The sequence below is a fragment of the Paraburkholderia sprentiae WSM5005 genome (assembly GCF_001865575.2).
GTDB lineage: Bacteria > Pseudomonadota > Gammaproteobacteria > Burkholderiales > Burkholderiaceae > Paraburkholderia > Paraburkholderia sprentiae.
Genome location: NZ_CP017562.2, coordinates 453,191 through 510,861, shown reverse-complemented (window position 1 = coordinate 510,861; position 57,671 = coordinate 453,191). Strand labels below are relative to the sequence as shown.

Sequence of the window (57,671 nt, the reverse complement as noted above, 5' to 3'; positions counted from 1 at the left end):
GATCGCTCATTTGAGACCTCGATACACGATGTAAATCAGCAGCGAGGTCAACGGCACCCACAGAAACTGATACCAGTAGAAGAACGGAAAGCCCGCAAGCGGCGGATGCGTGTCGTTATAGAACGGCAGCCACAGCAGCGCGACATAAGGAATCAGCAGAATGAGCCAGAGCCATGAACGGCCGGCCGAGGGGGAGGTCTCCACGAACGTCTCCTGAGTATTATCGACAGCACGCGCGATGGCTCGTGGCCCGGCGCGCGGATGCCCGGTTGCCTGAGGTCAGGCGGGAAAGCGGGGAACGCCGCACACGCGCCCGCCAGGCCTTGCGCAGCGCGGTATGCGACGGGCATGTAGTATTCGCCTTCGCGCGCTTCCTTACAAGCGCGCAACTACGTAAGCCGTCTACGTGATAATACGTAGCCCGTTGACCGGTTTTCCAACGATGAAACTCAAAGCCAAGATTGTGCTGCTCGCGATCGTGCCCTTTCTCGCGGCGATCGCCAGCATCGAGACCGGGGTGCGCCGCGAAGCGACGGCGCTCGCCGAGCGGCAGCACGCGACCACCCAGGCCGCGTATATGGCGAGCAAGCAGATCGAACTCAAGCACTACGTGGAACTCGCGACCACCGCGATCGCGCCGCTCTACGAAGCCGGCGGCGACAATGCGCGCGACGACGCGCTGCTGCGCACGCGCGCGCTCGCGGTGCTCGAAAAAATGGATTTCGGCGAGGACGGCTACTTCTTCGTCTACGACATGCACGGCCGCTCGCTGATGCATCCGCGCGAGCCCGACCTGGTCGGCCGCGATCTGTGGTCGTTGCGCGATAGCCGGGGCGCGCCGACGATCCAGCAACTGCTCGCCGCCGCCGGGCGCGGCGGCGGCTACGTGCGCTATCTGTGGCATCGGCCGTCGACCGGCAAGGTCGAGTCGAAACTCGGCTACGTGGTGCCGCTCGAGCGCTGGGGCTGGATGCTCGGCACCGGCATCTATCTCGACGACGTCGACAGCGCGCTCGCGCATATCGACGCCGGGGCCGCGGCCAATATCGGTCGCACGATGAAGTGGATCGACGCGATCGCCGTGGCTGGCCTCGCGGTCATTGCGCTATGCGCGCTCGTGCTGAACGTGACCGAATATCGCAGCGCCGACGCGAAGCTGAAGCGGCTCGCACAGCAGGTCGTCGAGTCACAGGAGAACGAGCGCGCGCGTTTGTCGCGCGAATTGCACGACGGCATCAGCCAGATGATGGTGTCCGTGAAGCTGCTGCTCGAATCGGCGCTCGCGCGGCTCGAACGGGGTGACGCACGCGTGCCCGCCGCCGAGGCCGCGTTGTCCACCGGACTCACGCGGCTCGGCGATACGCTGCGCGAAGTCCGGCGCATTTCGCATGCGCTGCGCCCGTCGATGCTCGACGATCTCGGCGTCGCGGCCGCGCTCGAACAGCTGACGCGCGAACTCGGCGACGAGTCCGGCATCGCGATCGGCTTTACGCAGATCTCGCACACGCATGCGGCCGCCTTGCCCGAGGCGGTCAACACCATGCTGTTTCGCATCGCCCAGGAAGCGCTGACGAACATCGTGCGGCATGCGCAGGCGTCGAGCGCGGCGCTTGCGCTCGAGATTTCGCGTGATGCGGTCACGCTGACGATCGCCGACAACGGCCGCGGCTTCGACGTAACCGACGCATTCGTCGGCGGACGTGAAGGTGTCGGTCTGCGCAACATGCGCGAACGGCTCGAAGCGCTCGGCGGCACCCTGTCGTTGAACTCGCAGCCGGGTCACACCGTCGTCGCCGCGCGCGTGCCGCTGCCGACGATGCATGCGACCGTGCCGCCCCTGCAGGAACTCTCTTCATGAACGACATGACCTCACCTTCGATCGCGCGTCTGCTGCTCGTCGACGATCATCCGCTCGTGCGCGACGGTCTGCGCGCACGCCTCGAAGCGGTCCGCCATTTCGAAGTGGTCGGCGAAGCGGGCGACGCGCAGCAAGCGCTCGCACTGGCCGAACGACAGTCGCCGCATCTCGCGCTGATGGATGTCGGCATGAAAAGCGGCATGAACGGCATTGCGTTGGCCGGCCTGTTTCACGAGCGGTTTCCGGCCATTCGCGTGCTGATGCTGTCGATGCACGACAACCTCGAATACGTGACGCAGGCGGTGCGCGCGGGTGCGAGCGGCTACGTACTGAAGGATTCGCCGGCGCTCGAAATCATTCAGGCGATCGGCGCGGTGCTCGACGGCAAGACGTTCTTCAGCGCGGAGCTGAGCGCGCGGCTGATCCAGGCGTCGGCGACGCAATCGCCGGTGGAACGTTTGACGCCGCGCGAGCGCGACATTCTCGATGCGCTCGCCGAAGGTCTGTCGAGCAAGCAGATCGCGCAGCGCAACGATCTGTCGGTGCGGACCGTGGAGACGCATCGGCTGAATCTGAAGCGCAAGCTCGATATCGAAGGGCAGGCCGAGTTGATCAAGTTCGCGGTCGAGCATCGGCGCGCGAGGCGTTGAAGTTCGCCGGCGCGCGATAATGGGCGGTCCACACCTGGAGCGACTACAGCATGAAACGCGTGTTCGAACTGAGTCTCGCCAGCCTGATGCTTTGCATGGCCGCGGCTCGCGTTGATAGCGAACCCGCGCGCGTCAATCGGGGCCACGATCCCTTCCTGCCGATCTCCAACGCCATCGCCGCTTGCCCGACGCCGCTCGGCCCATTCGAAACCGAAAAGGAGTGGCTCGACGATAGCCATTACCGGATCGAACGCGGCAATAGCTGCTGGATCGAAGGTCGCTGCCGTTTGCCGAACGCGTATCTGTACGACGCGGAAATTGCCGATAGCGTGCAACGGCGTCTTGCGAACCTGAACGTTGCGACGCATTGGCGCGAGCAGTCGACGCTATGGCTCACGCTGCAACGCCGCTTTATTTATGTCGAAGGTTGCGTCGCGCCCGGTTTCGACAAGAAGACCTTCCTCGCCGAACTCGCGAAAACAGCGGACGTCGAGCGCGTGATCGACAATACGACGACCGATCCGCACGCCACGCGGCTGCCGTACCGCACGCAGGCGGACCCGGACAGGCCGGTGCTCGATCCGGGCAATTAGCGCGCGGCAAATGGCGAGATTTGCGCCACTACCGTCTACTGCCGGCTATATCGACAACCGTCGATAGCAACGCAGAAATCGTTCTTTTGGCCTTGGCAGTGTCATTGCTAACATCAGCGGCCCAACTTTACGGTCCGCAATAACAATGACAACAGTCCGATTCCACCGTACCTGTTATCGCCCCTCGTTGCGTCATGGCCTGATCGGCGCGGCCGTCGCGAGCCTCGTCACGCTCGCCTCGTGCGGCGACGACAGTCTGCCGAGCCCGGCCGCCGCGTCGAGCGCCGTGCCCGCGTCGACGGCGGTCGTCGCGCAGAAGCGGCCTAACATCCTCTACATCATGGCCGACGACCTCGGCTACTCCGACATTCACGCGTTCGGCGGCGAAATCAACACGCCCAATCTCGATGCGCTCGTGCAAAGCGGCCGCATCCTGACCAATCACCACACGGGCACCGTCTGCGCGATCACGCGTTCGATGCTGATCTCGGGCACCGATCACCATCTGGTCGGCGAAGGCACGATGGGCGTGCCGACGGACGAACGCAAGGGACTGCCAGGCTATGAAGGCTATCTGAACGATCGCGCGCTATCGGTTGCGCAGTTGCTGAAGGACGGCGGCTATCACACGTACATGGCCGGCAAGTGGCACATCGGCTCGGGCATCGTCGGCAGCGCGACGGGCAGCGGGCAGACGCCGGACCAATGGGGTTTCGAGCACAGCTATGCGTTGCTCGGCGGCGCCGCGACCAATCACTTCGCGCACGAACCGGCCGGCTCGCGGAATTACACCGAAGACGGCAAGTACGTGCAGCCGGGCCAACCCGGACAACCCGGCGGCGCGGGCGGCAGCCCGGCCGTGTTCTATTCGACCGACTTCTACACGCAGCGCCTGATCTCGTACATCGATTCGAACAAGGGCGACGGCAAGCCGTTCTTCGCGTACGCGGCGTACACGTCACCGCACTGGCCGCTGCAGGTGCCCGATCCTTATCTGCACAATTACGTCGGCCAATACAATGCCGGCTACGATGCGATCCGCGATGCGCGCATCGCCCGACAAAAAGCGCTCGGCATCATTGCCCAGGACTTCGTGCCGTACGGCGGCGCATCGGAGACGCTGGTCGCGAGCCCGGCCACGGCGAGCAACGGCACCGCGAGCGCGAAATGCGTGAGCGCCGTGCACAGTGCCGCGCAGGGCTACACCGATTACGGCCCCGGCAATGTGAACAAGAAGTGGGAGAGCCTGTCGCCGGCCGAGAAGAAAGCGCAGGCGCGTTACATGGAAATCTACGCGGGCATGGTCGAAAACCTCGATCACAACATTGGCCTGCTGGTCCAGCATCTGAAGGACATCGGCGAATACGACAACACGTTCATCATGTTCCAGTCCGATAACGGCGCCGAAGGCTGGCCGATCGATTCCGGCGCGGACCCGACCGCCACCGACACCGCGAACGCGGCCGACCCCACCTACTCGAAACTCGGCACCGACAACGGCCAGCAAAACGCGCAACGTCTGCAATACGGTTTGCGTTGGGCCGAAGTCAGCGCGACGCCGTTCCGCTTGACCAAGGGTTATTCGGGTGAAGGCGGTGTATCGACACCGTTGATCGTGCATCTGCCGGGCCAGACTTCGCAGCAGCCGACGCTGCGCGAATTCACCCACGTGACGGATAACACCGCGACGTTCCTCGCGATCGCGCAAATTCCAGCGCCGAGCACGCCCGCGCCCGCGTTGATCAACACACTGACCGGCGTCGATCAGAACAAGGGCAAGGTGATCTACAACAATCGCTACGTGTATCCGATCACCGGACAATCGCTGTTGCCGCTGCTCGAAGATCGGAGCACAGCGCCGGTGCATAGCGCGTCGTTCGGCGACGAAGCCTACGGGCGCGGCTATCTGCGCAGCGCCGACGGCCGCTGGAAAGCCCTGTGGACCGAACCGCCGCTCGGCCCCGTCGACGGTCATTGGCAGCTGTACGACATCAGCGCCGATCGCGGCGAAACGCAGGACCTGTCGGCGCAGAACCCGTCGATCATCGATGGGCTCGTGCAGCAGTGGAACGACTATATGACGCGCGTGGGCGGCGTCGAGCCGTTGCGTCCGCGCGGTTACTACTGAGCCCACGATGGCGTTTTCATTCAAGCTCAAAGGCGGCGTCGCACTGTATGGCGCATACGCCGGGATCGCGGCGGTCGCGTTTGCCGCCGCGTTTGCCGCCACATTTGCCGCGCCTTCCATCAGTGCGGCTAGCGCGGCGATATTCGGCGGTGGGTCGTCCAATGCGTTCGACAACCTGAACCGCTCGCGTCCACTCGCCGCGCTCGGCTCCGAACAGCAATGCGCGCGCTACTCGGGCTTGCCCGCGCGTTGGCGCGACGATCCACGGGCCGGCATGGTGCATCTGCATGGCGGCGACTTCGTGTTCGGCAGCAAGCTCGGCTACGAAGACGAGCGCCCGGCCGGCGACGGCAACACGCACGTTGCCGGTTTCTGGATCGACCAGACCGACGTCACGAATGCGCAGTTCGCCGCGTTCGTGCGCGCAACCGGCTACGTCAGCGATGCAGAGCGCCAGGGCGGCGCGGTGGTTTTTCACACGCCGACGCGCGAAGAGATGAATGCGCGTGATCTCGCGTGGTGGAGCTGGGTGAAGGGCGCCGCGTGGAATCATCCGAGCGGCCCCGGCAGCAATCTCGACGGCCGCATGAATCAACCGGTGACGATGGTCACGCAGGCCGATGCGCTCGCGTACGCGCATTGGTTGGGCCGCGATCTGCCGACCGAAGCCGAATGGGAATACGCCGGCAAAGCCGGCCATCAAGGCGCGGATCTCGACACGGCGCCGCGCGACGCGCACGGCAAACCGGGCGCGAACTACTGGCAAGGCGTGTTTCCGGTGCTCGACACCGGCGAGGATGGTCACGTCGGCCTGTCGCCGGTCGGCTGCTATGCGGCGAACGATTTCCGGCTTTACGACATGATCGGCAATGCGTGGGAGTGGACCAAGGACGTGTACACCGGGCCGCACCAGTCGCATACGAACGGCGATACCGCGGCCGTGGCGCCGCTCGGCCGCCGCCACGATACGCCGATGGTCATCAAGGGCGGCTCGTTCCTGTGCGCGCGCGACTATTGCGTCCGGTATCGCGCGGCGTCGCGCGAGCAGCAGGAAGCCGATTTGCCGGCTTCGCATATCGGCTTTCGCACGGTATCGAGGGATGCGGCATGAAGCGATATGCGATTGCCGCGCTTGCGCTCGCGGTACTGTCCGCTTTGCTGCCTGACGCCTCGCACGCCGCCTCGCAGACGATCAGGGTCGGCGTGAGTTCGGGGGCGCAAGCCGAGATCATGAACGAAGTGCGCCGCGTCGCCGCGACCGAGGGCCTCGCGCTCGATGTCGTGGTGTTCGATCAAGCGTCGCGGATCGACGCAGCGCTCGTCGCGAAGCAGATCGATGTCGCGAGCTTCGAAGACGAACCCGCACTCGACGCGCAGCGAACACAGCATGGCTATGCACTGACGAGCGTGGCCACGACCGTCACGTTTCCTGTCGCGCTGTATTCGCGCAAGCTGACGAACCTCGCGCAATTGCAGCGCGGCGCGACGATCGCGATTCCCGACGACGCCGCTGGGACCGCACGCGCGCTGATCCTTTTGCAAAACGAAACGCTGCTGACGTTCCGCGACACCGCAGGCCTGCACGCTACGCTCGCCGACATCACGAGCAACCGCCTCCATCTGAAGATTCGCCAGCTGCCGCGAGCGCGCTTGTACGACAGCTTGAACAGCGTCGCGTTCGCGGTGATCGACAGCGACACGGCGGCGCGCTCAGGTCTTCGCCCGGCTCGCGATGCGCTCAGTCTCGAAGACGCCCGCTCGCCCTACGCAAACGTGCTGAGCGTGCGCGACAGCGATCGCCAGCGCGCATGGGTCGCGCAACTGGTCGCCGCCTATCATTCGGACGCCGTCGCTCATTTCATTCTGATGCGTTATCAGGACTCGGTGCGTCGGCCGTGGTGAACACGTATTCGTTCTCCTGCTCCGCATGCGGCCGATGCTGCAACAGCCCGCCCTCGATGACGCTGGCCGAGTTGTTTCGCCACGCTGACCGCTTTATCGGCTGCATCGCGATTGGACGCGTGGCGCGCAGGCGGCCCGGCGAACGGCTGCGCGTCGGCCGACATGAAGCCGTGCTCGACGAAGGCGACTGCGCGGGCTTCGATGCGCTCGCCGACACGCTGCTGTATAACGCGGGCGACACCTTTAGCATTGCCGCGCAGGGCTTCGACTATCCGTCGCTCGGACGCTGCCCTGCGCTAGCGGACGACGGGCGCTGCGCGATTCATCTGCAGGGCAAGCCGCTGACGTGCGAAGTGGTGCCGCTCGACCCGCTCGTGCCGGATAGCTTGCAATATCTGGTATTGGCGGAACGCGGCAACAGCGCTGTGTATGTTGGCAGTGCATATATCCAGGAAGCCAAACGCAACGATGCCGCGTTGCTGATCGACGAGGGCCGCATAGTCGATCCGCGTGCTCGAGATGCGCTCGCGCGACGGCGGAGCGCGCTCGAAGGAGAGCGGGCAATCTGGACACAAGCCGTGTTCGACGCATTGCGCGCCGACCTGTTCGATTCGGCCGCCGCGCTTGCACGCATTCCCGTGGGCGGTTTTCTGACGATCTCGCTCGTGCCCGCGCTGCTGACCGTTGCGGCGGCATCCGCGCGCTGCCGTGAGCTATGCATCGACTATATCGACAGCCAATTGGCGCTGATCGAACGCGGCATCGCGCACGCGCTCACCCGGCGCCGGCTCGACGATCGTCCGGTCACGCAGCAACTGCGCGGCTTTGCCAATGCCTATCAACACGCGAAAGCGCGCCTCGTCGATGCCGCGGCCGTTGAACTCGACAACGGCGAGCGAGCGGAGCGCTCCGACGTCGAAGCGTATCTGAGCAGCGCCGTTCACTGATGCGTCAGCGGCTCGACACGTCCACACCGGGCTTTAAAGCTGCGTGTCGAGCAGCCGCACGCACTTTTCGACGAGCTTCTCGGTGAGTGAACGCCGCGTCCATGCTTCGAGCGTGATGCGCTTCGACTTCGCGATGTCGTCGTCGAACGCGGCGCTCTGCTGCCTGGCGAAATCGCGGTCGTAGATGTTCAGGTTCGCTTCGTCGTTCAGTTTGAACGAACGGCTATCGAAGTTCGTCGAACCGACCGACACCAGGTACTCGTCGACCACCAGCAACTTGCAATGAAACATCGTCGGCTGGTACTCGTAGATCTCGACGCCCGCTTTCAATAGATCGCCCCAGCAAGCACGCGAGGCTTCCCGCACCGTGTGCGTGTCGATGCGTTTGCCCGGCGTGACGATCCGTACTTTCACGCCGCGCTTCGCGGCTTCGACGATCGCGTTGATGGTGAGCTTGTCGGGCACGAAGTACGCGCTCGCGAGCTGCAAGGTGCGCGTGGCCGCGGTGATGGCCATCAGATACATCAACTGCATGTCGTCGCTGCCGCCCGACGGCGAACTGCTGAACATATGCGCGAGACCCTCGCCTGCTCCTTTCGGCTCCGCGTCGATGCGCGGGAAATACCTGGGGCCGTGCAATACGCAGCCGGTCGCCTTGATCCAGTTGTCCATGAACACGGCCTGCATATGGCCGACCACCGGACCGGTCACACGAAAATGCGTATCGCGCCAATGCTTTTCGTCCTGTGCATGGCCCGTCCATTCCGGCGCAATGCCGACGCCGCCCGTAAAGCCGATCCGGCCGTCGATCACCAATAGCTTGCGGTGCGTCCGATCGTTCATACGACCGAGTCCGGTCCAGTGCGGCTTGTGATACTTGACCACTTCGGCGCCGGCCTCATGCAGCAGTTGCAGATAGCGTCGATCCATTTTCGATGAACCGACCCAGTCGAGCAGTACATGCACGGCGACACCGTCACGCGCCTTATCGGCGAGCGCCCGCGCAATCTGCTCGCCGATCTCGCCGGACCAGTAAATGAACGTTTCAAACGTAATGGTTTCGCGCGCCGAGCGAATGCCTTCGAGCATCGACGGAAAGATCTGGTCGCCGTTGAGCAGCATCTCGAAGCGATTGCCCGCCACCACGGGCGGCCCGAGCAATAGACCCATCGAGCGCAGGAATTGTGGATCTTCGCTCTTATAGAGCCGCTCGATCTTGTGTTCAATTTTCTTCTCGCCACTCGACAGATTGGCGATCACCAGAACGATCACGACCGTGACGAACGCGGTAATAGCAATGGTCAGCATGCGTGGCCTCGATGCCAGGCGTCGGGACGCGCCGTGCGCGTCCCGCGTTTGAGGGGAGTGCCGGACTCGTGCCTGGCGTTTGCTGACGCCACGACACGCACGGCGCGTGCCCGCAGGGGGACGGCGCCTTGCTATGGGCTGCTAACGCTTTATCTGACCAAGGCAAATGCCTCGCGACTTGCAATTTCGGCAGCGCCGAATACACCGATGACCGTATAGTCCGACGCCACGCATTCGAACGTCGACGCATGAAACGTAATGACGAAATGCCGCCGCGCCGGTGCTTCGGGAGCAATCGCGATGGGGTTCGTCGCCACGCTGGCAATCTCCGCGCACAACGACGAATTGACGACTTCATGCACTGCGTAGCCGCTCAGACCTTGCGCCGCGAGCGGATGAACGGCCAGATCGACATCGCCCGGCGGCCCGAGACGATGAAAGACGGCGTCGGCAAACAACACCGCGCAAAAAGGATCGTCGTCGGGATCGAACGGTCCGAACCGTTCAAAGTCCGACTCCGCAATCGGATAAGTGAGGATCACACGGCGATCGCTCGCGACGATGAATGGTTCGGCGGCATCGGCTGCCGGATGAGGAGCGGAGTCCAGCAGGAAGACCTGGTCTTCCTGCTGGGATGCATCGAACGTGCTGACCATCTAGTTCGCGACTCCGCGGCAATTACGCGCTTGCTTGCGCCTCTGACGTTTGCGCAGCTGCGGCGACGGGGGCGGCCGTGCTCTTGAGCGCAGTTTTGCGCACCGGTGCTTTTCTTGCCGTCTTTACAGCGCTCTTGCGGCCGGCGGTTTTCTTCACCGCGGCTTTCCGGCTTGCCGGGGTCGCCTTGCTGCCCGCGGTCTTTTTCGCGGCCGTCTTGCGCGTTGCTTTTTTCGCCACTGCTTTTTTCGCCGTGGCCTTCCTGCCTACCGCACTCGCGGTCGCTTTCGGCTGGCCGCTCTTGGCCGCCGCTTTCGCTGCTTTCGGAGCAGCAGCCGTCGTTGCGCCATCAATCAGGAATTTGCTGCGGTCCTTGACGGCCGCGAGCCATGCCGGCGCCGGACCGCGGCCGCTCCAGGTCGCGCCGGTTTTCGGATTCAGGTATTTCGGCGGCTGTGCGCCTTTCGGCTGACCTTCGCCGCGCTTCGTGGCGGGCGCAGCGGCGGACTTGCTTTCGCTCGCAGCGTCGATCAGGAACACCGAGCGGTCCTTCGCGCCGGAGATCCAGCCAGGCGCGCGGCCGTGTCCTGTCCAGGTCGCGCCGGTTTTATGGTCGCGGTACTTCGGCGGCGTGGCCGACTTGGCGGCTTTGCTTGCGCCTGCGGGTCTTCCCCGACCCGCACCCGCATTGCCATTCAGAGCTCGCGTGGCACGACGTAGTTTTGCCTGCGCTTCGATATCCGCAGTCGTGAGACCGTGCTTGAGCATCAACTCGCGAATCTGGTTGACCGCGGCTTGTGCTTTTCTGGCAATGAGAACGTCAGCTTGCGCCTGGAGCTTCTTAAGCTTTGCTTGGATTTGCTCTAACGAAGGCATTTGATTGCTCCTTATGTGGTAATCGTCGAACTATGCCATGAATGACGGAAGAAAGGCAGTCTATTGACCTATCCTGAGCTTCAATACATCGATAGGACCGCTGGTGCAGCCTGCAAATAACAAAGCTTTCAGGGTTTTCTACCCAATCGTCGAAGCATTCTTCCTTTCCCTTTCCTCGTGATTCTTCTTTTTCATTTCGGTTCCACCGCTCAGATCGGTGTAAAAACGACGACCTGGCGATCGGCAATGTACCTCACGCTCCGCATAAAGCGGTAGTGTTGACCGTCCGCCGTTATCCGGTTCAGGCCAAGGTGGGTCAGTGCCAGCATTTCATCGGCCTGGAAAGCATCGACGACGCCGGAATCCGTTAAATCCTCCAATGCACCGGATGGATTTCCGACGTAAACACTACGCGCCTGCTTGCCGATCCGCATGACGACCACGCTTGTTCCCTCGTCGAGCGCCAATTCGAGAAAGCTCGCGAGGGTTCGCAACGACTCCGGCGTGGATGTCCTGGTCTGATAGATCGCTGCATTCGATCGCGTCATTTGTGTTTCCCCGTCATCCGCATCGGCGAGAAAGAGGACGCCGACGAGCTTTCTGGCATTAGTCGCTTCTACTATAGCCAGGCATTCGAATATTCAAAGGAGAGTAGTTCATTTTTATTCGTAAACGGTCTTTTTCCGTAGCCTCCTATAGCGAACCGATTCAAGCATGCGCGAAACCCCATTGAGGATGCACGCGAAGACGCCGCCGTTCCTGTAACGGGCCGTTACGATCTTGCAACGTCTGTTGCGCCTGCGCCGGCCCTGCCCATTTACACTTCGCGTTCGTACTCGGCGGTGCACGCTTAGACCATGGAGTATTCTTTCTCCGCCGCCACGCAGGCGGCGGCTATTGAAAAAGACATCGGGCCACCCGATTTTCGATCCACTCAAACACGATGGTACTTGCAATGAAAGCTGGTTTTATTCGGACCGCCCTCGCGGCAATGGCAGTGTCTTTGGCAATGGCCGGCACCGCGAACGCGGCCGGTTGCATGAAAGGAGCCGTAGTGGGCGGCGTCGCCGGGCACTATGCGGGACATCATGCGGTGGTCGGCGCGGTCGGCGGCTGTATCGTCGGACGGCATATGGCCAAAAAGCACGCCGAAGAACAGCAGGCGGCGGCTCAGGCCGGGCAGCATCAGCCAGCCAGAATGCAGTAACGGGAGCAAGGCCGGCATCGCCGCAAACGTTCGCGCGAGGGCGAAGCAAGGATGTTTGAATCTCTGTTCGCCGCAACGCGCCCTGCTCGATCACTCAGGCAATGCGCAATCCACGCGCGGGCAAGATCTCCTGAGTGGTCACGAAACGGTGCTGTTTGACCGCGTCGTGAAAGAGGCGGTAGTCGCTCTTCTCGAAGGCGGTCGTCCACTCCGGTCTGTCCCCCGTGTCGTCGTCGCACAACAAGCCGGTGGCCTGGTACTTCCACGAACCGTGTCCTTTGGCGATATAGCCGGGCACGGGTTCTCTCAAACCCGGAATACGGCCGGCATTCACCCATTCGCAAACGGTTCTCAGACGCAAATTGTCGTCCAGTTCGCGGTTCGTATCGAGTAGTCGGGTCAGTGCGTCTTTTACGTCGTCAGGCATACCGGGCTGGTTTTCGAAATCCTCGCGTCCGTCCAGATAAGCTCGCACGACACGACAAGTCATGTCCGCGGCCTGCACGAAATCCGGCAAATTATGTCGCGGGATGAACTGATTGCGCCGTCGATGTAATGCCAGCGTGCCCACGGCTGGTCGGGATAATGCAGCGCGGCGCCGTGGCCGACCGGCAAGGCGATCGTCAGAACGTCCTCCTCGACATGCTCGATCAGATGCGCGACCGCGAGTTCGAGGCTCGCAAGCCAGCCTTTGCGCGTGCAATCCTGCGCTTCGAGAAGATGCACGCGATTCCAGGGGCTTTCGATGCCCGCGAATCCCTGGTGTGCCCAGGTATCGACATTCGTATGAAGCGTCACGCCGAGCCTATGCAACGCGGTTGCCGAATCGCGCTGCCGGATCGCACGCCGAGCGACTTCACGCGCGACTTCACTATCGGGCCGGCAAACCGCCTTTTCCTCCAGACTTACTCCAACGCCAGCCGGCAGAAAATGAAACGGCGTCCACACGAGCCGATTCTGGTCGTTTTCCGCATTGGCGTAATCGAATAACTTGTGCGCGGTCGCGAATCGTTCGAATGTCTCGCCGCCTTTGAACCGTAGTATCCCGCTCGTCGTAGCGTCGTCGACGTATTGGCAGGCATGCGCGACAGTTTGCGCATCGCGGGCTGTCATGCCGCCGACACGCGCGGCGATGTAGACCACGCCGTAATGGAAGTCGATGTTCATGACAGGCGCTCCTGGCGCGCGTAATCACGGCCGGTTTGTGGCCCGCGATAGGGCAAGACGAATACAGGAGCCACGTGTAAGTAGATGGTAGACGAGCAAGCTTCTCGCGCCTTGAAAAAAACATGCGTCCTGGACGCGTTTTTCGACGTTCGCGCCACGCTTCTATTCGGGCTACTGAAGGAAACGCAGGGGGGCCGGCCCGGTTCTACCCGTCGGTACGGCAAGCCGCCAGGCGATGACGCGGAAAAACGTAGCCGGGACTGACCGGCGCCGCTCAGGTCAAATGTGTCACGGACAGACGGCTATTCCAGTGCTGGTTGAGATACTCGAGCGCGAAGGTCCGGTGACAACGATGTGGTAAATGTTCACTGCAAAGCAGGCACGCCGATTCGAATTGCGCGATATCCAGATTGCTTTCCACGCGGCGGCGCGCGACGAGGTCGAAATATTCCTCGCGAAAGTTCTCCCAGTTCAATTGCTTGCTCTGGTAGCGTCTGAGCAGTTCCGGCTCCGGAGCCAGCTCCGGTATTTCCACGTACGCCGCATTGCACAACTGCTCGAGAAAGAAAGGCAAATCCTGCTTTTTCGCAAAGCCCGCGAGTTGCGACGTGTTGTTGAGGCGAACGTCGAGCACCGTGCGCACATGGGCGTCCTTCAACAAGCCGAAGAACCTCTGGGCGCTCTTGCCGGTAAAACCAATGCTCGCGACCGGCACGGCGCTTTTCTCGCGTTTCATGGTGAATCCCCTTGCGCGCCGTGCGGCGCCCATAAAAAAACCTCGCTGCGATCGGCGCGGCGAGGTTCGGGTCTCAGTGCATTTTTAGCACCGCTCGTGCGCTTTTACTTGACGATGTCGACCAATTCGACTTCGAAGGTCAGATCGGTATTCGGCGGAATCGGGCCGACGCCGCGATCGCCGTATGCGGTCGCCGCCGGGCACGTGAGTCGCGCCTTGCCGCCGACTTTCATGGTCTGCACGCCTTGCGTCCAGCACGGAATCACGCGATTGAGCGGGAACGAGGCCGGGCCGCCATGCTTGGCCGAGCTATCGAATTCGGTGCCGTTGGGCAGCGTGCCGCGATAGTTGACCTTTACCACGTCCGTCGCGGACGGTTGCGGGCCCGTGCCTTGCGTTAGATGTTGGACGATGACGCCGGACGGCAGCTTCTCCGTGGTCGGCGCCGCAGCCATTGCGGTCGAGGACAGAACGGCTGCGGCCAGCAAAGCAACGAGTGATTTCAAAGCGAATCTCCAGTGAGGTGGTCCGATTGATTGTAACGGATCGGAGGTCGGCCGAGGCTCCAGGTATCGTCCGGTCCGGTCGTTGCGACCGATCGGGAACGTCGCCGAACCGCCGCGCGACACGGCGGTCCACATCAACATCCGGCGTCAGTCGCCGGCACGCGAATCCGCCACACCCATTGACCGGAGCGCTTTCGATGACCGAGCCGGCCCGTTCTGACGACCCCGCCAACGAGCCCACCGCCGCGCCGGCGTCCGCCGACGAGCGCGTTCGCGCGCCGAGGCCGCGTCGGATTACGCGCAGCCAGGCGCAGCAGGCGCGGCTCGATGCGCGCGAACCCGCTTTCGAGCCGCTACCGTTCCCCTCCTATTCACCCGATGACGCGCGCCGCCCGTTCGCGGACAAACTCGACGCATGGTTCGCCGCGCGCCGTTGGCAACCGTTCGAGTTTCAACGCGAGGTGTGGCGCCACATCGCCGCCGGCGCGAGCGGCGTGCTGCACGCAAGCACCGGGGCCGGCAAAACCTGGGCCGTGTGGTTCGGCGCGCTCGCCGCGTTCGCGAGTGCATCGTCGACGCCGCGCAAGCATCCCGAACCGCTGACCGTGCTTTGGATCACGCCGATGCGCGCGCTTGCGGCCGACACCGCGCGCGCGTTGCAAAGCTCCGCTGCCGAACTCGCGGTACCGTGGAATGTCGGTCTGCGGACCGGCGATACATCGGCCGCGGAACGCGAGCGGCAGAACCGGCGCATGCCGTCCGCGCTCGTCACGACACCCGAGAGTCTGACGCTGATTCTGACACGCGCCGATGCGCGCGAAGTACTGGCTCAGGTCCGGCTCGTGATCGTCGACGAATGGCATGAATTGCTCGGCAATAAACGCGGCACGCAGACACAACTCGCGCTCGCGCGTCTCACGCATTGGCGCCCTGGCTTGCAGGTGTGGGGGCTGTCGGCGACGCTCGGCAATCTGTCGTTCGCGACCGAGGTACTGCTCGCCCCGGTCGCGACACCGCGCGTCAGTGTGCATGGCGCGCTGCCGAAGGCGCTGATCGTCGACACGATCATTCCCGACACGATCGAGCGCTTTCCGTGGGGCGGCCATATGGGCATGCGTCAGGTCGATGCCGTCGCGCGCGCGATCGACGAAGCACGCACGTCGCTGGTCTTCACGAACACCCGCTCGCAATGCGAGGTCTGGTATCAGGCGCTGCTCGACGCGCGTCCCCAATGGGCCGGCGCGATCGCGCTGCATCACGGCTCGCTCGATCAACAGGTGCGCGAGTGGGTCGAACGTGGGTTGAAGAACGGCTCGTTGAAGGTGGTCGTGTGTACGTCGAGTCTGGATCTCGGCGTCGATTTTCTGCCGGTGGAACGGGTCTTCCAGATCGGCTCGCCGAAAGGCGTCGCGCGTTTGATGCAGCGCGCGGGCCGCTCCGGACATGCGCCCGGTTTGCCGTCGCGCGTGACGATCGTGCCGACGCACGCGCTCGAATTGATCGAAGCGGCGGCCGCGCGCGAAGCCGTCGACAAACGGCAGATCGAAAGTCGCGATACGCCGCAAAAACCCTTCGACGTGCTGGTGCAGCATCTCGTCACCGTTGCAATCGGCGGTGGCTTCGACGCGCGCGAGCTGTACGATGAAACGCTGCATACGTATGCATATCGCGATCTGAAGCAGGAGGAGTTCGACTGGGCGCTGGGTTTCGTCGAAGGCGGCGGCGCAACGCTGCGCGCGTATCCCGACTACCATCGGGTCGCGCGCGATAGCGACGGTCTGTACCGCGTGCCGCGCAACGATCTCGCGCGCCGGCATCGCAACAACATCGGCACGATCGTCGCGAACGGCACCTTGAACGTCGCGTACCTATCGGGCGGACGCATTGGTGCCATCGAGGAATCATTCATTTCGCGGCTCAAGCCCGGCGATGTGTTTACTTTCGGCGGCCGCGCGCTCGAACTGATCCGCGTGCAGGACATGACGGCGTGGGTGCGGCGTGCGAGCTCGTCGCGTGGCGCGATGCCGCAATGGGCTGGCAGCCGCATGCCGCTCTCGTCCGAGCTCGCCGACGCGACGCTGACGATGCTCGCGCGCGCCGCCAACGGCATCTACGACGAACCCGAAATGCGCGCGGTACGGCCGCTGCTCGAATTACAGCAGAAGTGGTCGGCGCTGCCCGAGCCGGGCGTGCTCGTCGTCGAGCTGCTGAAATCGCGCGAGGGTCACCACTTCTTCTGCTATCCGTTCGCGGGACGCACTGCGCATATCGGACTCGGCGCGTTGCTCGCGTGGCGAGTGGCGCGCGACAAGCCCGGCACCTTTTCGATTTCGATGAACGACTACGGTTTCGAATTGCTGTGCGCGCAGGCATTCGATTGGGACGCGCAATTGCAGCATGGCCTGCTCTCACCTGAAGAACTCGATCACGACATTCTCGCGAGCCTCAACTCGTCCGAGCTCTCTTTGCGACGTTTTCGCGAGATTGCGCGAGTGTCAGGACTCGTGTTCCAGGCGCATCCAGGACAGCAGAAAAGCGCGCGTCAATTGCAGGCGTCGAGCGGGCTTTTCTACGAGATCTTTCGTCAGCACGATCGCGGCAATCTGCTGCTCGGCCAGGCCGATACCGAAGTACTGCTGCAGGAACTCGACGTACGGCGCATTTGCATTGCGCTCGAACGAATGAACGCGAGCCGCGTCGTGCTGACGCGGCCGAAGAAGCCGACGCCGTTCGCGTTTCCGCTGATCGTCGGACGTCTGCGCGAAAAGGTCAGCACCGAGAAGCTCGCGGATCGCGTCGAGCGAATGCTCGCCGAGCTCGAAAAGGCGGCGCAGCGATGAAGCCGACCTCGCTTGCGATCGACCTGGGCGGACGACCGCTCGTGCTGTCGAGTTTGCGCGCGTGTTTCGATCCGGCGTTGCGTGCGCTTTTCATCGCCGATGCGCATTTCGGCAAGGATGCGGTGTTTCGCGCGCGCGGCATCCCGGTACCGATGGGTTCGACCGCGGAGAATCTGCTGCGGATCGATCGTTTGATCGGCGAGTTCGAGCCGGCGACGCTAGTGTTTCTCGGCGATCTGCTGCACGCGCGCGAGTCGCTGTCGACGCTCACGCTCGATGCGTTGCATGCGTGGCGCGCGCGGCATGCGTCGATGAGCGTGGTGCTCGTCGAAGGCAATCACGATCGGCATGCGGGTGCGTTGCCGCCTACGTTGGAAATCGAGTCAGTGCGCGAGCCGTGGCATATCGGGGCGTGGGCGCTGTGCCATCACCCGCATGCGGTCGATCACGCGTATGTGCTCGCGGGGCATGTGCATCCGGTCTACCGGATCGCGACGCGCAACGATTCGGTGCGCGTGCCGTGCTTTCGCTTTGGGATCGATCGAGGCGTGCTGCCGGCGTTCGGGAGTTTTACCGGAGGCGCGCGTGAGACGGGGCGCGTGCCGGGGGAGCGGGTTTTTCTTGTGGTGCAGGAGAGGGTGATCGAGTTGAGGAGTTGACTGGACGGTAGTGGGCGTCCGCTTTGTCGTTTGGTGGCGTGTGCTTTTGGTGGCTGTTTTTGCTGCGTCTTGTGCCACTTCTTTTGCTACTGATCGCCTGCGACGCTCGACGAGATTCGGTGTGGGGGCCGGGCGATACCGGCCCCCGCGTCCGGAGGGAGCCCCGCGCATCGCGCGGGACTCCTGCCACCCGTTAGTGGTTGCCACCGCCGTGGCCGCCATTGCCGGAGCCACCGCCACCGTAGCCGCCGCCATGGCCGCCGAAGCCTCCGTGGCCGCCGAAGCCGCCGAAGCCGCCGTGACCACCGAAGCCGCCGAAGCCGCCGCGGCCGCCGCGGCCGCCGTTGCCCGGGCCGCCGTTGCCTTGGCCGCCGTCACCGCGGCCGCCATCGCCATGGCCGCCATCGCCGCGACCGTTGGCTCCATGACCGCCATCGCCATGTCCGCCATCACCGTGACCACCGTCACCGTGACCACCGTCACCATGGCCGCTGGCGCCGTGGCCGCCGTCACCGCGGCCGCCATCACCATGACCGCCGTCGCCATGTCCGCCATCACCGTGGCCACCGTCACCATGGCCGCTGGCGCCATGACCGCCGTCACCGTGGCCGCCATCGCCATGGCCGCTGGCGCCGTGACCACCGTCACCGTGGCCACCATCGCCATGACCACCGTCACCATGGCCGCCATCACCGTGACCACTGTCGCCGTGGCCGCCATCGCCATGACCGCCGTCACCGTGACCGCCATCACCATGACCGCTGGCGCCGTGACCACCGTCACCGTGGCCACCATCGCCATGACCACCGTCACCATGGCCGCCATCACCGTGACCACTGTCGCCGTGGCCGCCATCGCCATGACCGCCGTCACCGTGACCGCCATCACCATGACCGCTGGCGCCGTGACCACCGTCACCATGGCCCCCATCGCCATGGCCGCCGTCACCATGGCCGCCATCGCCATGGCCACCGTCACCGTGACCACCATCGCCATGGCCGCCGTCACCATGGCCGCCATCGCCATGGCCGCCATCGCCATGACCACCGTCACCATGGCCGCCATCGCCATGACCACCGTCACCGTGGCCGCCGTCGCCGTGGCCGCCGTCGCCGTGGCCGCCATCGCCGTGACCACCGTCGCCGTGCCCGCCATCCCCATGACCGCTGGCGCCGTGACCACCGTCACCATGGCCGCCATCGCCATGACCACCGTCACCGTGGCCGCCGTCGCCGTGACCACCGTCGCCGTGCCCGCCATCGCCATGACCACCGTCGCCGTGCCCGCCATCGCCATGGCCGCCGTCACCATGACCGCCATCGCCATGGCCACCATCACCGTGGCCGCCATCGCCATGGCCACCATCACCGTGGCCGCCATCGCCATGGCCACCATCACCGTGGCCGCCATCGCCATGGCCACCATCACCGTGGCCGCCATCGCCATGTCCACCATCACCGTGGCCGCCATCGCCATGTCCACCGTCACCGTGACCGCCGTCACCATGACCATGACCGCCGTCGCCGTCACCGTCGCCACTGTGACCATGTCCATGACCGCCATCGCCGTCACCATCGCCACCGTGGCCATGTCCATGACCGCCATCGCCGTCACCATCGCCACCGTGGCCATGCCCATGACCGCCATCGCCGTCACCATCACCACCGTGGCCGTGTCCATGACCGCCATCGCCATCGCCACCGTGGCCATGCCCATGACCGCCATCGCCGTCACCATCGCCGCCGTGGCCATGCCCATGACCGCCATCGCCGTCGCCATCGCCACCGTGGCCATGTCCATGACCGCCGTCACCGTCGCCATCGCCGCCGTGGCCATGTCCGTGACCGCCATCGCCGTCACCATCGCCGCCGTGGCCATGCCCATGACCACCGTCCCCACCGTTATCACCGCCGCCGTCACCGCCGCCCGTACCACCCGTACCACCCGTACCGCCATTCCCCGATCCGTCACCGCCACCACCGCTACCAGCACCGCCGTTACCGTTGTCGCCGGAACCGCCTTTGCCGTTGTTGCCGCCGGTATTGCCCGAGCCCAACCCGCCCGGGCCAGAATTAGCCGAGCTATTTCCGCCACCGCTGCTCGCGCCCGCGCCGGTCGACGACGTCCCGTTGCCCGACGGCGATCCGGTGGACCCCGTCGAGCCGAGCGCCGCGGCCGCGACGCCGAAGCCACCCCCCGACCCGAACAGCCCGCCCACCTGCGGCGTGCAGCCCGGCCTGCCGCTCCACGGACACTCGCCGTGCGCATCCACCTCGGCGAGCACCATCACTCCCGAATTCGTTGCCGGCGCGACGGTGCTTGCCGAATTCGTCTGCGCACCCGCCATCGCTGCATAAAGACTGACCGCAACCGCTAAAGCCGCCCGTCGCGTTCCCAATATCCACGCGTCCCCGTTTTGCTTTTTCATTTCACTCTCCTGATTACGTCCACAGAACGACCGGTCCAATTAACGAGCGAATCTCGACTCGCCAAGAAAACGAAAATTCAAAGCCTCCGCGCAGCTCCGCTTTATGCGAATTTAAAATGCGGTCGCACTAACACTTCTCTCGCGGAAAATCCCGGTCCGATTTGGCGTGCTTCGAGAGAATCGGCTGGCCGTGCGCGCACATCATTGTCGGAGCGGCACAGCGAGGTTTGATGGAGGTTGAAGTTATTCGCAGCGCAATCGCGCGACCGTGCGTTAGACCACGCAATGCGATATTGCCGGTACGGCCTGCCAGACAGTGCTAATCGGCGGAACGCCTGCCAAATCCGCTAATAGATATTGTTCAGACAGCGGTGAAAACTATCGCCCTCGATGCAATCTGATCGACAAAAATAGAAAACAGATGTGGTTTTATCGGATGAATCCCGACTATTTACAGGTCGGCAGTTTTATTCATGTGGCCATTCGCACATAAAAATGAAAATGGAAAAGCCCAATGCGAGCGATCCCATAGACAATCCGATGAAAATTATCGATATGCGCGCGCGGGACATTGCGCGTCGTTGCGCAGCGCCGATGCGTCGGGAAATCGCTGTTGCGATGTGCGCTACCTCGCACAGTCGTCGACCGCGCGCCACGGGCGCACGCGATCGCGATCCTCATGCCACGTGCAAAGTGTCGCGGCACGACCACCACCGCGTCAGATAACCAACACATCAGCGCGCGCGCTTTTTCCGAAGCATTTCCACCATCGTCGGCGGGTACAGCCGCGCATCGTCGTTGCCGTGCCCGCAAAAGCCTGTGGCGCGAGCCACCGCGCGGGATCGCCCGAAGCCGCGGGTAAACCTCTGTTTGACTTCGACGCGCCGCCCCGTTTACTGCACGCAGCCGAACCTCTCAATCCGCTTTCATTCACCGCCCGCATCGAGTTTGGTCTGCCGGGTGTGTTCTGCGAGCGCCTTCCCCTCTCCCACGAGGTACATCATGGTTACTATCTCCAGCAGCGCGGTCGACGAATTCAGATCCGGCTTGCGCGGCCAGCTTATGCTGCCCGACACGTCGGGCTTCGATACGGCACGCAGCGTCTGGAACGCGATGATCGACCGTTCTCCCGCGATGATCCTGCGCTGCGCGGGCGTCGCCGACGTGCGCCGCGGCGTCGCCTTCGCGCGTGACAACGGCCTACCGCTCGCAGTTCGTGGCGGCGGCCACAACATCGGCGGCAGCGCGCTGTGCGACGACGGGCTCGTGCTCGATCTGTCCGCGATGAAATCGGTGCGCATCGATCCCGACGCGCAGCGCGCCTACGTCGAGCCCGGCGCGACGCTGCACGATCTCGATCACGAAGCGCAGGCCTTCGGACTTGCGACGCCGCTCGGCATCAACTCGACGACCGGCGTCGCGGGTCTGACGCTCGGCGGCGGCTTCGGCTGGCTGAGCCGCCGCTACGGCATGACGATCGACAACCTCGTCGCGGCGGACATCGTCACCGCGGACGGCGCGTTGCGCCACGCGAGCGCCACCGAAAACGACGATCTGTTCTGGGCGATTCGCGGCGGCGGCGGCAATTTCGGCGTCGTCACGCTGTTCGAGTTCGCGCTGCATGCGGTCGGCCCGATCGTCTACGGCGGCCTCGTCGTGCTGCCGCTCGCCGACGCCAGGGAAGCGCTCATCCAATACCGCGATGCGGTGCCCGCAATGCCCGACGAACTGGCCGTATGGGCCGTGGCGCGGCTCGCCCCGCCGCTGCCGTTCCTGTCGCCCGACGTGCACGGCAAACCCGTGCTCGTGTTCGCGATGTGCTACAGCGGCCCGGTGGAAAACGGCCCAACGGCGGTGCAAGCCGTGCGCGGCTTCGGCCAGCCGCTCGGCGAACATCTTGGTCCAATGCCCTATGAAATGTGGCAACAGGCCTTCGATCCGCTGCTCGCGCCGGGCGCGCGCAATTACTGGAAGTCGCACAACCTCGCCACCATCGACGATGGTCTGATCGACGCGCTGATCCGCGCGATCGACACGCTGCCGTCCGCGCAATGCGAAATTTTCTTCGGGCTGATCGGCGCGCAAACGCAGCGCGTCGCGGTCGACGCGACCGCCTACCCAAGCCGCGAGACGCAATACGCGATGAACGTGCACGGCCGCTGGGACGATGCGCGCGACGACACGCGCTGCGTCGCATGGGCGCGCGACTTTTTCGACGCGTCGCGCCCCTTTGCGCTAGGCAGCGTGTACGTCAACTTCATGACGGAGGAAGAAGGCGGCCGAATCGCGGATGCCTATGGACCCAACTATGAACGGCTCGTCGCCGCGAAGAACCGCTACGATCCGCACAATCTGTTCTGTCACAACCAGAACATCCGCCCAACCGTGTAGCGACGACGTGTGACGAAAAGCGCCGCAAAGCCTTGGCGGTGGACACCTGCCTGGCTGCGATACCCGGCGCAGGGAACCTCTCGCGTGCAAATCAGAACAAAGTAAGGCGGGCGACTCGCCGCACTCGTTCATAACGTACAACACGCGTGAGAAACGCAAAGGAAAAAACAGTCATGCGCAGACGACAATTCATCATGACCGGCAGCGCTGCAATGGCCGTCGCAGGCCTGAGCCTCACCGGTTGCACGACGACTTCGCCGTCCTCGAACGCATCGCCGTCGGCCAACGCCGGCAAGCGCGACACGATCAACGCCGGCGTCGACTCGACGCTCGCGCGTCTCTATGAAAACGTCGACGGTTCGCGCGAACTGGTCGCGAATGCGCGCGGCGTGCTCGTGTTTCCGTCGGTGATCTCGGCCGGTTTCTGGGTCGGTGCGCAATATGGCGAAGGGGCCCTGCGCGTCGGCGGCCGCACGGTCGGCTACTACAGCACCGTCGCGGGCTCGTTCGGATTGCAGATCGGCGCACAGTCGAAGGCGCTCGTGTTTCTGTTCATGACCCAGGAAGCGCTCGACACATTCGTGCACAGTCAGGGCTGGGCGGTCGGCGCGGATGCGACCGTCGCCGTGCTGAAGGTCGGCGCGAACGGCGTGGTCGATTCGTCGACCGCGACGAGCCCGGTGCAGGCGTTCGTGCTGACCAACGGCGGCTTGATGGCCGGCGTGTCGCTTCAAGGCACGAAGGTGTCGCGGTTGATTATTTGAGCGGTGCTTTTCCTGTATCGCGGTTGACCCCAAAGGCGGCGTTGAACCGCCTTTGCCCACAGGAAATCGACGCCGGTCAGTGCTTCGTCGCGGCGGCACTCGCAGCCGCAAGTTTCTCGTTTGCGCCGCACGCTGCATCAGCGAGAAGCGCTGCGGCGTCCGTAGGTGTCAGTCGGCGATTGGGAAGCCCCTTGGCGTCGAGCGCAAGCACGGTGAACAGTTCGTGGTCGCAGCCATTGATGCGCTGGTAGTCCTCGCCGATCTGAATCATGAGTTCCAGCAGGTTCCGCTGGTCGCGTCTTTCCTCGACTGTCACAGCAGGACTCCTGAACATCGAGGTCGCAAGTGTAATCAGATGTTGAAGTTGCTGGCTCTGCCGGTCGCAAAGATGGAAGGCGGCAAGCGCGAGCCGTTCATACTGGAGAGCGTCTACAGGGGGACGGGCGGAAGAATGCGGCTTTTTGATGGGTGTTGTCATACGCGGTCCTGATTATCGTGAGGATCGCCCGGACACAAAGAGGTAGGTGAGCGGGCACGATGACAAGGTTGGCAGACCGGCGCTAAACCAAACCGGCAGGCCCGAAGGCCTCCCCGCCACGGCCCGCCCATTGGAAACGGACGTGCAGAGACAGACGCACGACCTGCCTGGGCAGGCGTGCGGGTTTAGCAATCAGGCTGCCAAGCCTGTCCGTCGCTGTTTTGACGGCCCTGCGATTATAGACGGATGCCGGACCATTCGCGATTATTGGGATTGTGCGCTGTCGGGTACGCCATGACTGGCAAACCGGCGCCGGTCGTCCATCGCGCCGCGCTGTGCGTTGGCGGCGCGACGGGCGAAAACTGCAGTGTGGCTTCAGGACTACGGGCTTCACTCCGCCGGCAGCGTCAGCGCCGCCACTTCGCAGCGTGGCCATTGCCGCAGTATGTCCGGCGCGAGCAGCAGCTTCGCCGCGCGCACGCCCGCGCCCATCACGATCTGTGCGCGCTCCATCACCGTGGCATCGACGAGGATGCGCCAGTCGGCCGGCAGACCGAATGCGGTAATGCCGCCGAACTCCATCCGGCTATGCTCGACCGCCGCCTCGCGCTTCGCGAATGACAGCCGCTGTGCGCCGAGCGCGGCCTTCACCGCGCCGTTGATGTCGAGCCGCCGCGAGCCGAGCGACACCAGCGCCGCGTAGTGCTCGCCACCCTCTTTCTTGTAGCGGATCACGATCGTGTTCGCGCAGTCTTCGAGGCCGAAGCCGTAGCGCGCACTGAATGCGGCGGTGTCGGAGGCGTCGTCGGTGACGGCGAACACGGTAATGCCGTGCGCCGGCAGTTGTTCGACGACATGCGCGGGCAGATGCGCGCTCCACTGGTCGCGCTCGATGACGTCCAGTTGCTGTACGAGTTCGTGCGAATGCATGATGAGGGCAAAGGTGACGATGACCCGCTGCATTCTAGCGGTACACGCGGGTGGCCGCGAAACCCGCCACGTAACTTGTATAGTGACGGGCACGGGGCTTGCGAAATGCAACGACGCAGGCACCGTGAACGCGCCGTCACGAGTCAGACACGATCATGGACATCGACACCCTTTCCCGCGAGAACCTCCAGCAGGCCGCGCGACATCAGGCCAATTGGGCGATGGGCGCACTGCGGCAGTTCACGGAGAACCGCTGTCCGGCCATGGCGGCGAGCATCGCGTTTTATGCGGCGTTCTCGCTCGCGCCGACGCTCGTGATGGTGATCGCGGTAGCGGGCTGGTTCTTCGGTCCGGCCGCCGCGCGCGGCGAGCTGTTCGGCCACATCAACGGCCTGATCGGCGACCAGGCGGCGGCCGGCGTGCAGACGATCGTCGAGAACGCGCACCACGCGGGCGCCAAAGGCGGCATCGCGACGATCATTTCGTTTTCGCTCCTCGCGATCGGCGCGTCGGCGACGTTCTCCTCACTAAACAGCGCACTCAATATAGTGTGGCCCTACAGCGGCCCGCGTACCTCCAGCGTGCTCGCGCTGGTGCGGGTGCGGCTGATTTCGTTCGGGCTCGTGCTCGGCGTCGCGTTCCTGCTGATCGTGTCGCTGGTGCTCGACACGGTCATCGTCTTCGTCGGCAACTGGCTGTGGGGCGACTCGCCCTATGTCGTGATCGGCAATCTGCTGCAGCTCGGCGTCGGGCTGTTCGTGCTGATGTTCGCGTTCGCCGGACTGCTCAAGTTCCTGCCCGATGCGCGGGTGCTGTGGCGCGATGCGCTGGTGGGCGGCATCGTCGCGGCCGTGCTGTTTACGGCCGGCAAGAAGCTGTTCGCGCTCTATCTCGCGCATGCGGGAATGGCCAGCTCGTTCGGCGCGGCCGGCTCGCTCGCGGTGCTGCTGATGTGGCTGTACTTCTCGGCGGTGGTGTTGCTGCTCGGCGCGGAGTTCTCGGCGGCGCGCGGCCGGCTGCACGATCCGCGCGGCAGCTGGGGCATGCAGAGCGACGCGCCGCCGGGCAGCCGCGCGAAGCTCGCGTCGGTACTGGCGGCCTCGACCGTCGCGGCGCATGCCGCGCCGTCTGCGCTTGCGGCTGCGGGCGTTGCCGGCCAGGCGCCGCCGCCGGCGGGAATCCGCGCGGCGGCGCCAAAGCGCTCCGCGCATCAGACCGCAGTGGACGTCACGCGCACGGTGCTCGACGCCGAAGCGCAAGCCACCCGTCTCGCCGCGTCGGCCCTCGTCGAAGCGCGCCGCCGCGCGACGGCCGCCGACCGCTTCGTGCGACGCAACCCGTGGACCTCGGTACTGCTCGCCGCCGCCGCGGGGCTCACCGCCGCCGCCATGGCGCGCCGTGGCGCCGACAGGCGCTGAACCGGGCGCCGCACACCGCGCTGCCGTCGCTGGCGCTGTCCATGCACGTGGTTGCGCCCGGACACAACACAACGCGCCGCTTCTGTCGAGCCTGTCTAGTCATTTCGTCTGTCGTCCCTTTTATGCTCCCGCTGCAAAGTCGAGTCGACGTGTAGACGACTAGATGACATATCGCATCCAATTTGATGCGGATAGCACGTTCATTCACCGGGCCAGTATCAACGAATCAACAATAATGCGGATCAGACCAATAAATATTGCGCAAACGGAAATAATCGCGATGGGCTTTAAATACAAGGGTTTGCATCGATTGTCAGTTTTTGGCGACACTCTTTTTTTTCATTTTTACCGCGTAGAGCCGGTGAGCTATTCTGCTTTCCGCAACAACGAACAATCATCTGCGTGGAGAAATGGATGAAACGAATCACACTGTCTACCCTCTCGCTGGCACTCTTCGGCGTCGCCGGTATCGCTCACGCGCAAAGCAGCGTGACCCTGTATGGCGTGCTCGATGAATCGATCCAGTACGTGAACAACGCTACGCCCCATGGCGGCAGCCTCGTACAACTGTTTGGCGGCAACCTGCAAGGTAACCGTTTCGGCCTGAAGGGCACGGAAGACCTCGGCGGCGGCCTGAAGGCGATTTTCCAGTTGGAAAACGGCTTTGATATCAACAGCGGCAAGCTCGGTCAGAGCGGCCGGATGTTCGGTCGTCAGGCCTACGTCGGTCTGACGGGCGATGCCTGGGGCACGCTGACGGCTGGCCGTCAGTACGACCCGCTGGTCGACATGATCCAGCCGCTCACGGGCGACAACTACTTCGGCAGCACGTTCGCTACGCCGGGTGACGTCGACAACAACGACAACAGCTTCCGCGTGAACAACTCGGTCAAGTATGTGTCGCCGGTGTGGTCGGGCTTGCAGATCGAAGGCATGTACGCTCTGGGCGGCGTCGCGGGCGCGACGGGTTCGGGCCAGACGTGGTCGGGTGCGGCAACGTACGCAATGGGTCCGTTCAGCGTCGCGGCAGGCTACCTGCACGCAAGCAACGCGAGCTCGCCGGCTACGCGTACGGCTGCTGGCGGCTGGGCAGGTACAGCAGACGGCACGTTCGATTCGAACTTCCCGACCGTCGCCGGTATCAACTCGGCTTACGCTGCGTCGAAGGCCATCGGCATCGCGTCGGCAGCGGTACAGTACGTGACGGGCCCGTGGACGGCTAACCTGTCGTACAGCAACGCACAGTACAAGCCGGACGCGAGCTCGGGCTTCGCGACGACGCAGAAGTACAACGTCGGCCGCGCATACGTGGGCTACCAGCTCACGCCGGCAGCGCTGCTCGGTGTCGGCTACGCGTACACGCACGGCTCGGGCGACGCATCGGCGACGTACAACCAGGTTTCGCTGGGTGGCGACTACTCGCTGTCGAAGCGCACCGACCTGTATGCAGTCGGCGCATGGCAGCACGCCAGCGGCAACCAGCGCGATCCGTCGACCGGGGCCCTCCCGTCGGCAACGGCTTCGATCGGTTCGTACGGCAACCAGGCGAGCACCAACAACCAGGTCATGGTCAGCCTCGGTATCCGTCACAAGTTCTAATCGGACTTCGAGTCGAACCTGCTACGCGGCTGACGAGCTGCGTAGCCAAAAACCAGCCAGAGGCGATGCCGATGGCTGGTTTTTTTTCGTCTAGAAGGTTTTGGTGCGAGTCCGGGCGAGCCAACGCTGCTAGCGGCGCTGCGCCTTGTCCTTGTCGGACTGCGCAAGTATCTGCGCGGGCCACGCGTCGTGCTCGTGCTCGTGGCCATCGGCGCCGACCGGCGCGCGATGCAGCACCAGCGCGCGTTCCGACTGCAGCGACGGCGCATCGGCCGGCGGCTGCCAGTCGGGATCGGGAATCTCGCCGAACACCTGGCGCAGACGCTCGCCCCACGTGCGGTGAATCATGTCGAAGTACGCATTGTCACGGTCGATCGACACGAACCGCGTGACGCGCAGCGCATCCTTCTCGTAGACGAGCAGATCGAGCGGCAAGCCCACTGACAGGTTCGAGCGCAGCGTCGAGTCCATCGAGATCAGCGCGCACTTTGCGGCTTCGTCGAGCGGCGTGGACGGCGTCAACACCCGGTCGATGATCGGCTTGCCATACTTCGCCTCGCCGATCTGGAAATAGGGATTCACGGCCGACGCCTCGATGAAGTTGCCCGCCGCGTAGATCATGAAAAGGCGCATCCGGTTGCCGCCGATCTGCCCGCCAAGAATGAAGCTGCAGTTGAAGTCGACGCCGAACTTCTGCAGCGTCTCGGCCTCGCGCTCATGCACGCGGCGCACCGCGCTGCCGACCACGCGCGCGGCGTCGGCCATCGTCGGCACGCTCCACAGCGTGGCCTCGCTGGCATCGGCGGGCTCGGACAGCTCGTGCAGCACCGCCTGCGTGATCGACAGATTGCCGGCGGCAAGCAGCACCAGCAGGCGCTCGCCGGGTTGCTCGAACACCGACATCTTGCGCGCGGTACTGATGTGATCGACGCCCGCGTTGGTACGCGTGTCGGACAGAAATACGAGGCCGTCGTCGACGGCCATCGCTACGCAGTAAGTCATAAGAATTCCGCGGGAGGCAAAGGTACGGGCTATTGTAATGCGGCGAAGAGGCGCCTTTTACCCGTGTGTCCGCCACGCTACTACTGCGACATTTGGGTGCTGACCGTCACCTTCACGTCGAGCTCCTCTTCGAGCCCGCCGATGCGCCGTCCGCGCACCGGCGCCGCCGCCTCATAGTCGCGCGCGACCGCTAGCCGGCAGTAGATCTCGCTGGCAAACCCGGCGTGCGTCACGTCGATCGAAATCCAGCCTGTGTCTTCGAGCCAGACATCGACCCACGCATGACTCGCCGCATGGGGCACGTCACCGGGTTCGATATAACCGCTCACATAGCGCGCCGGCACGCCGCGCGCGCGGCAGCATGCGAGCATCAGATGCGCATGGTCCTGGCACACGCCGTTGCCGAGCGCGAGCGCCTCGGCGGCCGTGCTCGTGACTTCGGTCACCCCGGGCCGGTATTGCACGCGCTGCACGATCTGCTCGGACAGCGCAATCAGGCATGCCGGACTCGCCAAAGTCGGCACCGACTCGGCCAGTTCGCGAATCGCGCCGTCGGCTTCGGTCAGGCGCGTCGCGCAGGTGAAATGCTCGAGCGGAACCGGGCCGGGCGGATCGCGCAGCACGCCGTCGATGAGCGGCAGCGTGTCCACCTCGCCCGACACGCGCAGATGAATCTCGCGGTGCGGCTTGTTGATGACGAGCGTATGCAGCACGTTGCCGTATGCGTCGAGCGTGGCATCGAGCTTGCCCGGCGCATCGATGTTCCAGCGCCGCACGGTCTGCGCAGCGCCGCTCGCGGGCGTCAGGCGCAACTGCTGGATCGAATAGTGAACCGTCGCTTCATAGCGATAAGAGGTGTCGTGGCGGATCGTCAGATACATGAGAAAACTCCGTCAGGCCACGGGCAGCATCAGATAAGTGCGCGCCACCAGATTCCCCAGCTCGAAGACGCGAGCGAGGAACTGCGTCAGATAGGCGTGCAACCCCCCTTCGAAAATCTGCCGGATATCGGCATACAGCAGTTCGGCGCGCAGCTTGCCGGCGAAGCGCTCGCACTGGTTCGAGCCCGGCGTGCGCAGCATCGCGAGATTGGTGCACACGCCGTCGAGCGACGCGAGCAGCGAGCGCGGCATCTGCTGATTGAGGATCATCAGCTCGACGACGCGCGCGGGCGTCACCACGTCGCGATACACCTTGCGATAGATCTCGAGCGCCGACACCGAACTCAGGATCGAGGTCCAGTAATAGAAGTCTTCGAGCTGCCGCGCGGCGTCGCGCGAATTCGGCTCGACGTTCGCGAAACGCACATCGAGAATCCGCGCGGTGTTGTCGGCGCGCTCCAGATACGTACCCAACTGCGTGAACAGAAACGCGTCGTCCTGCAGCGCGGTGCCGATCGTCACGCCGCGCGACAGGTGCGAGCGGAACTTGACCCACTCGAACAACGAGCCCGGATTGCTGGCCGCCTGGCCGCTCGAGAGCCGCTCGTTGAATTCGAGCCACGTGTCGTTGATGGTTTCCCACCACTCGGTCGTCAGCGTGCCGCGTACCGCGCGCGCGTTTTCACGCGCGGCCTGCAGGCACGAATGAATGCTCGACGGATTGCTCGCGTCGGCAACCATGAAGTCGAGCACATGGTCGTGCGTCGGTTCGTCGTAGCGCTGCGCGAACGCGCTTTCTAGCTCGGAGATGCGCAGCACCGAGCGCTGCGCGCGCGCCTCCTGTTCGGGCGTCTGCGGCAGCAGCTGCGCCTTCAGGTTGATGTCGAGCATGCGGGCGGTGTTCTCCGCGCGCTCCATATAGCGGGCCATCCAGAAGAGGTGATCGGCGGTTCGGCTAAGCATGACGGCGTTCCATGTCTGTGATTCTGAGCGCGCGAGACCTTCGTCGACGACGAAAGTCCGCGCTGGTTATCCGTTGAGCGCCAGCGGCGCATTGCGTGCCGCTTGCAGCGCATCAGATTGCGAGCGCCGCCCTGCGTTGATCGATGACGAGCAAAGCGGGACGAGCGGCGGCAACCGCATCAGTCGACCATCCAGGTGTCCTTGGTCCCGCCTCCCTGCGATGAATTGACGACGAGCGAGCCCTGCTGCAACGCGACGCGCGTGAGCCCGCCCGCCACCATCGTGGTGGTCTTGCCCGACAGCACGAACGGCCGCAGGTCGATATGCCGCGGCGCGATGCCCGACTCGACGAAGGTCGGACACGCGGATAGCGCCAGCGTAGGTTGCGCGATATAGCCAGCCGGCCGCGCGATCAGCCGCTCGCGGAAGGCCTCGATTTCCGCCTTCGTCGACGCCGGACCGACGAGCATCCCGTAGCCGCCCGCGCCGTGCACTTCCTTGACCACCAACTCCGGCAGATTCGCGAGCGTATACGCGAGATCCTCCGGCTTGCGGCACTGATAGGTCGGCACGTTGTTCAAAATCGGCTTTTCGCCGAGATAAAACTCGATCATCTCGGGCACGTACGGGTAGATCGATTTGTCGTCTGCGATGCCGGTGCCCATCGCGTTCGCGAGCGCGACGCGGCCGGCGCGATACGCAGTGAGCAGACCCGGTACGCCGAGCGCGGAGTCCGGGCGAAACGCGAGCGGATCGAGAAAGTCGTCGTCGACGCGCCGGTAGATCACGTCGACGCGCTTCGGTCCCTGCGTGGTGCGCATGAACACGTAGTTGTCGTCGACGAACAGATCCTTGCCTTCGACGAGTTCGACGCCCATCTGCTGGGCGAGGAACGTATGCTCGAAATACGCGGAGTTGTACATGCCCGGCGTCAGCACCACCACGACCGGATCGTCGACGCCCTCGGGCGCGACCGAGCGCAGCGTATCGAGCAGCAGATCGGGATAATGCGCGACCGGCGCGATGCGGTTCTGCACGAACAGCTCGGGGAAGAGCCGCATCATCATCTTGCGGTTTTCGAGCATGTACGACACGCCCGACGGCACACGCAGATTGTCTTCGAGTACGTAGAACTCACCTTCGTCGCCGGCGCGCACCACGTCGACGCCCGCGATATGCGCGTAAACACCGAGCGGCACGTCGACGCCCTGCATCTCCGGGCGATACTGCGCATTGGTATAGACCTGCTCGGCCGGCACGATGCCCGCGCGCACGATGTTGCGATCGTGATAGACGTCGTGGATGAACAGGTTGAGAGCCTGCACGCGCTGCCGCAAACCGGCTTCGAGCGCTTGCCATTCGCCGCGCGGAATGATGCGCGGAATCAGATCGAAGGGAATCAGCCGCTCGGTGCCGGACAGGTCGCCGTTCACCGCGAAGGTGATGCCGACGCGCCGGAACAGCAGGTCCGCTTCCGCGCGCTTGCGTGCGATCGCTTCATCGCCCTGTCGGTCCAACCAGCGCTCAAAGTGCGCGTAATGCGGCCGTACGCCATCGGCGTGATGGCGCATCTCGTCGTAGCATCGCATGTCAGCCCCAGTCTTGTTGTCAATAGAAGGCGAATGCGCTGCGCATTCGGTAATCGACCTTCGATCAAGCAAGCGTTATGCCATTGAATTGGTCGTGACAGAGCGCGTGGACGTGCACGATAACGGCGCATCCGCAAGCGCGCCCGAGTGTCTTGACCGTACTGTCGTGCATCATGATGCGCCAGTCAGGTGCGCGCGCGCCATCAGGGAGCACACTATGAGAGGCGCGATGGCGTTTGCGCGAATGGATTTGACGAGCACTAACGAAGCGTGCGCATAAAAAAGTCCCCGTGGATTTTCATCCACGGGGACTTCGATGGCCTGCGAACAGACGCTAACTCAAGCACTCAAACGTCAGGCATGGTTAAACATCACAGCGCCATGCGACGCCTGATCGATGCGAGCAACGCGCTTAGGCAGCGGCTGCATCCTTCAGCTTCTTCAGCGCGCGTGCCTTGATGCGCACGCTTGCCGGCTTGGCCGGGAACCAGCGCTCTTCACCCGTGAACGGGTCCTTGCCGAAGCGCTTCTTCTTCGCCGGCACAGACTGCACGACGATCTTCAGCAGACCCGACAGCGTGAATTCGCCAGCGCCCTTCTTATGCACCGTGCCGAGGATCGTGTCTTCGAGCGCGGCCAGCACAGCCTTGGCGGTCTTCGGTTCAACTGCAGCACGTTCAGCGATGTGAGCTGCCAACGAGGCCTTCGTGAAGGTGTCCTTGATCGGCGACGGTGCGCCAGACGCCTTCACGGCGACCTTCTTGGCTGCGACGGCTTTCTTCGCAGGAACTTTCTTTGCAGCAACCTTCTTGGTCGGTACCGGGGCAGCAGCCTTCTTGGCCACCTTTTTTGCGGAAGTCGGCATGTTTCTCCTACCTGTTGTGGTCAGTGAATTGCTCGAAGCGCACACCGTATGCGCACGCTTCAACGCCGGATTCTACAAGCGCTAAAGCGATTTGCGCGACTCTTTTATGTATTGCGATGAAGTTTTTTGCGCGGCGCCAACAGTCCAACGCATTTTAGTCCCTGTTTTAGCGGCTAAAACGCGCTCGGCAAGGTCTTTAATATCGACGCGTAACGCACGTTACGGTTCGTTTCGGCTGCGGTTTCGAGGTGGTTGCCGCGGGGCGGCCCGACGTTTTCGCCCCTTGAATCAGGGCATTTTCTTCGTTTGACGCGTCAAGCAACGCGCGCGCTCCAACTTTTGGCGACGCCTACGCCTCGCTTGCGGCGAGCTTCGTTTCAGCGCGCGATGCGCGGCAGGATACCGGCGAGCGTCGTCAGCGCCGCGTCGATATGTTCGGCCGCGATGCTGCCATAGCCGAAGATGAGCCCAGGCTGCGGTGTGACGCGATGGTGAAATGGCGCGAGTCCATAAAGGCCGATCGACGCTTCACGCGCGGCGGCGACGAGCGCCTCTTCGCCGAGCGCCGCCAACGGCCCCTTCAATCGCGCCGCCAGATGGATGCCGGCGGTCGGCACGATCGGTTCGAACCAGCGCGCGAGATCGCCTTGCAAATGCTCGAGCAGCATCGCGCGGCGCGCCGCGTAAGCCTTGTGCATGCGCCGCAGATGGCGTGCGAAGTCGCCGTTGAGCATGAACGACGCGAGCGCTGTTTGCGTCAGCGTGCAGCCGTGACAATCGGCGATCTGCCGCGCCTTCAGCAGCGGGCCGTGCAACGACGCCGGCGGTACCAGATAGCCGATTCGCAGCTCCGGGAAGATCGTCTTCGAAAAGGTGCCGACGTATGCGACGAGGCCGGCCCGATCGAGGCTCTTCAGCGGCTCCATCGGCCGGCCTTCGAAACGGTACTCGCAGTCATAGTCGTCCTCGATGATGACCGCGCCGCGCTTTTGCGCCCATTCGAGCAGTTCGACGCGACGCTCCAGGCTCATCGGCATCCCGAGCGGAAACTGATGCGAAGGCGTCACGTAGACGAGCCGCGCCTTGTCCGGCAGCTTGCCGACGACCAGCCCTTCGCGATCGACCGGCACCGGCACCACGCGCGCGCCCGTCACCGTGAAGCATGCATGCGCGGGTGGGTAGCCCGGGTCTTCGATGGCCGCGATTTCGCCGGGTCTCAGCGTGATGCGCGCCATCAGATCGAGCGCGTGCTGCGCGCCCTGCGTGACGATCACGTCTTCCCAGTTGCTCGCCACCGCGCGGCTGAAGGCGAGGTAGCGTGAGATCGCGAGCCGCAACTGTGGGTCGCCTGCGGCCTCGCGATAAGTGCCGGGGCTGCGCGCCTGGCCGCGCAGCGCGTGATTCACGCAGCGGCGCCAGACTTCGAACGGAAACAGCGTTTTGTCGGTCGCGCCGCCGATGAAGTCGAGCGGTGACGGCACCGACGGCCGCGGCAACGGCAGACGCTCGGGCATGCGCTCCCACAGTGGCTGTGCGCGCGCGGCGGCGTTCGCTTGCGCGGCGGCCCGCTCGCGCGAACGAGCCACCGCGCGCGCGTGGGCGGAGCGCTCGGCCGGCAGCCGTTCGAGCCCGTCGGCGACGAAGGTGCCCGAACCGGCGCGGGCGTTCAGATAACCTTCGGACAGCAGCCGCTCGAACACGTCGAGCGTGGTTTTGCGCGACACGCCGAGCTGCATCGCGAGATCGCGCGTGGACGGCAGACGCGTGCCGCCAGCAAGACGCCCTTCGAGAATGCCCGCGCGCAATTGCCGATAAATCTGTCCGGACAGATCGTGATGGCCTTCGACCGCAATGTGAATGTCCATTCAGGTGGCTACCTCAAATAAACGCGAAATGGTTATTTCGAACGACCAATGACGAACGTAAGCTTACCTCCATGGACGCCCATCCGGGCTCCCCCGACACTCAGGAGGACACTCTGATGCAAGCACGTCTGGACTTCTACAAGGCCTGCCCGAGCGGCACCCGCGCGATGCTCGCGCTCGAGGAAACCATCGGCAAAAGCACGATCGACAAGACGCTCGCAGAACTGGTGCGGATTCGCGCGTCGCAACTGAACGGCTGCGCGTTCTGCCTCGACATGCACGTGAGCGACGCGCGCAAGCACGGTGAAACCGACCGGCGTCTGGCGACGGTGGCCGCGTGGCGCGAAGCGCCGTTTTTCACTGCGCGCGAACGCGCGGCACTGGAATGGACCGAGGCGGTGACGCTGGTGGCGCAAACACGCGTACCGGATACGGTATGGGAAGCGGTGAAGCCGCATTTCAGCGAGCAGGAAATCAGCGACCTGACGCTGCTGATCGTGGCGATCAACGGCTGGAACCGGATTGCGGTGTCGTTCAGGAAGATGCCAGAGTAAGCGGCGCGCGGCTTGTACGGGCGTCAGAAGAGCACGGAAACCGCTACCGCGAGCCAGATCGCGCTCACGCCCGCGAGAAACAGATGCCGCGCGATGCGCACGCGCGAGTCGTTGTTCTCCGGCTCGACGGGACTCGTCGCCATCCATGGCACGAGTCCGAGGCACGCGAAGCCGGCCAGCGCGAACACGAAGACCACGACGTCGGCCTTGTGCCACGCGGTCGGCTCATACATGCCCCAGTAGCCGAGAAACACGATGCCGATCGAGAACACGGTCGCGGAAGCGGCGCTGAGCGCGGGCACCGATCCAATGGGAGTCGGCATACTTGAGATCTCCGATCGTCAGGTTGCGGCGGCGCTCCGTGCGCCGACCCGCGTTCGCGCCGGCCGCGGCGAGCCGTCAGGAAGTGCGGGTCTGGCGCGCTTCGTACGTCTTCAGATGACTATAGGCGATGCGAAGCAGCGACAGCCCATGCTCGCCCTTCTGCGCGTCGCCGCCGCGCGTGATCAGGTCGCCGAGAATATGATCCGCCTCGGTGTGCGAGCGGTTTTCGACGTCGCGCAGCATCGACGCGGTCAGCGGCGACGGCGTCAGCAGCACCTGAGTGGCGCGCGCGTCGAAGTCCACGTCCATCGTGAAGCCGTTGTGCTCGGCCACCGCGCGGCATTCGCCGAGCAGATTTTCGATAGCGCGCTTGCCGTCGGGCGCAGTCAGAATATCGCCGACCGAACCGCGCATCAAGCACGTACTCCCGGCCAATGTGGCCAGGAACACCCATTTTTCCCACATGCGCAGCAGGATGTTGTCGCTGACCGCGACGTCGAAGGTCGCGCCGGACATCGCATCGGCAATTGCCTGGGTGCGCTCCGACGTGCCGCCCACCAACTCGCCGAACGTGATCGCATGCAGGTCGTTCAGATGCACGATGTGCTGCTCGGCATCGAGCGTCGCGGCGATCACGCACTGGCCGCCGAGCACGCGCTCCTTGCCGAAACGCTCAGTCAGCACGTCGATATGGCGCATGCCGTTGAGCACCGGCAGAATCAGCGTCTCTTCGCCGACGAATGGCGCGAACGAATCGATCGCGTCGTCGAGACTGTAGGCTTTGCAGCTGAGCAGCACCAGGTCGAACGGCGCGGCGGCGACACCGGCGAGTATCGTCTTCACGTCACGCAACTGGAGATTGCCGCGCGAGCTGTTGATGACGAGGCCGTCGCGCTGTAGCTTTGCCGCGCGACCGGCGCGTACGAGAAAGGTCACGTCCTGCCCCGCCGCCGCCAGACGTCCGCCGAAATAGCCGCCTACCGCGCCCGCTCCCACTACCAGAATTCGCATCTTGAGCCTCTTGGAAGGTTTCGATTTGCCGATCACGCGCGTCGCTGGTGGACGCATCGCGATGGTGCCGCGTGTGTGGTTCCTGTGGAGGAATGTAGCAAAGATTGGGGATTGGTTCCGGGAAGGTTTCACTGCGCCGCCACCGTTTCACCCTGCTCCCACCCGCCACCCAGCGACCGATACAGCGCGATCGCCGAAAGCGCATGCTCGCGCCGCGCCTGATTCAACGACTCCGAGTCGCGCAGATACGCTTCCTGCGCGGCGAGCACATCGAGGAAGCTCGACGCACCGCCCTTGTACAATTCGGTCGACAGACGCAGCGCATGATTCGACGCATCGAGCGCACCACCCAAACGCTGCACCTGCACCGCGCCGCTGACCAGATCGGTGCGGTTGTCCTCGACTTCCTTGAGCGCCTGCAACATCGTCTGCTGCAAGCCGAGTTGCGATTCGCGCATGCGGCTCTCGCTCGCGTCGATGTTCGCCGTGATGCGCCCGGCGTTGAAGATCGGGCTCGTCGCATTCAACGCGGCGCTGAACAGGTTATCGGTCAGCGTCGGCAAACCAAGGTACGACGACGCGAGCAGCCCATTGGTCAGATTGATCTTGAACTGAGGATAGCGCTGCGCTTTCGATACCCCCACTTGCGCCGCGCGCTGTTCGACGAGCGCATAAGCGGTGCGCACGTCGGGCCGATGCAGCAACGCGTCGGACGGCAACACCTGCGGCGCGCCTTGCGCGGGCACCGGAATCGCGCGCGCGTCGGAAAGCAGCAACGTATCGAGGCTTTCCGGCGTGCGCCCCGAATACACGGCGATCAGACTCAGTTGATGCTGCACCGTCGATTGCATGCGCGGAATCTGCGCCTGCAACTCCTGCAACTGGTTCTGCGCGCGGGCGACGTCGAGCTGCGTCGATAGTCCGTAATGCAGACGCTCCTGCGTGAGCTTCAGCGCGCGGCGGCGAATCCGCTCGTTGTCGTCGAGGATCTGCAACTGTGCCTGCGCCCAGCGCAGATCGATATACGCGGCCGCCGTGTTTGCCGCGAGCGCGAGCCGCAACTCGTCGAGCGCCGCAACGCTACCCGACACCTGCGCCTGCGACGCCAGCACCGCGAGACGTTCGCCGCCGAATACGTCCGGCGTCCAGCTCGCGGCCAGGCCGAAGCCGGCCTGCCGCACATAGCCGAGCGGCGGCGGCGTATTCTGCCGCTCGACCGACGCGCCCGCGTTCGCATTGAGCTCCGGCGCAAGCGCCGCGCGATTCTGCGTCACCAGGTCCTGGGCCTGCTTGACGCGCTCGGCCGCGGCCTGCACGTCGAGGTTGCCGGTCAACACCGCTTCGATCAGTCGATGCATGACCGGGTCGCCGAATTGCGCCCACCATGCGTCGGTGTTCACGTTGTCTTGCGGCGCGTCGACGCTCCACGCGGCCGGCGCGAGCGTCTGCACCGTATGCGGCAAGTCGCCATGCATAGCCGGTTGCACCGCGCAGGCCGCGAGCGTCAAGAAGGCGGCGCTCGCCGTTAACTTCATCAGCATCCGTTTCATGTTGGACTCCTAGTGTGCGTCTGGCGGGGGAGCGGTGTTGCCGAACGGGCGCGAGAACAGCACGCTCAGCAGACCGACCACGAAGCACAGCGAAACCGCCAGAAAGGCGTCGGAAAACGCGAGCACCAGCGCTTCGCGCATCAATGCCGCGTGCAATTCGGCGAGGCCCGCATTCGCGGCGTTCAACATATCGCCGCCGATTGCCGACAGATATTCGGCCTGCTTCTGCAAGATCGATTCGACGACCGGACGGCCCGCGTTCAGATGTTCGTCGAGCCGTTCGTAATGCAGATTCAGACGGTCGTTCAACATCGTGCTGCTGACTGCGATGCCAATCGCGCCGCCGAGATTGCGCATCAGATTGAACAGCCCGCTCGCGGAGCGCAGCCGCGACGGCGGCAACGCGCCGAGCGCCATCGTGACGATCGGCGGAATACAGAACTGCTGTCCAATTCCGCGCAGCGCTTGCGGAATCAGCAACTGCTGCCAGCCCCATTGGTTCGTCAACGGCACGTACAGATAGCAGCCGACGCCAAACAGCACGAGTCCGAACACCATCAGCATGCGCATGTCGACGAAGCGCGCGAGCGCCGAGTACGCGGCGAGCGCGAGCAGCTGGAAACAGCCGACGGACAGCAACGCCAGACCAATCTGCAGCGAATCGAAGCCACGCACGCGCGCGAGAAATACCGGCGTCAGAAACACGGTGCAGAAGATCCCGATTCCGGTGATGAACGACAGCAGACTGCCGATACCGAAGTTGCGCACCGCCAGCGCGCGCAGGTCGACGATCGGTTCCTTCGCGGTGAACGCATGCACGAGGAACAGAAACCCGCAGCTCGCCGCGATCCACGCGCAGAGTACGATCACGTCGTCGCCGAACCAGTTCTTGCGCGGCCCTTCTTCGAGCACGTATTCGAGGCAGCCGAGAAAACCCGACATCAGCACGATGCCGAAGTAGTCGCCCTTTTTCAGCAGCGACAGATCGACCTTGTCGATATGCACGTACTTCGGCACCAGCAACGTCACGGCGACGCCTGGCACCAGGTTCAGATAGAACAGCCAGTGCCAGGACCATTGCGACGTGATCCAGCCGCCGATCACCGGGCCGATCGTCGGCGCAAGCGACGCGAGCGCGCCGATCGTCGTCGACGCGATCAAGCGCTGCTTGCCGGGAAACAGCACAAACGCGGTCGTAAACACGGTCGGAATCATCGCGGCACCGAGCGCGCCCTGCAGACCGCGAAACAGGATCATCGAGTTGATGTCCCATGCGAGCCCGCACAGCATGCTCGTCACCGTGAAGCCGAACGCGGAGAAGGTGAAGAGCCACCGCGTCGAGAACACCCGCGTGAGCCACCCCGACATCGGAATCACGATGATCTCCGCGATCAGATACGAGGTCTGCACCCACGAGAGTTCATCCTGGCTCGCGGACAGCCCGCCGCCGATATCGCGCAGTGAAGACGCGACGATCTGGATATCGAGCGTCGCCATGAAGAAGCCCACGCACATCAGCGCGAATGCGAAGACCTTGACGCGGGTCGGCTGGTCGGCCGGGTTGTCGAGAACGTCAGTCATGACCGGTTCATCCCTGCGCGGCCGGATGGCGCGCATCGAGGTGCACTTTCACGGTCGCGGACAGGCCAGGACGCAACGCGCGTTGCATGTCCTTGGGCACGTCGAGGCGCACACGCACCGGCACGCGCTGCACGATCTTCGTGAAGTTGCCGGTCGCGTTTTCCGCGGGTAATACGCTGAAGGTCGCGCCGGTCGCCGGCGCAAGGCTTTCGACCACGCCGTGCAGCGTTGTGCTCGACGCGTCGAGCTGAACCTCCACGCTGTCGCCCGCGCGCATCTTGCGCAACTGGTCTTCCTTGAAATTCGCATCGATCCACAGACCGCTCGCGGGCACGACGGTCAACAGCGACACGCCGGTGTTCGCCAGCAGCCCGACACGCGCGGTGCGATTGCCGACATAGCCGTCGATCGGCGAGCGAATCGTGGTGTATTCGACGTTCAACGCGGCGACGCGCTGCGCGGCTTGCGCGGTCGCGATGCGCGCCTTCGCGTTGCCGATCTGCGCGTCCAGCACCGCGATCTGGCGTTGCGCCGCGAGCAGCGCCGCGCTGCTGCGATCGACCGCGGCGCGCGCTTTGGTCAGATCGGCGTCGGCTTTCTCGACGACCTGGTTCGAAACCGCGTCGTCTTTCACGAGCTCGCGGTAGCGGGTCTGGTCGGCCGCGCTGCGCGTCAGCTCGGCGCCCGACGCGCGGACCTCGGCGGCCTGCTCGTTGATCGTCGCGAGTTGCAGCGATTTCTTCGCTTCGAGTTCGCTGACGGCGGCCTGCGCGCTCTCCACTTCCGCGTTGGCCTGCGCGAGGCACGCGTCGTAATCGCGGGCGTCGAGACGCACGAGTACCTGGTTGGCATGCACGAACTCGTTGTCGCGGACCAGCACGTCGGTGACGAAGCCGTTGACCTTCGGCGCCATCACCGTGACGTCGCCGCCGACGTAGGCATCATCGGTCGTCTCGACAAAGCGGCCGACGAAGAACCAGTACGACGTGGCCAGCGCCAGCACGACGAGAACGGAGAGGATCGCGAGCAGCATCCACGGGATACGCCGCGCCGCTCTGGCGGGTTGCACGGCGCTCGGGGGCGCGACGGTCGAAGGAGTTGTGGACATGATGTCGGTATGTGCGTATGCACTGTTCAGGTTGAAAAAAACGGCGCAGTGCGCCGGCCTCCGCTACCTTCAGCGTTTATGTCAAAGGGGATCCCTGGTGATAATCGCAAATAGCTCGGTGCGCAGCGCGGCCGCGCGCTCCTCGCCGAAGCGGTGTTCGAACTCGGCCTGCGCGGCATACCAGTGCGCGCGGCCCGCGTCCAGCCGCTGTTCGCCCGCCGCGGTCAGCGCAATCAGCAGCGTGCGCGCGTCCGCGCCCATCGCCTTGCTCGACACGAGGCCGTCGCGGCGCAACGGCTGAATCGTACGAACCAGCGTGGTGCGCTGCATGCGCATCGCTTCGGCAATCTGCTTCATCGTCGTCGGTCCGGTGCGATTCAGACGCCCCAGCAGCGAAAACTGCGTGATGGTCAGCCCAACATTCGACAAATGCCGGTCGTAGATCTGCGATACGTGACGCGCCGCCTGGCGGATCGCAAAACAGTCGTCGTCGAAAAGCGCTTCCATTCGCTGCATTTCCTTTGCTTGCGTGCATATGCACACGAACGGCGTGATAAAACCCGCCGAAGCGGGTTCCCATGCCGATCTAGCCCGTGACGCTGAAAAGCTCCGCGCGCAGCGTCTTCGCGCGGGCGCGACCGAACTTCTTCTCGAATTCTTCCTGCGCGGCGCGCCATGCGACGGAGGCCTGATCGAACGTGGTCTCGCCCTTGTCCGTCAGGCTGAACAGCAGCGTGCGGTTGTCGTGGTCCGCCGCTTCAGCCAGCACCAAGCCGTCGCGCTGCAACGGTTTCATCGCGCGGACCAGCGTGGTGCGCTCCATGACCATCGCGTCCGCGAGTTCAGCCATCGGCAGGTTCGGCGTGCGCGCGAGCTTGGCGAGAATCGTGAATTGCGCAGCGGTCAGCCCGACGCTGCTGAGATGGCGTTCGTAGATCTGCGTGACGTGCCGTGCCGCCTGGCGCAGCGCGAAACAATTGCATTCGTCGTAGGAGGGGGGAAGACGGTTCATAGAGCGAAGTCTAGGTGTGCATATGCACGGTGTCAAGTTTTTCGGTTGGGCGGTTTTGTAGCTCTTCACGCGCTATTCACGCACGATGCCGAGCCAGTTGAGCCCGCGCGTCGGTCTCGTCTACACGCTCACGCCGTCGACGACGCTGCACGCCGGCTTTGCGTGCTACTTCACGCCAGCGCCGTTCGAACTCGTATCCAGCTCGGCAAAAAGGACAAGCTTGATCGCGGCGATGCGCACCGGCGGATGGTCATGTATCCGCTCAGCGTGCTCGGCGTGCTCGCGTTAACCATCATCATCGAGCGGGCGTATCGAAAGCACGCGGGACGTCCGCGTGCATTTCAACGTCAGTTGAGCAGCGCTTACTGGCTTGCGCAGGTGAAGTTCGCCGCGACGTTCACATCGCCCGAGCCGTTATAGCGCGGAAACGTCGGATACTGACACAGCGGCCGCGTACGTCCGGGCACGCCCGCCGTATCGGCGACGATCTGCGCCGGCGGCGCCACGCCCTTTTCCACCCAGTTTTCGAGCGTCGTCAGCGAATCCCACGAGGCGTTGAACACGGTGCTGACCGCATGGCCATAGCCGGGAATCTCGTAGAAGCGCACGAAGTTCGCCACGGCGGACGCGCCCATCGTCGCTTGCAGACGCTGATAGTACTGCTCGGTCGAGCGCGTGCTGACGAGCGCGTCGGCCATGCCGTGCGCCATCAGGATCTTGCCGCCCTTCGCGTTGAATGCCGCGAGATCCGTCTTGTTGACGTCCTGCAGACCGGTCAGTTGACTGATGCGCGCCTGCAGACTGCCCGGATTCTGCGGATCGACGGACAGCGAGTTGTAGTTCGGGTCGCGCGTAACGAAGTAGCGGATCCACTGATCCCAGAACACGCTCAGATACGGCGCGGTCGCCGGCATCGGCGAGGCGGGTTGCGACTTGCCGAGCGCCAGCGTCGTCACAGTCGGCTGCAACGCGGAAGGATTCGCGATACCGAGATCGGCGCCGTACACGTTGAAGCCCGGATACTGTGTCTCGCCGCTCGCGAGCGTGTAGCTGAACGTGATCGGCGTGTTGTACACGTTCAGCGCCGCGATCTGTGCGTCGGACAGACACGTGTCGCCGGTATCCGCGCCGCCCGCGCAGCGCAGCGGCGTGCCGTTCAGCGTCGCCGTCGCGGGATCGAAGCTCGCGTTGCACGCGGCGACATTGCTGATCAGACCGTCGGCGACGCCGTCGAGCGCGTCGCAACTCGCGAGCACCGTATCGAGCAGCACCTTGCGCTTGGCCTGGTCGAGATAGGCGCCGGGCGCCGCCAGTGCGCGCGTAATGCGCCCTAACTGCAGGTCGAGGCTCGCGGCCGCCCATGCCGGATACAGCACGATCGAGCCGTCCCAATCCTGCGGCCAGCGTTGCACAACCGCGAGCGCCTCGCGTCCGCCCGACGATCCCCCCGCGAAATAGGCGCGTTTGGGCGCTTTCACCGCATAGCGCTCGTCGATCAGATAGACGGCCGCGTCGCGCGTTTTCTTCAGCGCGTCGCCGTTGAAATTCTGCATCGCCTCGTCGTTCACGCCGAACGACGCGTCCTCGCTGCCAAGCGCGTTGGCCTGGTGTCCCGAGTCGCTCGCGAACACCGCGTAGCCCCGGCCGAGCGGCGTCAGCTGCGCGCTCGGGCCGGCCGGCACGTTGCCGGTCGGCGCGGGAATCGTGCCGTCGTAGCCGCCGCCGCCGAACATCATGATCTTGCTGTTCCAGTTGGTCGGCATCGCGATCTGGAATTTGATCTGCGGCGCCGCGGGATCGACGGGACTGATCGCGCCGCTCACGAGGCAATATTCGCCGGTCGCCTGCGCGCCCGAGCCGGACGCGGGCATCACGGTCGCCGCGGTGACGGTCGCGCCGGTGGTCGGCAAACCGATCGCCGACGACGGCACTGTCTTGCCGGCAAGCTGCGTACAGCCGAGTGGCGCGGCGGCGGTCGACTGAAGATTGTCATCGTCGCTGCCGCAGCCGCTCAACGACAGGGCCGCGAGCAATGGGGCGATGGAAATGACGGGAGCCAAGGAAAAGAATGACGAAACGGCGGACGGAATGGCGCGCTGCATGGGCATGACTGTCTCCATCTTGGTTTTTTGGAGACGCGGTTGCACGAGCCGGCTTCGTCTCGCGCGCCGAGTCTGCGCTTGGGGAATGTGAGGCGCGAAGGTGTACAGCAATGCGCTGCGTAGCAAGCCTCATGCCGCGACCAGGTGGCGGGCCGTGGCATGGATGGCGCGTCGCTGCGCAAGTAGCTCTCCCGTTGACAATGCGCATAACGCATCGCGACGGGCTACCGAATCCCGCGGCCGCCTGGCAAAAAATATCCGGCAAGGAAGTAAGGAAGAAAGAGTCGACTTTGCATCGGCGTTATTTAGGCTCGACGACGTGATTGTCGTATCAGTGGCAGCGTCCGCGTGAAAGTCGCCGCACGCGCTGCCAGCCTTCAACGCAGATCCGCACGCAGATCGCGCACGCCCTTGCCAAGCCTTTGGCGCAACAGTGTTCGCAACGTGGCACCGTCGACATAACCCACCTCGGCCGCGATCGCGTCGACATCGAGGCCGCTGCTGTGCAGCAGTACTTGCGCGTGCTCGACACGCAGGTCCTGAAAGTAAGCCAACGGCGACTTGCCGAGCACCTCCTGGCAACGGCGTTGCAGCGTGCGCGCGCTCGTCGCCAGCGCGGCCGCCGCGCGCTGTAGCGAGAACCCTTGCTTCAGATGATCGCGCGCCCATCGCTCGAAACGCTGAATCAGCGGATCAGCCTGAGCGAGATGATTAGGGATGATGTATGGCGCCTGCGATGAGCGCAGGTCGGCAAGCAGGTAGCGCGACACGAGCGCGGCCAGCTCGGGGCTCGCGCGGCGGATCAGCCACAGCGCGAGATCGAGGTGCCCCATCGCTGCGCCCGCCGTCACCCCGACATCCGATGGCACCAGCATGCGCGACTCGTCGAGCGACACCGCCGGATACCGTTGCCGGAACAATGGACCCAGCCACCAGGTCGTCGTCGCTTCGCGATGATCGAGGAGTCCGGTTTCCGCGACGAGGAACGTGCCGATGCACGACGCGGCAAGCAGCGCACCTTGGGCGTGCCATGCCAGCAGTTGCGCTGCGGCGTCGCGCACGTCCGGCCGTTCGAGCGCCGTCACCAGTTGCTCCGGCATACCGGTCCCGAGCGCGGGAATGATTACCCAGTCCGGCTTCAGGTCCGCGGTAATCGCTTGCACGGGTATGGCCAGCCCCTGCCCCGAGCGGACCTTCTTGCGCACGCCGACGATCGACAATTCGAAGTGCGGCCGCCCGCCCATCTTCGCGGCGGCGAACCGGTTGGCGAGCGAGAATGCGTCGAGCATGACGGTGAGACCGGTGTCGAACAGTCCCTGCAGGGCGAGCACGGCGATGCGCATGGCGTAAATGACCCTAAAGTTGTCATTTACGACGATACAGCTTTTCCCGTCCGGGGGCTACAGTGACCTCGTTGCATATCGCAACGAACGCGTCGACCAAGGAGGTCAATCATGAAAGTTTTCGCCATCGCGTCCGCGCAAGCGACCCTCACCCCTGACAAGCTCCAGCAGCACATGCCCCACGAGGTGCCGGCGACGCTCCAGCTTTATCTCGACGGTAAGGTCGAGCAGTTCTGGTTCCGCGACAAGGCCGGACCCATCTTCCTGATGAATGTCGGATCGGTCGACGAGGCCAAGGCGATTCTCGACGGATTGCCGCTCGTAGCCGACGGACTGATCAAATATGAATACCTGCCGGTGGGGCCGCTCGCGCCGCTGGCGCGGCTGATTCAGAAGGGATGATGTTGCTGGCTCGGTGAGCCGTGCCGCCGCCACTGGCCGGCGGCACGTTTGAAAAGCATCACTGCCCTACCTTCTCCGATTCGACGACCAGGTCCAACACATAAGTGACCGAGGGCCCATCGGCAGGCGGGTTCTTGATCGTGAAGCGCTTGACACGAACCACGTTACGGATGCCCGGTGTATGCGTATAGCCTTCGATATTCTGATTCAACGGCTGCCAGGGACCGGGCGTGCCGCTCGCCAGGCCCTGCTCGTCGAAGAAGCGTTCGCGCACGAGTAGACATTGCGCGTCCGGCGTCAACGGATGGTTGCACGGCACCGACTGCGGCGCCACTTCAAGGAACGCTATTTGACCGGGGCCGCCATAACGGGTCTCGGCCGTGGGCACGCCGGTGAAGCTCAGCGTATCGCCGTTATCCGTGACCAGTTGCAGGCTCGGCGCATTGTCGCGCGCAAGCAGGTTGACGTCGACGCTGCCGCGCACGCGCTGCGAGATCGCATCGTCGAGTGCGGCAAGGGCGGCATCGTGGCAGGCCATCATCGTGCTGACCATCGGGCCGATCTGCAGATGCCCTTTCCTCACCGTGTAACCCGCGCCCATGCTGTTGCAGCTATTGACGACAGTTATCCGGTACGGACTGAAGTCCAGTTGCACCGGCTTGTCCGGGCGCGCGAACAGCGCGTCGATATGGTTGCCATTGCTGTCGATCGCGTTGCTCAGTTGCCAGTGGTACCGGGTGAGTAGCTCGGTGCCGGTCGACGACGCCGGGTTCGCGGCGGCCGTGGTCGCCGAGGGCGCCGGCGCGGTCACTTCGGGAGTCTGTGCGCAAGCGGCGAGAACGAGCGGCAACAACAGCATGCGGTATTTCACGTCGGCACCTCGGTGAGTTCAGTGGTTGTTCCGGGCGTTGGTTCGCGCCGCCAGGCAAGGGGACGCGAGAATCAGTCGCATGCGCGAAAGCCGGAAGAGCCAGTGAAAGGCACCACCCGGCCGCACTGCGCCGGGTTTGCGCACCTGCTTCGTCCAGGCCGCGAGCATCGACTCGACGACCGACAGGATAACGCAGGTGGATGGTGAACCAGGCTACACGTTGGAAATGTCCTGGCTCACGGCCGCAACGACGCGAAGCCGCTTGAACCGGGGACGCAGCATCAGATAGAAAGCGGCAACATGCGTGATCGCCAGCACCGGCACATAGATGATCGGGATCGCGTACAGCGCGCCCAGTTCGCCCGAATGTGCGGGCAGGTCGACCGCTGTCGCGTGGTAGTAGTCGAGGAGCAGATCGACCATGCCGATCACATTGAAAGCGACCACGAGCGACCAGAAAAGCGGACGTATCCGCGCCGTCAGCAACGCCAGCATCGCCAGCAGGCCGGTGGCGAAATCCCCATAAGCAGCGAACGCGGCGAAGCTCGCGGGCAACTGCGCACCGACGACGCCAGGCAGCAGGAACGCGAGCCCGAAGAAGCGGAAGCTGTGCAAGGTGGCGATCGCGCGTTGCGCGTCGAACGGGGCCATCGATCTGAGCTTCGGCCACACGTAGGTGCCAAAGCACAACAGCCAGGCGACGTAGCCGAGAACGAGATGCAACTGGAAGAGAAGCTGCGGTGACATGGTGCCTCCTGTCGAATGTTGGATGCGCAGGTGTTAGGTGTACCATCGTCTCGCGCGAGCGACTATTCCTCACAATGTTGACAGGCTATGAAGCAGAACTTCACGGTCAGGCAGGGCGCACTCGACGGCATCGAGGTCTTCCTCCGCGTGGCCGAGCATCGCAGTTTTCGCGGGGCCGCCGCGGAACTCGGCGTGACGCCGTCGGCCGTCAGTCAGGCGGTGCGTGTGCTCGAAGCCCGCATCGGCGCGGCGCTCTTTACCCGCACCACGCGCAGCGTCGGCTTGACCGAAGCCGGTGAGCGCTTTCTGGCTCGCGCCAAGCCCGCTTTTGAGGAACTCGTCGCTGCCAGCGAGGTGGCGCGTGGGCTCGGGCAGCGCCCGTCCGGCCTGTTACGACTTTCCGTGCCGCGCGCGGTCGTGCCGATCCTGCTCGAGCCGCTGATCGCGTCGTTCTGCAAGGCCAATCCAGAAGTCGAGGTGGAAGTCGCGGCCGGCAAAGAACTGATCGATCTGGCGGCGGAAGGCTTCGACGCCGGCATCCGGCTGGGTCAATTCATTGCCGCCGACATGATCGCGGTGCCATTGACGCCGCCACTGCGCTTTGTCGTGGTGGGGAGTCCTGCCTATTTCGCGGCGCGCGGCCGCCCCGAGGATCTGGACGATCTGCGCGCGCATGCATGCCTGCGCTGGCGGCGCACCAGCGGCGCGCTCGCGTTGTGGTCGTTCAACGACAACGGCCAGTCGATCGAGATCGCCGTCTCCGGTCCTTTCATCGCAAGCGATTTTCCGGGCATGCTGGGCGCGGCGATCGAAGGCATCGGGCTTGCCCAGCTACCCGAGCCGATGGCCGACGAGGGGTTGCGAACAGGCAAGCTGCTGCGCGTTCTGGATGCGTATGCACCGGTGATCCCGGGCGTGTTTCTCTACTATCCGAGCCGCCGGCAGGTTCTGCCGAAGCTGCGTGCGTTCATCGATCATGTGAAGAGCCGCACGGCGCGCCCGTTGGCTAGCGATAGTTGACGAAGTTGATGATGTCGTTGAGAAACCAAGGCAGGATAAGTTGCGTGTCGGAATAGCTGGTGCCGACCGTGAGTCTCGGTGGTCTTGACGTGGAATCAGCGGGCGGTGCGCTGTCTGGAGCGTGCAGAATGTAGGCGTTCGTATCGCCCGCGGTCTGATGGTTGGCCGGAGTCGTTGTGCAGCCGGTAGCGAGAACGACGAGAACTGCTGCCAAGCAACGGGGCTTCATGGGCGGGTGAACTCCGGCGGGGTTTTCTACATTATGGCTGAACTGACTTGAATACCGGAAATGAACTGAACTCCATCGCAAATTCGACGCCGTTACCTTGAGTGCGATCCGATACGCGCCGCCGCCGACGAGGTGGAATGAAAAGGCCCCGCCGAAGCCAGACCCTATTCGTGTGCTTACGGGTTGATAACCTTGGTGCGTGGGGTCACTCTTGGATCGTTGCACATGCATGCGCAGGTAGCTGTACGGATCGGATGCAACTCAACTTCGATCTGGCGGACAGCAAGTTCACCGTCAGCCCGCTTCACCACGAACCCATCCGTCAGCGTTTTCGGCACGATATAGATGTTCTCACTCCTGATACCGAGCTTCCTCAGATACGCTTGCACGTTTTCCCCGCGGCGCTCTTGCAAAACGTCGAGATCGTGCTCGCCAATATATGCACCGGCCATCACAATTGCCTGAATCTGCACGTCAGGCCACTTCTTTGCCTCTTCCTCGGCCTCTGCGATTGAGCGCCGATTTTCCTTCGAAAGTTCAACTGTGTTGAATGGCAACTCAATAGCCGCTACCTCCCCGATAGTACAAGCATTAACAGGGCGTCCCAAGCAAAACCACACGGCAAGCAATGCCGCGAGACAGCCACCGCGGAAAATCAGTTGTCTATTCACGGTGCGATATTTACTCCATCGAATGTCGCTATATACCCAGCAATGCTGTCTGCGTTGCTAATCGCCTGATGAGGCTTATTTCTCGCGAAGATCATCGCCTGAGGCATATCAGGCCACTCCTTGTATATCTTGAACGTGACACGACAATCAAGACATTCCCGGTTATCCGATCCCTCGAACATATCCGCAAAGAGAGTTCATCGGCTCACGATTTGCGCTCCGCGCTTCCTCCCCATACTGGGTCGCCTCGTACAGTTGCGCTTCACTTCATTCGCTGTGACCAGCTTATGGCGGGACTTGCACCGCAGGAGCGCGCCCATTCTGGGCGCACAAAACAAAAAAGCGCGAGAATTCGCGCCTTTCCGGGTGTTGCGACAGGTTGCTGCCTGTTGTCAGTGAGAAGTAAAAACGGCCTGTATGCGCGCTTCTGTCTGAACTTCGATAGCTGCGTTAGAGGTCATCTGGCCTTGGATACGCGTTCTTCGCGAGTCCCGGTTTTTGTCGTGAATCGCCCGACACTCGCTTGCAAGGCGCGCGGGCGCGCACGATGACCACTCGAACACCGGCAACGAACCGCGCCCGCTATCACAATTCCAGCACCGTCACCGCCACTTCCATCCGATGCGCGCCGCCGCCGAGAATCGTCCCACGCAGCAACGATACATCGCTGTAATCGCGCCCAATCGCGAGCGTCACGTGATCGAGATCGGCAAGCACGTCATTGGTCGGATCGAGATCGATCCAGCCACTCGCCGGACAATGCACCGACACCCACGCATGCGATGCATCCGCGCCGATCAGGCGCGGCTGGCCTGGCGGCGGATCGTTGCGCAGATAGCCGCTGACGTAGCGCGCGGGCAAACCAAGCGAGCGCAAGCAGCCGATCATCACCTGCGCAAAGTCCTGACACACGCCGCTCTTCAGTTCAAACGCGCGTTCGGCCGGCGTATCGAACAGCGTCGCCGACGGCTTGTACGTGAAGTCCTCGTGAATGCGATGCATCAGATCGATCGCGCCGGCGACGAGCGGCCGACCGGGCGTGAAGCTCGGCAACGCGTACGCGCGCAGCGACGGCCGCAGCGCAATGTTCGGCGAAGCGAAGCAATACTCCGCCTCGGCACGGAACGCGCCGCCCACGCGAAACCGCAGCGTCTCGGCCACCGTCTCCCAGGCCGGAGTGCCCTCGGCGTCGAACTCGGTCCAGCGCGGCGTCAGCGCGACCGAGGTTTCGCTGACGAGCTGCAGACGCTCGTGCGGTACATCGAGCGCGAAGTACAGCACGTCGTTGCCGAATGCGTCGATGCGGCTGTGCCGGTACGACGGCTCCGGCTCGATCCGTTCGCTTCGCGAGATCACACGCTGCCACGGACACGCGAGCGGCCGGATGGTCGCCAGATGCTGCGCGGTTTCGACATACGTCGAATAATGGTAGGTAGTGCGATGCGAAACGGACAGCACCGTCGGCGCGTTCTTCATACCCACACCTGGGAGGCGGCCGTGGTCGCGTGACTGAAATAGCGCGCGCTGATCTCATGCGCGGCCGCGTTGGCGAAACCGCCGATCTGATCGCATAGCGCAATCAGCCTGGCATACGATCCGTGTTCGTCGACCTCGCACAGCGATTCGAGCGACGGCAACAAGTCGACGCCCGGCAGCAGCTCCGCGAACGGCCGATGCCGCAGGCTGCCCGCCGCGATGGCGATTTCGTCCAGCTTGTTGCGCAGCCGCTCGTACACGCCATAAATGCCGCGCGGATTGTGCGGCTCGATCACGAGCAGGTCGAGCAGCGCGGGCACTTCGAAACGCCCGGGATACAGCGAACGATACGTGAGCGTACTGTCGAACATTTGCAGCAGCAGATCGAAGCCTGCCGGTGTCGCAAGCTGCCCGTTCGCGGCGACGCCGCGCATGAACGCGGCCATCGTCGCGACGCGTTCGATATGACGCCCGACGAACAGCAGCCGCCACGCTTCATCGCGCGTCATGCGGTCGCCCTGCGCGCCGCTGATCGCCGATAGCTGCACCGACAGATGCTCGAGCGCATTCGCAAGCGTCACGCGGTCGTAGCGATCGAACGCACCGCCGCCGCTCGGGGCACCCGCGCCGCCGTTGCCCACGCCCACGGCTGGCAGCAAGACCTGCAACGCGTCCTGAAAGTCGTTGCGCGCCGCGAGAATCATGCGCCAATGATCGTTCGACAAACGCCCGCGCACTTCGCCGTTCGCGCGCGCCTGGCAATTGAGGTTCTGGCTGATACTGACACTGCCCGCGCTGTCGCCGAGATTCGCGACGAGCGCGCGCTCGAAGGTCCGCGGCGATGCCGGCCCGTGCGGCGACGTGATATCGCCCGGCTGCACGAGGCCGCACCATGTCGCGAGTTCGACCAGCGTCGCGAACATCGCGTCGGCGTCGTTGCCTTCGAGCGAGCCGAGAATCAGCCGCAGCAGCCGCACGTTGTTTTCCGCGCGCTCGCCATAGCGGCCCGCCCAGAACAGGTTCTCCGCGGCGCGGCTCGATACGGTGCGATGCTTGCGCGTAAGGTCGGCGGGCTGCATCGGCGAAGGCAACAGCGTGAACGTCGAGCTTGGCTGGCTCGACAGCACCCACGCATCGACGCTGCTGCCGCCGTGCTGCATCGATACCGTGGTCTGCCGCTCGGCGGCCATGCGCGTGAAACCGCCCGGCATCACGTGCCAGCCGCCGTTGACGTCGGCGATCGCATACACGCGCAGCACCGAGGGCCGCCCGCCGATCGTACCCGCCTCGTAGCGCGGCGTGCAGGAAAAGCGCTGCTCCTGCTGGATCGTGAACGCGTCGGGCGACGCGTCGATGCGCTCGCGCCATGCCGCGAGCGGCTGCCTGCCCCCCTCGATGCCGGGCGGCGCGTCGCGTCCCGCGAGCGGCCATGTCGGCACGATGAAGGCGTCGTCGAGATGCGCGAACGCATGCTCGCGCGCGGCCTGTTCGCCACACCACCAGGTCGGCACGCCGGGCAGCACCAGCTCTTCGCCGAGCAACGCTTCGGCAATACCCGGCATGAAACCGTGCAACGGCGGCGACTCGGCGAACCCCGAACCCGGCACGTTCGACACGATCACGTTGCCCGCGCGCATCACCTGCAACAGCCCCGGCACACCGATCGTCGAATCGGCGCGCAACTCGACCGGGTCGCAGAACGCGTCGTCGAGACGGCGCAGCACGACGTGCACGCGTTCGAGCCCGGCCAATGTCTTCAGATAGAGCCGATCGCCGCGCACGGTCAGGTCCTTGCCTTCGACCAGCGTGACGCCGAGATAGCGTGCGAGAAACACGTGCTCGAAATAGGTTTCGCTGTACGGCCCCGGCGTGAGCAGTGCGATATGCGGCGACGCGTCAGCGCGCTGCTCGGTGCGCATCGTCGCTTGCGCGGCCCGCACGAGCGTCGCGATGAGTTGCGAATAGAGCGGCGCGAGCCTGCGCACGCGCAGCGAGCGGAACGGCTCGGCGAGCAGCGTCGACACGATCAGGCGGTTCTCGAGCGCGTAGCCGAGACCCGACGGCGCCTCCGTGCGGTGTGCGATCACGTTCCACTCGCCGCCCGGTGTGCGCGCGAGATCGAGCGCGACGACCTGCAGATATTGACCGCCGGGCGGCGTGAAGCCCTTCACCGAGCGCAGATAGCCCGGATGGCCGAACACCAGCGCGGGCGGCAGTTGCCCATGTTCGAGCAGCGTCTGCGGCCCGTAGATATCGGCGACGATCGCGTTGAGCAGATGCGCGCGCTGCGCGACGCCGCGCTCGATGTGCGCCCACTCGGCTTCGCTGATCAGGAACGGCAGCAGGTCGAGCGCCCACGGCCGCGCCTTGCCGTTGTCCGCGTAGACGTTGTAGCTGATGTCGTTGTCGCGGATCTGCCGCGCGATCGACGCATGATGGTCCGCGAGCCGGGCCACGCCGCCTTCGTCGAGCAGCGCGAAGAACTGCCGCCACGGCTCGCGCAGCGCGCCCGACGTATCGCGCAGCTCGTCCCAATGTCCGTCATGACCCGGCAGCAACCGCAACAGGGACGAAGCGTCCGCAGGCATCGCGGACGCTTCGAAGGGCAAAGTCGATTGAAAGGCCAAGGTCGTGTGGTGTCAGTGATGCATGTTTTTCAACTGTGGCGCAGGTCGAGCGTGAACGGAAACTCGAGGCTGCGCTGCGCTCCGCCCACGGCGAGCGGCCCGGGCGTATGACCCGACGCAAAGAAGCGCGAGCGGCGCCGGCTTTCCGCCTCGTAGGCGTTGACCGGGAAAGTCTGATAGGTGCGCCCGCCCGGATGAGCGACATGATACTGGCATCCGCCGAGCGAGCGGCCGCTCCAGGTGTCGACAAGGTCGAACGTCAGCGGCGCGTGGACGCCGATCGTCGGATGCAGCGCCGACGATTGCGACCACGCGCGAAAACGCACGCCAGCCACGTACTCGCCGACACGGCCGGTCGGCTGCAGCGGCACCGGCACGCCGTTGACGCTCAGCACGTGACGATTGCCGTTCAAGCCCAGCACGCGCACCTCGAGCCGCTCGACCGACGAATCGACGTAGCGCACCGTGCCGCCGCTGGCGCCCTCCTCGCCCGTCACGTGCCATGGTTCGAGCGCATTGCGGATCGTCAGGTCGATGCCGCTCAGCGTCATCTCGCCGACGAGCGGAAAACGGAATTCGAAGTGCGGCGCGAACCACGCGCTATCGAATGCGAAGCCGGCTTCGCCGAGCTCGGCGAGCACGTCGTCGAAATCCATCTTCACGAAGGTGCCGAGCAGGAAGCGGTCGTGCAGTTCGGTGCCCCAGCGCGTCAGGCGCTGCGTGTAGGGCGTGCGCCAGAATCGCGCGACCAGCGCGCGCAGCAGCAGTTGCTGCACGAGACTCATGCGCGCGTGCGGCGGCATCTCGAAGCCGCGCAGCTCCAGCAGGCCGAGACGGCCGGTCGGCCCGTCGGGTGAGTAGAGCTTGTCGATGCAGAACTCGGCGCGATGGGTGTTGCCGGTGACGTCGATCAGGATGTTGCGCAGCGCGCGGTCGATCAACCACGGCGGCAGTTTGCCGCTGTCGTCGCCACCGAGCAGATCGACCTGTCGTTGCAATTCGGCGAACGCGATTTCAAGTTCATAGACCTGATCATTGCGCGCTTCGTCGATGCGCGGCGCCTGGCTCGTCGGTCCGATGAAGAGCCCCGAGAACAAATACGACAGCGACGGATGGTTGTGCCAGTACGCGATTAGGCTCGCAAGCAGATCGGGCCGGCGCAGGAACGGGCTGTCGGCCGGCGTCGCGCCGCCGAGCACCAGGTGATTGCCACCGCCGGTGCCGGTATGGCGCCCGTCGAGCATGAACTTCTCGCTGCTCAGATAGCTGTGCGCGGCCGACTGATACAGGTACTCGGTGTGATCGACGAGTTCGTTCCAGTTCGCGGCCGGGTGAATGTTGACTTCGATCACGCCCGGGTCCGGCGTGAGCTGCAGCACTTTCAGACGCGGGTCGCGCGGCGGCGGATAGCCTTCGAGCACGATCTGCATCTTCAGCTCGCCGGCCGTCGCTTCGACCGCGGCGAGCAGGTCGAGGTAGTCGTCGAGATCGGTCAGCGGCGGCATGAATACGTGAAGCAGCGTGCGGCCGCTGCCGAACGAATCGGCTTCGGCTGTCGGGCCCGCCGCGCGCTTCGGATCGCGCGCCTCGACGCACACCGCGGTACGGAGCGTGTCCTTCGACGATTCGCCTCGCGCCGGCGGCGATTCGTCACCGCGCGGCGGCGCATACGCGAGCATGCCGCCGTGCGGCATGCCGCTCAGCACATCCGCCGCCGACAGCGACAGCGCGGCCGCCCGCCGCGCGCTGTTCGCTTCATCGGCGATCTGCCCGCTGTCGAGGCCATCTTCATATTGCACACGCAACTGCGCGGCCGTGCGCAATGGCTGCGGCGGCGCGAATGGATCGTGCGCGTGCTGATAGGGATAGTCGGTCTTCGACACCCAGGGCAGCGAATCGAGCGGCAGCCGATAGCCCATCGGCGAATCGCCCGGAATCAGGTACATGCGCCCGTCGCGGAAGAACCAGGGTCCCGTGATCCACGTCGGCGCGAGGCCCGGCGCGGCGCGCTCGCGGCCGATCGGCAGCACGTAGCCGGACGGGCTCGCGAGCCCCGCGTCGAACACGCGACGCAGCCGCGTGCGTTCGAGCTCGTCGTCGAGGCGCGCGTCGAACGGATCGACGTTGACCGGTAAGCGACGCTCGCGCCACAGGTAGTACCAGGTGTCCTCGTAGCCGGGCTGAATGCAGTCCGCGTCGAGCGACAGCTTCCCGGCCAGATGCGCGATGAAGCGTTGCGCGTCGGCGGCCGTGTAGCGACCCGGTTCGCGTTCGTCGGCGAACAGCGCGGGGTTGTGCCAGCACGGCTCGCCGTCGGCACGCCAGTACAACGACATCGCCCAGCGTGGCAGTTGCTCGCCCGGATACCACTTGCCCTGGCCGATATGCAGGAAACCGTTCGCGCCGTAGCGTTCGCGCAGCCGGTCAATCAGCGCGACCGCGTAGCTGCGCTTGGTGGGTCCGAGCGCATCGGTGTTCCATTCAGGGGCGTCGCGATCCCGCACCGACACGAAGGTCGGCTCGCCGCCCATGGTCAGCCGCACATCCATGTCGGCGAGCTCATCGTCGACCCGCGCGCCCATCTTCAGCACGTCGTGCCACGCGGCTTCGCTGTAAGGCTTGGTGACGCGCGGCGACTCCAGCACGCGTTCGATGGACATCGTGTGTCCGAACTCCACCTCGGATTCGTCGACCGCGCCCGCGATCGGCGCCGCGCTGCCCGGCTCGGGTGTGCACGCGACCGGTATATGCCCTTCGCCCGCGAGCAGCCCCGAGGTCGGGTCGAGCCCGATCCAGCCCGCGCCGGGCAGATAGACCTCGCACCATGCGTGCAGGTCGGTGAAGTCGACTTCGGTGCCGCTCGGGCCGTCGATCGACCTGACGTCGGCTGCGAGCTGCAGTAGATAGCCCGACACGAAGCGCGCCGCGAAGCCGAGCTGCCGCAGCGTCTCGACGAGCAGCCAGCCGGAATCGCGGCACGAGCCGGACGCGTTGGTCAGCGTTTGCTCGGGCGTCTGCACGCCGGGCTCCATCCGGATCAGGTAGCGGATCTCGTGTTGCACCCGCTGGTTCAGCGCGACGAGGAAGTTCGCGGTGCCGGCGGGCGTGCGGTCGATGCTCGCGACGAACTCGGCGAAGCGCGGCGTCATCGGCCGCTTTACGCAATACGGCGCGAGCTCGGCCGCGAGCTCCGGCGCGTAGTCGAACGGATACTGCTCGGCGCAGGGTTCCAGAAAAAAGTCAAACGGGTTGTAGACGGCCATTTCGGCGATCAGATCGACGCTGACCTTGAACTCGCGCGTCTGCTCGGGAAACACGAGCCGCGCCTGATAGTTGGCGAACGCGTCCTGCTGCCAGTTGATGAAGTGCCTCGCGGGCTCCACGCGCATCGAGTAAGACAGGATCGGCGTCCGACAATGCGGCGCGGGCCGTAGCCGCACGACCTGGGGCGACAGCGTCACCAGCCTGTCGTAGCGGTAATGAGTAACGTGATGCAACGCGACGCGTATGGACACTCCGGACTCCTCGACGAAAAGGGCAACCCGCCAAAAAAGCAAGCTTTATGCCGTCGCTGGACAACCCCGCGTGAATCGTTTAATGCTGGCTGAACTACGTGTGGTTTGCGTACCTCGCCCGTTGCCGCGGGCCCGCGCCGAACCGTGCACCAAAGCGGCGCAGCACCGATGCACGATCATGTCCATACTGTGCGTTAAAGCGGTGACGTCTGGCAATCACGGCATGAAGATTGCGACCGGCTTTCGTTCACCGCACGCATCACGAGGCTCGCCCGATGAAAACCTTCCACTGCAATCGCTGCGCGCAACTCGTGTTCTACGAGA

Annotated in this window: 51 protein-coding genes and 1 pseudogene (2 of these 52 running past the window's edge); 19 read left to right on the top strand and 33 right to left on the bottom strand. The window is 64.3% G+C overall.

The annotated features are described in order from the left end of the window. Nucleotides 1-10, bottom strand: the beginning of a protein-coding gene (gene mctP, locus BJG93_RS19105) for a monocarboxylate uptake permease MctP (protein WP_027195871.1). Its footprint begins 1,472 nt before the window's first position; only the first 10 of its 1,482 coding nucleotides appear in the window; the start codon lies at nt 8-10; its stop codon lies off the left edge, out of view. After that, complete coding sequence (locus BJG93_RS19100; protein WP_027195870.1) at nt 7-204, bottom strand: DUF3311 domain-containing protein; 198 nt, start codon at nt 202-204, stop codon at nt 7-9. Before BJG93_RS19100 ends, mctP begins: the two co-directional genes overlap by 4 nt. 238 nt (nt 205-442) lie before the next feature. Here BJG93_RS19100 and BJG93_RS19095 point away from each other — a divergent pair, with 238 nt between their 5' ends. The 7 genes from BJG93_RS19095 to BJG93_RS19065 all read left to right on the top strand — a co-directional run bounded on the left by BJG93_RS19095 (nt 443) and on the right by BJG93_RS19065 (nt 8,078). Then, on the top strand, nt 443-1,858 hold the full coding sequence (locus tag BJG93_RS19095) for a cache domain-containing protein (protein ID WP_027195869.1): 1,416 nt from the start codon (nt 443-445) through the stop codon (nt 1,856-1,858). After that, nucleotides 1,855-2,508 carry a response regulator gene (locus tag BJG93_RS19090; protein WP_027195868.1) on the top strand — a complete coding sequence of 218 codons (654 nt, stop codon included), beginning with the start codon at nt 1,855-1,857 and terminating at the stop codon, nt 2,506-2,508. Before BJG93_RS19095 ends, BJG93_RS19090 begins: the two co-directional genes overlap by 4 nt. A gap of 50 nt (nt 2,509-2,558) precedes the next feature. After that, the gene (locus tag BJG93_RS19085; protein WP_027195867.1) at nt 2,559-3,101 is read left to right on the top strand and encodes a hypothetical protein; all 543 of its coding nucleotides are present in this window, start codon (nt 2,559-2,561) and stop codon (nt 3,099-3,101) included. A gap of 145 nt (nt 3,102-3,246) precedes the next feature. Continuing rightward, nucleotides 3,247-5,229, top strand: coding sequence for an arylsulfatase (locus tag BJG93_RS19080; protein WP_231337565.1), 1,983 nt, complete (start codon nt 3,247-3,249; stop codon nt 5,227-5,229). Nucleotides 5,230-5,236: 7 nt separating this feature from the next. Continuing rightward, entirely contained in the window at nt 5,237-6,340 is a 1,104-nt protein-coding gene (locus tag BJG93_RS19075; RefSeq protein ID WP_051374274.1) for a formylglycine-generating enzyme family protein, read from the top strand. Further along, a complete protein-coding gene (locus BJG93_RS19070) occupies nt 6,337-7,131 on the top strand; it encodes a MetQ/NlpA family lipoprotein (RefSeq protein WP_027195864.1) in 795 nt (264 codons plus the stop codon). The genes BJG93_RS19075 and BJG93_RS19070 overlap by 4 nt, the downstream gene beginning before the upstream one ends. After that, the gene (locus BJG93_RS19065; RefSeq protein ID WP_027195863.1) at nt 7,125-8,078 is read left to right on the top strand and encodes a hypothetical protein; all 954 of its coding nucleotides are present in this window, start codon (nt 7,125-7,127) and stop codon (nt 8,076-8,078) included. Before BJG93_RS19070 ends, BJG93_RS19065 begins: the two co-directional genes overlap by 7 nt. Nucleotides 8,079-8,111: 33 nt before the next feature. Here BJG93_RS19065 and cls read toward each other — a convergent pair whose 3' ends face one another. From cls to BJG93_RS19045, 4 genes are all read right to left on the bottom strand, one after another. Beyond that, a complete protein-coding gene (cls, locus tag BJG93_RS19060; RefSeq protein ID WP_027195862.1) occupies nt 8,112-9,386 on the bottom strand; it encodes a cardiolipin synthase in 1,275 nt (424 codons plus the stop codon). Between the two features lie 149 nt (nt 9,387-9,535). Continuing rightward, complete coding sequence (locus BJG93_RS19055; RefSeq protein ID WP_027195861.1) at nt 9,536-10,042, bottom strand: hypothetical protein; 507 nt, start codon at nt 10,040-10,042, stop codon at nt 9,536-9,538. A 22-nt stretch (nt 10,043-10,064) separates the two neighbouring features. After that, nucleotides 10,065-10,916, bottom strand: coding sequence for an H-NS family nucleoid-associated regulatory protein (locus BJG93_RS19050; RefSeq protein ID WP_027195860.1), 852 nt, complete (start codon nt 10,914-10,916; stop codon nt 10,065-10,067). Nucleotides 10,917-11,125: 209 nt separating this feature from the next. Next, nucleotides 11,126-11,464 (bottom strand): hypothetical protein, encoded by a 339-nt coding sequence (locus BJG93_RS19045; RefSeq protein WP_027195859.1) that lies wholly within the window; start codon nt 11,462-11,464, stop codon nt 11,126-11,128. 407 nt (nt 11,465-11,871) lie between these two features. Between BJG93_RS19045 and BJG93_RS19040 the strand changes: the two genes are divergently transcribed. Beyond that, nucleotides 11,872-12,123 carry a hypothetical protein gene (locus BJG93_RS19040; protein ID WP_027195858.1) on the top strand — a complete coding sequence of 84 codons (252 nt, stop codon included), beginning with the start codon at nt 11,872-11,874 and terminating at the stop codon, nt 12,121-12,123. Between the two features lie 94 nt (nt 12,124-12,217). On the opposite strand, the pseudogene BJG93_RS36215 reads toward BJG93_RS19040, so the two are convergent. The 3 genes and pseudogenes from BJG93_RS36215 to BJG93_RS19020 form a co-directional block, all read right to left on the bottom strand. Then, nucleotides 12,218-13,290 (bottom strand): annotated as a pseudogene (locus BJG93_RS36215) (DUF6765 family protein). A gap of 274 nt (nt 13,291-13,564) precedes the next feature. Beyond that, nucleotides 13,565-14,026 carry a DUF488 domain-containing protein gene (locus BJG93_RS19025; RefSeq protein ID WP_027195857.1) on the bottom strand — a complete coding sequence of 154 codons (462 nt, stop codon included), beginning with the start codon at nt 14,024-14,026 and terminating at the stop codon, nt 13,565-13,567. 104 nt (nt 14,027-14,130) lie between these two features. After that, nucleotides 14,131-14,481: an FKBP-type peptidyl-prolyl cis-trans isomerase gene (locus tag BJG93_RS19020; RefSeq protein ID WP_231337603.1), complete on the bottom strand. Its 351-nt coding sequence runs from the start codon at nt 14,479-14,481 to the stop codon at nt 14,131-14,133. Nucleotides 14,482-14,729: 248 nt separating this feature from the next. Between BJG93_RS19020 and BJG93_RS19015 the strand changes: the two genes are divergently transcribed. The 5 genes from BJG93_RS19015 (at nt 14,730) to BJG93_RS18985 (ending at nt 23,614) form a co-directional block, all read left to right on the top strand. Further along, on the top strand, nt 14,730-17,372 hold the full coding sequence (locus BJG93_RS19015) for a ligase-associated DNA damage response DEXH box helicase (protein WP_027195855.1): 2,643 nt from the start codon (nt 14,730-14,732) through the stop codon (nt 17,370-17,372). Then, nucleotides 17,369-18,031 carry a ligase-associated DNA damage response endonuclease PdeM gene (gene pdeM / locus BJG93_RS19010; RefSeq protein WP_027195854.1) on the top strand — a complete coding sequence of 221 codons (663 nt, stop codon included), beginning with the start codon at nt 17,369-17,371 and terminating at the stop codon, nt 18,029-18,031. The genes BJG93_RS19015 and pdeM overlap by 4 nt, the downstream gene beginning before the upstream one ends. Nucleotides 18,032-18,242: 211 nt before the next feature. Next, entirely contained in the window at nt 18,243-20,408 is a 2,166-nt protein-coding gene (locus tag BJG93_RS36095) for a hypothetical protein (protein ID WP_154677410.1), read from the top strand. A 1,053-nt stretch (nt 20,409-21,461) separates the two neighbouring features. Then, nucleotides 21,462-22,850: an FAD-binding oxidoreductase gene (locus BJG93_RS18990; RefSeq protein ID WP_027195852.1), complete on the top strand. Its 1,389-nt coding sequence runs from the start codon at nt 21,462-21,464 to the stop codon at nt 22,848-22,850. Between the two features lie 173 nt (nt 22,851-23,023). Then, nucleotides 23,024-23,614, top strand: a complete 591-nt coding sequence (locus BJG93_RS18985) for a BPSL1445 family SYLF domain-containing lipoprotein (RefSeq protein WP_027195851.1) — start codon at nt 23,024-23,026, stop codon at nt 23,612-23,614. 76 nt (nt 23,615-23,690) lie between these two features. Here BJG93_RS18985 and BJG93_RS18980 read toward each other — a convergent pair whose 3' ends face one another. Continuing rightward, on the bottom strand, nt 23,691-24,092 hold the full coding sequence (locus tag BJG93_RS18980) for a hypothetical protein (protein WP_051374271.1): 402 nt from the start codon (nt 24,090-24,092) through the stop codon (nt 23,691-23,693). 390 nt (nt 24,093-24,482) lie between these two features. Next, nucleotides 24,483-25,022: a YbaK/EbsC family protein gene (locus BJG93_RS18975; RefSeq protein WP_027195850.1), complete on the bottom strand. Its 540-nt coding sequence runs from the start codon at nt 25,020-25,022 to the stop codon at nt 24,483-24,485. 155 nt (nt 25,023-25,177) lie between these two features. On the opposite strand from BJG93_RS18975, the gene BJG93_RS18970 reads away from it, so the two are divergent. Both BJG93_RS18970 and BJG93_RS18965 read left to right on the top strand, forming a co-directional pair. Then, entirely contained in the window at nt 25,178-26,440 is a 1,263-nt protein-coding gene (locus BJG93_RS18970) for a YihY/virulence factor BrkB family protein (RefSeq protein ID WP_027195849.1), read from the top strand. Between the two features lie 414 nt (nt 26,441-26,854). Next, nucleotides 26,855-28,039, top strand: coding sequence for a porin (locus BJG93_RS18965; protein ID WP_027195848.1), 1,185 nt, complete (start codon nt 26,855-26,857; stop codon nt 28,037-28,039). Between the two features lie 129 nt (nt 28,040-28,168). Here the strand turns inward: BJG93_RS18965 and BJG93_RS18960 are convergent, their stop codons facing one another. The 6 genes from BJG93_RS18960 to pdxR all read right to left on the bottom strand — a co-directional run bounded on the left by BJG93_RS18960 (nt 28,169) and on the right by pdxR (nt 35,204). Beyond that, nucleotides 28,169-29,041, bottom strand: a complete 873-nt coding sequence (locus tag BJG93_RS18960; protein WP_027195847.1) for a proteasome-type protease — start codon at nt 29,039-29,041, stop codon at nt 28,169-28,171. Between the two features lie 80 nt (nt 29,042-29,121). Further along, nucleotides 29,122-29,922, bottom strand: a complete 801-nt coding sequence (locus tag BJG93_RS18955) for a transglutaminase family protein (RefSeq protein WP_027195846.1) — start codon at nt 29,920-29,922, stop codon at nt 29,122-29,124. A 12-nt stretch (nt 29,923-29,934) separates the two neighbouring features. Continuing rightward, a complete protein-coding gene (locus BJG93_RS18950) occupies nt 29,935-30,885 on the bottom strand; it encodes an alpha-E domain-containing protein (RefSeq protein WP_027195845.1) in 951 nt (316 codons plus the stop codon). Between the two features lie 179 nt (nt 30,886-31,064). Next, the gene (locus BJG93_RS18945; protein WP_027195844.1) at nt 31,065-32,474 is read right to left on the bottom strand and encodes a circularly permuted type 2 ATP-grasp protein; all 1,410 of its coding nucleotides are present in this window, start codon (nt 32,472-32,474) and stop codon (nt 31,065-31,067) included. A gap of 412 nt (nt 32,475-32,886) precedes the next feature. Continuing rightward, nucleotides 32,887-33,339 (bottom strand): HU family DNA-binding protein, encoded by a 453-nt coding sequence (locus BJG93_RS18940; protein ID WP_027195843.1) that lies wholly within the window; start codon nt 33,337-33,339, stop codon nt 32,887-32,889. Nucleotides 33,340-33,716: 377 nt separating this feature from the next. After that, entirely contained in the window at nt 33,717-35,204 is a 1,488-nt protein-coding gene (gene pdxR, locus BJG93_RS18935; protein ID WP_027195842.1) for a MocR-like pyridoxine biosynthesis transcription factor PdxR, read from the bottom strand. A gap of 116 nt (nt 35,205-35,320) precedes the next feature. On the opposite strand from pdxR, the gene BJG93_RS18930 reads away from it, so the two are divergent. Then, nucleotides 35,321-35,758, top strand: coding sequence for a carboxymuconolactone decarboxylase family protein (locus BJG93_RS18930; protein ID WP_027195841.1), 438 nt, complete (start codon nt 35,321-35,323; stop codon nt 35,756-35,758). A 23-nt stretch (nt 35,759-35,781) separates the two neighbouring features. On the opposite strand, the gene BJG93_RS18925 is transcribed toward BJG93_RS18930, so the two are convergent. The 9 genes from BJG93_RS18925 to BJG93_RS18885 form a co-directional block, all read right to left on the bottom strand. Next, entirely contained in the window at nt 35,782-36,081 is a 300-nt protein-coding gene (locus BJG93_RS18925; protein WP_027195840.1) for a hypothetical protein, read from the bottom strand. A 76-nt stretch (nt 36,082-36,157) separates the two neighbouring features. Beyond that, entirely contained in the window at nt 36,158-37,093 is a 936-nt protein-coding gene (panE, locus tag BJG93_RS18920; protein ID WP_027195839.1) for a 2-dehydropantoate 2-reductase, read from the bottom strand. A gap of 128 nt (nt 37,094-37,221) precedes the next feature. Continuing rightward, nucleotides 37,222-38,643, bottom strand: coding sequence for an efflux transporter outer membrane subunit (locus BJG93_RS18915; protein WP_027195838.1), 1,422 nt, complete (start codon nt 38,641-38,643; stop codon nt 37,222-37,224). Between the two features lie 9 nt (nt 38,644-38,652). Continuing rightward, entirely contained in the window at nt 38,653-40,224 is a 1,572-nt protein-coding gene (locus BJG93_RS18910; RefSeq protein ID WP_027195837.1) for a DHA2 family efflux MFS transporter permease subunit, read from the bottom strand. 7 nt (nt 40,225-40,231) lie between these two features. Continuing rightward, nucleotides 40,232-41,332, bottom strand: coding sequence for an HlyD family secretion protein (locus BJG93_RS18905; protein WP_027195836.1), 1,101 nt, complete (start codon nt 41,330-41,332; stop codon nt 40,232-40,234). 81 nt (nt 41,333-41,413) lie between these two features. Beyond that, a complete protein-coding gene (locus BJG93_RS18900) occupies nt 41,414-41,839 on the bottom strand; it encodes a MarR family winged helix-turn-helix transcriptional regulator (RefSeq protein WP_027195835.1) in 426 nt (141 codons plus the stop codon). 79 nt (nt 41,840-41,918) lie between these two features. Then, complete coding sequence (locus BJG93_RS18895; protein ID WP_027195834.1) at nt 41,919-42,344, bottom strand: MarR family winged helix-turn-helix transcriptional regulator; 426 nt, start codon at nt 42,342-42,344, stop codon at nt 41,919-41,921. Nucleotides 42,345-42,706: 362 nt separating this feature from the next. Then, nucleotides 42,707-44,446, bottom strand: a complete 1,740-nt coding sequence (locus tag BJG93_RS18890) for a tannase/feruloyl esterase family alpha/beta hydrolase (protein ID WP_027195832.1) — start codon at nt 44,444-44,446, stop codon at nt 42,707-42,709. Between the two features lie 377 nt (nt 44,447-44,823). Beyond that, complete coding sequence (locus tag BJG93_RS18885; RefSeq protein ID WP_027195831.1) at nt 44,824-45,789, bottom strand: GlxA family transcriptional regulator; 966 nt, start codon at nt 45,787-45,789, stop codon at nt 44,824-44,826. Between the two features lie 111 nt (nt 45,790-45,900). Between BJG93_RS18885 and BJG93_RS18880 the strand changes: the two genes are divergently transcribed. After that, the gene (locus BJG93_RS18880) at nt 45,901-46,191 is read left to right on the top strand and encodes a hypothetical protein (protein ID WP_027195830.1); all 291 of its coding nucleotides are present in this window, start codon (nt 45,901-45,903) and stop codon (nt 46,189-46,191) included. A 58-nt stretch (nt 46,192-46,249) separates the two neighbouring features. Here the strand turns inward: BJG93_RS18880 and BJG93_RS18875 are convergent, their stop codons facing one another. Beyond that, nucleotides 46,250-47,062 carry a DUF4377 domain-containing protein gene (locus BJG93_RS18875; protein WP_027195829.1) on the bottom strand — a complete coding sequence of 271 codons (813 nt, stop codon included), beginning with the start codon at nt 47,060-47,062 and terminating at the stop codon, nt 46,250-46,252. Between the two features lie 213 nt (nt 47,063-47,275). After that, the gene (locus BJG93_RS18870; RefSeq protein WP_027195828.1) at nt 47,276-47,809 is read right to left on the bottom strand and encodes a hypothetical protein; all 534 of its coding nucleotides are present in this window, start codon (nt 47,807-47,809) and stop codon (nt 47,276-47,278) included. 87 nt (nt 47,810-47,896) lie between these two features. On the opposite strand from BJG93_RS18870, the gene BJG93_RS18865 reads away from it, so the two are divergent. Continuing rightward, nucleotides 47,897-48,829, top strand: a complete 933-nt coding sequence (locus BJG93_RS18865; protein ID WP_027195827.1) for a LysR family transcriptional regulator — start codon at nt 47,897-47,899, stop codon at nt 48,827-48,829. Here the strand turns inward: BJG93_RS18865 and BJG93_RS18860 are convergent. The 5 genes from BJG93_RS18860 to BJG93_RS18840 form a co-directional block, all read right to left on the bottom strand. Beyond that, the gene (locus tag BJG93_RS18860) at nt 48,816-49,043 is read right to left on the bottom strand and encodes a hypothetical protein (protein ID WP_231337561.1); all 228 of its coding nucleotides are present in this window, start codon (nt 49,041-49,043) and stop codon (nt 48,816-48,818) included. The two genes, BJG93_RS18865 and BJG93_RS18860, sit on opposite strands and share 14 nt — an antisense overlap. Before the next feature lie 191 nt (nt 49,044-49,234). Further along, nucleotides 49,235-49,729: a hypothetical protein gene (locus tag BJG93_RS18855; protein ID WP_027195826.1), complete on the bottom strand. Its 495-nt coding sequence runs from the start codon at nt 49,727-49,729 to the stop codon at nt 49,235-49,237. Between the two features lie 585 nt (nt 49,730-50,314). Then, nucleotides 50,315-51,205 carry a transglutaminase family protein gene (locus tag BJG93_RS18850; RefSeq protein ID WP_027195824.1) on the bottom strand — a complete coding sequence of 297 codons (891 nt, stop codon included), beginning with the start codon at nt 51,203-51,205 and terminating at the stop codon, nt 50,315-50,317. Further along, the gene (locus BJG93_RS18845) at nt 51,202-53,793 is read right to left on the bottom strand and encodes a circularly permuted type 2 ATP-grasp protein (protein ID WP_034478208.1); all 2,592 of its coding nucleotides are present in this window, start codon (nt 53,791-53,793) and stop codon (nt 51,202-51,204) included. The genes BJG93_RS18850 and BJG93_RS18845 overlap by 4 nt, the downstream gene beginning before the upstream one ends. Before the next feature lie 68 nt (nt 53,794-53,861). Then, a complete protein-coding gene (locus tag BJG93_RS18840; protein ID WP_027195822.1) occupies nt 53,862-57,347 on the bottom strand; it encodes a transglutaminase family protein in 3,486 nt (1,161 codons plus the stop codon). Between the two features lie 275 nt (nt 57,348-57,622). On the opposite strand from BJG93_RS18840, the gene BJG93_RS18835 reads away from it, so the two are divergent. After that, a protein-coding gene (locus BJG93_RS18835) for a zinc-binding metallopeptidase family protein (protein ID WP_027195821.1) crosses the window boundary here: on the top strand, nt 57,623-57,671 show its 5' end (the start). Its footprint extends 1,043 nt past the window's final position; only the first 49 of its 1,092 coding nucleotides appear in the window; the start codon lies at nt 57,623-57,625; its stop codon lies beyond the right edge, outside the window.

Coding starts and splice junctions, on each gene's coding strand:
- panE (WP_027195839.1), bottom strand. CDS start 37,093: ATGCGAATTCTGGTAGTGGGAGCGGGCGCGGTAGGCGGCTATTTCGGC.
- BJG93_RS18940 (WP_027195843.1), bottom strand. CDS start 33,339: ATGCCGACTTCCGCAAAAAAGGTGGCCAAGAAGGCTGCTGCCCCGGTA.
- BJG93_RS18890 (WP_027195832.1), bottom strand. CDS start 44,446: ATGCAGCGCGCCATTCCGTCCGCCGTTTCGTCATTCTTTTCCTTGGCT.
- BJG93_RS18950 (WP_027195845.1), bottom strand. CDS start 30,885: ATGCTTAGCCGAACCGCCGATCACCTCTTCTGGATGGCCCGCTATATG.
- BJG93_RS19075 (WP_051374274.1), top strand. CDS start 5,237: ATGGCGTTTTCATTCAAGCTCAAAGGCGGCGTCGCACTGTATGGCGCA.
- pdeM (WP_027195854.1), top strand. CDS start 17,369: ATGAAGCCGACCTCGCTTGCGATCGACCTGGGCGGACGACCGCTCGTG.
- BJG93_RS18915 (WP_027195838.1), bottom strand. CDS start 38,643: ATGAAACGGATGCTGATGAAGTTAACGGCGAGCGCCGCCTTCTTGACG.
- BJG93_RS18975 (WP_027195850.1), bottom strand. CDS start 25,022: ATGCATTCGCACGAACTCGTACAGCAACTGGACGTCATCGAGCGCGAC.
- BJG93_RS18990 (WP_027195852.1), top strand. CDS start 21,462: ATGGTTACTATCTCCAGCAGCGCGGTCGACGAATTCAGATCCGGCTTG.
- BJG93_RS19020 (WP_231337603.1), bottom strand. CDS start 14,481: ATGGCTGCGGCGCCGACCACGGAGAAGCTGCCGTCCGGCGTCATCGTC.
- BJG93_RS18910 (WP_027195837.1), bottom strand. CDS start 40,224: ATGACTGACGTTCTCGACAACCCGGCCGACCAGCCGACCCGCGTCAAG.
- BJG93_RS19095 (WP_027195869.1), top strand. CDS start 443: ATGAAACTCAAAGCCAAGATTGTGCTGCTCGCGATCGTGCCCTTTCTC.
- pdxR (WP_027195842.1), bottom strand. CDS start 35,204: ATGGACATTCACATTGCGGTCGAAGGCCATCACGATCTGTCCGGACAG.
- BJG93_RS18970 (WP_027195849.1), top strand. CDS start 25,178: ATGGACATCGACACCCTTTCCCGCGAGAACCTCCAGCAGGCCGCGCGA.
- BJG93_RS19045 (WP_027195859.1), bottom strand. CDS start 11,464: ATGACGCGATCGAATGCAGCGATCTATCAGACCAGGACATCCACGCCG.
- BJG93_RS18980 (WP_051374271.1), bottom strand. CDS start 24,092: ATGACAACACCCATCAAAAAGCCGCATTCTTCCGCCCGTCCCCCTGTA.
- BJG93_RS19080 (WP_231337565.1), top strand. CDS start 3,247: ATGACAACAGTCCGATTCCACCGTACCTGTTATCGCCCCTCGTTGCGT.
- BJG93_RS19050 (WP_027195860.1), bottom strand. CDS start 10,916: ATGCCTTCGTTAGAGCAAATCCAAGCAAAGCTTAAGAAGCTCCAGGCG.
- BJG93_RS18900 (WP_027195835.1), bottom strand. CDS start 41,839: ATGGAAGCGCTTTTCGACGACGACTGTTTTGCGATCCGCCAGGCGGCG.
- cls (WP_027195862.1), bottom strand. CDS start 9,386: ATGCTGACCATTGCTATTACCGCGTTCGTCACGGTCGTGATCGTTCTG.
- BJG93_RS18845 (WP_034478208.1), bottom strand. CDS start 53,793: ATGCCTGCGGACGCTTCGTCCCTGTTGCGGTTGCTGCCGGGTCATGAC.
- BJG93_RS18895 (WP_027195834.1), bottom strand. CDS start 42,344: ATGAACCGTCTTCCCCCCTCCTACGACGAATGCAATTGTTTCGCGCTG.
- BJG93_RS18955 (WP_027195846.1), bottom strand. CDS start 29,922: ATGTATCTGACGATCCGCCACGACACCTCTTATCGCTATGAAGCGACG.
- BJG93_RS18930 (WP_027195841.1), top strand. CDS start 35,321: ATGCAAGCACGTCTGGACTTCTACAAGGCCTGCCCGAGCGGCACCCGC.
- BJG93_RS18865 (WP_027195827.1), top strand. CDS start 47,897: ATGAAGCAGAACTTCACGGTCAGGCAGGGCGCACTCGACGGCATCGAG.
- BJG93_RS19070 (WP_027195864.1), top strand. CDS start 6,337: ATGAAGCGATATGCGATTGCCGCGCTTGCGCTCGCGGTACTGTCCGCT.
- BJG93_RS19090 (WP_027195868.1), top strand. CDS start 1,855: ATGAACGACATGACCTCACCTTCGATCGCGCGTCTGCTGCTCGTCGAC.
- BJG93_RS18870 (WP_027195828.1), bottom strand. CDS start 47,809: ATGTCACCGCAGCTTCTCTTCCAGTTGCATCTCGTTCTCGGCTACGTC.
- BJG93_RS18945 (WP_027195844.1), bottom strand. CDS start 32,474: ATGCGATGCTACGACGAGATGCGCCATCACGCCGATGGCGTACGGCCG.
- BJG93_RS19025 (WP_027195857.1), bottom strand. CDS start 14,026: ATGAAACGCGAGAAAAGCGCCGTGCCGGTCGCGAGCATTGGTTTTACC.
- BJG93_RS19055 (WP_027195861.1), bottom strand. CDS start 10,042: ATGGTCAGCACGTTCGATGCATCCCAGCAGGAAGACCAGGTCTTCCTG.
- BJG93_RS19015 (WP_027195855.1), top strand. CDS start 14,730: ATGACCGAGCCGGCCCGTTCTGACGACCCCGCCAACGAGCCCACCGCC.
- BJG93_RS18960 (WP_027195847.1), bottom strand. CDS start 29,041: ATGACTTACTGCGTAGCGATGGCCGTCGACGACGGCCTCGTATTTCTG.
- BJG93_RS18850 (WP_027195824.1), bottom strand. CDS start 51,205: ATGAAGAACGCGCCGACGGTGCTGTCCGTTTCGCATCGCACTACCTAC.
- BJG93_RS18905 (WP_027195836.1), bottom strand. CDS start 41,332: ATGTCCACAACTCCTTCGACCGTCGCGCCCCCGAGCGCCGTGCAACCC.
- BJG93_RS18925 (WP_027195840.1), bottom strand. CDS start 36,081: ATGCCGACTCCCATTGGATCGGTGCCCGCGCTCAGCGCCGCTTCCGCG.
- BJG93_RS19040 (WP_027195858.1), top strand. CDS start 11,872: ATGAAAGCTGGTTTTATTCGGACCGCCCTCGCGGCAATGGCAGTGTCT.
- BJG93_RS19085 (WP_027195867.1), top strand. CDS start 2,559: ATGAAACGCGTGTTCGAACTGAGTCTCGCCAGCCTGATGCTTTGCATG.
- BJG93_RS18880 (WP_027195830.1), top strand. CDS start 45,901: ATGAAAGTTTTCGCCATCGCGTCCGCGCAAGCGACCCTCACCCCTGAC.
- BJG93_RS18965 (WP_027195848.1), top strand. CDS start 26,855: ATGAAACGAATCACACTGTCTACCCTCTCGCTGGCACTCTTCGGCGTC.
- BJG93_RS18985 (WP_027195851.1), top strand. CDS start 23,024: ATGCGCAGACGACAATTCATCATGACCGGCAGCGCTGCAATGGCCGTC.
- BJG93_RS18885 (WP_027195831.1), bottom strand. CDS start 45,789: ATGCGCATCGCCGTGCTCGCCCTGCAGGGACTGTTCGACACCGGTCTC.